The sequence below is a fragment of the Pseudomonas sp. B14(2022) genome (assembly GCF_012030485.1).
Taxonomy (GTDB): domain Bacteria; phylum Pseudomonadota; class Gammaproteobacteria; order Pseudomonadales; family Pseudomonadaceae; genus Aquipseudomonas.
On sequence record NZ_JAAUVM010000013.1, the window covers coordinates 57059 to 112818 of the forward strand.

Genomic DNA, 55760 nt, shown 5'->3' on the forward strand with positions numbered 1-55760 from the left:
CCTGCTGCTAAATGGCGAATTGCCAACAGCCGAGCAAAAAGCCCAGTTCGTCAGCACCGTGAAGAACCACACCATGGTTCACGAGCAGTTGAAGACCTTCTTCAACGGCTTCCGTCGCGACGCCCACCCGATGGCCGTCATGTGCGGCGTGGTCGGCGCCCTGTCGGCCTTCTATCACGACTCTCTCGACATCAATAACCCGCAGCATCGCGAAATTTCCGCGATCCGCCTGGTTGCCAAGATGCCGACGCTGGCCGCAATGGTTTACAAGTACTCCATGGGTCAACCCATGATGTACCCGCGCAACGACCTGACGTACGCGGAAAACTTCCTGCACATGATGTTCAACACCCCGTGCGAGATCAAACCGATCAGCCCGGTGCTGGCCAAGGCAATGGACCGGATCTTCATCCTCCACGCCGACCACGAGCAAAACGCCTCGACGTCCACCGTGCGCCTGGCAGGCTCTTCGGGTGCCAACCCGTTCGCCTGTATCGCCGCCGGCATCGCCGCGCTGTGGGGCCCTGCCCACGGCGGTGCGAACGAAGCCGTATTGACCATGCTCGATGAAATCGGCGATGTGTCCAACATCGACAAGTTCATCGCCAAGGCCAAGGACAAGAACGATCCGTTCAAGTTGATGGGCTTCGGTCACCGGGTCTACAAGAACCGCGACCCGCGCGCCACCGTCATGAAACAGACCTGCGACGAAGTGTTGAAGGAACTGGGCATCAAGAACGATCCGCAACTCGAACTGGCCATGCGCCTGGAAGAGATCGCCCTGACCGACCCGTACTTCATAGAACGCTCGCTGTACCCGAACGTCGACTTCTACTCGGGGATCATCCTCAAGGCGATCGGCATTCCAACCAGCATGTTCACCGTGATCTTCGCCCTGGCGCGGACCGTGGGCTGGATCTCCCATTGGAAAGAAATGCTCTCCAGCCCGTACAAGATTGGCCGCCCGCGCCAGTTGTACACCGGCTACGAGTCGCGTGACATTACCAAGCTGGAAGATCGCAAGTAAGCAGCTTTTAGCAGCACCGAAAACGGCCTCCCTCAGTGGAGGCCGTTTTTATTTGTGTCGACTGATCTACCCCCATCGGGGCAAGCCCCCCACATTGAACTGCATTCCAAATGATGTACTCGGTTAACTGTGAGAGGGGGGGTTGCCCCCGATGGCATTGGCACAAGCACCTTCATAACCTCCAGACAAAAAAATGCCCCGGCCTTTCGACCGGGGCATCTCTTTGTCCAGCTACAACCTTAGTGATTAACCGCCCCACTCGCCCCCAGGCCAGTCTGCGAACGCACAAACTGCGGGAAGTACAGTGCACGCTCTTTCTCTGCCGCCGCCGACTTGTCGGTGATGGAGAAGAACCAGATGCCGACGAACGCGATGATCATCGAGAACAGCGCCGGGTACTCGTACGGGAAGATGGCTTTTTCGTGATGCAGGATCGAGACCCAGATGGTCGGACCCAGGATCATCAGGCCAACGGCACTGACCAGGCCCAGCCAGCCGCCAATCATCGCGCCACGGGTGGTGAGGTTTTTCCAGTACATGGAAAGCAGCAGTACCGGGAAGTTACAGCTGGCGGCAATCGAGAACGCCAGGCCGACCATGAACGCGATGTTCTGGCTTTCGAACAGGATACCCAGACCAATCGCCAGCACGGCCAGGGCGATAGTGGTGATCTTCGATACGCGGATCTCATCCTTCTCGTTGGCCTTGCCCTTCTTGATCACGCTGGCGTACAGGTCATGGGACACCGCCGAAGCACCGGCCAGGGTCAAACCGGCAACCACTGCCAGGATGGTGGCGAAGGCCACAGCCGAGATGAAGCCCAGGAAGATACTGCCGCCCACCGCGTTGGCCAGGTGCACCGCCGCCATGTTGTTACCACCGAGCAAGGCGCCTGCAGCATCCTTGAACGCCGGGTTGGTACTGACCAGCAGGATCGCGCCGAAGCCGATGATAAAGGTCAGGATGTAGAAGTAGCCGATGAAGCCAGTGGCATACAGCACGCTCTTACGCGCTTCCTTGGCGTCACTTACAGTGAAGAAGCGCATCAGGATGTGCGGCAGGCCGGCGGTACCGAACATCAGTGCCAGGCCCAGGGAGAACGCGGAAATCGGATCTTTCACCAGGCCGCCGGGGCTCATGATCGCTTCACCTTTAGGGTGAACCTTGATCGCCTCGGAGAACAGCATGTTGAAGTCGAAGTTGACGTGTTTCATCACCATCAGCGCCATGAACGAGGCACCGGACAGCAACAGCACCGCCTTGATGATCTGCACCCAGGTGGTCGCCAGCATGCCGCCGAACAGCACGTACATGCACATCAGGATCCCTACCAGGATCACCGCCACATGGTAGTCGAGGCCGAACAGCAGCTGGATCAGCTTGCCCGCACCCACCATTTGCGCGATCAGGTAGAACGCCACCACGACCAGGGAACCACAGGCCGACAGGCTGCGGATCTGGGTTTGCCCGAGGCGATAGGACGCCACGTCGGCAAACGTGTACTTACCCAGGTTACGCAGGCGCTCGGCGATCAGGAACAGAATGATCGGCCAGCCCACCAGGAAGCCGATCGAGTAGATCAGGCCGTCGTAGCCAGAGGTGAACACCAGTGCGGAAATACCCAGGAAGGACGCGGCCGACATGTAGTCGCCGGCAATCGCCAGGCCATTCTGGAAACCGGTGATCTTGCCGCCGGCCGCATAGTAGTCGGCCGCCGAGTTGTTGCGCTTGGACGCCCAGTAGGTGATGCACAACGTCGCGCCGACAAAAGCCACGAACATCAGGATCGCTGCGATATTCAGCGGTTGTTTGTGCACTTCACCGGTCAATGCATCCGCCGCCCAAACAGCGGGCGCGAAGACCGAAGCGCCGAATACAGCCAATAGACGACGGATCATTGCGCAGCCTCCTTGAGAATCGCATTGTTCAGGTCGTCGAATTCGCCGTTGGCGCGTCGCACATAGATGCCGGTGAGGACAAAGGCCGAGACAATCAGCCCGACCCCGATGGGGATGCCCCAGGTGATGGATGAGCCGGGGCTGAGTTTAGCCCCCAGTACTTGTGGCCCGTAGGCGATCAACAGAATGAATCCGGAGTAAAGCCCTAGCATGATCGCCGAGAGAATCCAGGCGAACCTTTCCCTTTTTCTCACCAGCTCCTTGAAACGCGGGCTGTTTTGAATCGAGAGGTAAATGCTGTCGTTCATTGTTTTTATCCTCGCAGCACAGCTTTTTTATTATTGGAACGTATCCACTGTATGCGGCTACGGAACAGGTTCCAGACGACCTTAGTAGTAGACGGAGTGTAGCGAGGGATTGAGAGGGCGCAGAAACATTTGCGGGTGACGAAAATAATGTGGGAGGGGGCTTGCTCCCGGTAGCGGAGAGCCAGTCAGATCATTGACGACTGACACTCCGATATCGGGGGCAAGCCCCCTCCCACAGGGGGTGTATCAAGGCATTGGGGGGTTATTTACCGATCCATTCGGCAACGCGCTCAGGGTGCTTGGCAACCCAGTCCTTCGCGGCCGCATCAGGCTTGGCACCTTCCTGGATAGCGAGCATGACTTCGCCGATCTCATCCTTGGAGGCCCACTGGAATTTCTTCAGGAAGGCCGCGACTTCCGGCGCTTTCTTCTCCAGGCCCTTGCTGCCGATGCTGTTGACGGTTTCAGCAGCACCATAAATCCCTTTTGGATCGTCCAGGAAACGCAGTTTCCACTTGGCAAACATCCAGTGTGGCACCCAGCCGGTGACCGCAATGGATTCCTGTTTGTCTTCGGCACGGGTCAGCTCGGCGATCATCGCCGCACCCGAACTGGCTTGCAGTTTGTAGTCGAGGCCGTACTGCTTGATGGCTTCGTCGGTCTTGAGCATCACGCCTGAACCGGCATCGATGCCGACGATCTTGTTCTTGAAGGTGGTATCGGTCTTGAGGTCTTCAATAGACTTGGCCTTGACGTACTCCGGCACGATCAAGCCGATCTTCGCATCCTTGAAGTTGGGGCCGTAGTCGACCACTTTGTCCTTGTTCTTGGTCCAGTACTCGCCGTGGGTCACGGGCAGCCAGGCGGAGAGCATGGCATCGAGTTTACCGGTGGCCACGCCCTGCCACATGATCCCGGTGGCGACCGCTTGCAGTTTCACGTCATAACCGAGCTTTGCCTTGATCACCTCTGCCGCCACGTGCGTGGTGGCAACGCTGTCGGACCAGCCATCTACATAACCGATGCTCAGAGTTTTGCTGTCGGCGCTGGCCAGTGTGGAGCTCATCGCAACTACCAGAGTGGCAGCTGCGCCCAAGAGTCGTCGCATCTTCATCGTACTTCCCCGAAAGTGCTGCGCCCGACGGATGTCGAGCGACGTCAACCTGTTGTTATGTGGTGCGCCGCGCCCCCTTCACGCGCATCGATCCGGCTGCTGCGACATCAGTGGAGTGCTGACACGTCGATCATCAACCTGCCGGGGCCTTCGACCTGCTCTGTCAGCGACCTCATCCAAGCAAGAAACGACATCACATCGCCAGTAGGACTTTTTGTAGGACTTAACCCCACATTCCCGCCTGAACTTTGCATGTCAAAATTATGCAGCCCCACTGGGATAGCGCAAATCCGGGTAAGATGCGCGCCTTTGCTCCCCCAGATAAGCCGACCATGCCCGCGACTGCCCGCTTCCCTGCCCTGCCCTATTGCTTCGCTCTGATCCTCGGCCTGCTGGCCCTTGCTGGTTACTGGTATGGCCTCGGCCGGCCGGTGGTGCTGCCCGATGTGGCCAGTGCCAGTCACAAGCTGCAATGTGCGTCGTACACGCCGTTCGACAAGGACCAATCGCCCTTCGACCAACCGTTCAAACTGCGCCCCGAGCGCATGGACGCCGACCTCGCACTGCTGGCCACCCGCTTCGAATGCATCCGCACCTACTCCATGACCGGCCTGGAAGCCTTGCCGGACCTGGCGCGCAAGCACGGCCTAAAGGTGATGGCGGGCGCCTGGGTCAGCAGTGACCCAGTGACAACCGAAAAGGAGATCGACGAGCTGATCGCGTCCGCCAACGCCAACCCCGATGTGGTCACCTCCGTGATCGTCGGCAACGAAGCGCTGCTGCGCAAGGAAGTCACCGCCAAACAGCTGGTGACGCTGATCCATAAAGTCAAAAGCCAGATCAAGCAGCCGGTCACCTATGCCGACGTCTGGGAGTTCTGGCTGCAGCACCCGGAAATCGCTCCGGCGGTGGACTTCCTGACCATCCATCTGCTGCCGTACTGGGAAGATGACCCCTCCGGCATCGACCAGGCCCTCAAGCATGTGGGCGATGTACGCCAGACGTTTGGCAACAAATTCGCGCCCAAGGACATATTGATCGGCGAGACCGGCTGGCCCAGCGAAGGTCGCCAGCGCGAAACCGCAGTGCCGAGCCGGGTCAATGAAGCCAAGTTCATGCGCGGTTTCGTGGCCATGGCCGAAGCCAATGGCTGGCACTACAACCTGATCGAAGCGTTCGACCAACCGTGGAAGCGCGCCAGTGAGGGCGCCGTGGGCGGTTACTGGGGCCTGTTCGATGCCGATCGCCAGGACAAGGGGATCCTCGCCGGGCCGGTGACCAATGTGCCGTACTGGCCGCTGTGGCTGGGGGTGGGCGGGATTATCCTGCTGGGCACGTTGGTGCTCGGTGGTCGCGTTCGCAGCACTCGTGCCGCAATGGCCTTGCCACTGCTGGGTGTGGTGGCTGCCTGCTCCATCGGTACCTGGGCTGAACTGACCCGCGTGACTGCGCGCTTCAACGATGAGTGGGTATGGGCCGGTTTACTCGTGGCGCTGAACCTGCTGGTGCTGGCCCACGCGGCCCTGGCCCTGAGTGCCCGGAAAGGCTGGCGCGAACGGCTGTTCAACTGGCTGGAACAACACGCCGGCTGGCTGGTGGCAATCGCCGGGTTCGCCGGCGCAGTGATGATGCTGGCACTGGTGTTTGACCCACGCTACCGCAGCTTCCCAAGTGCAGCACTGCTGCTGCCGGCCTTGGTGTACCTGGTTCGCCCGGTGACCGGGCCACGCCGGGAGATCGCCCTGCTGACCTTTATCATCGGTGCCGGCATTGCGCCGCAACTGTACCGTGAAGGTCTGCTGAACCAGCAGGCATGGGGTTGGGCGCTGGTCAGCGGGTTGATGGTTGTGGCTTTGTGGCGGTGCTTGCGGGTGCGCAAGACTTAAAACCGCTATCGGGGACAAGCCCCCTCCCACATGAGAACGTATTCCAAAGGTGGGAGGGGCTTGCCCCCGATTGGCCTTATCAGGCGCCCCGCGGCTGCCTGACCAACCGCAACCCCGCAATCACTACCGCAAACACCGCAAACGTGGTGTTGTACAACGCCAGGGCCGGGAACCCGAACACCAGCCCCAGCACCGCCAAGCCCCATCCCGCACGGCCCGGTACGAAAAATGCCAGTACCGCCGTCACCAGCGCGGCCCAGCCCAGCACCTTGAAGTGGATCATCAAGCCCAGGTTCGAACGCACCTGGCATTCCCAGCGGCTGGCCTCGTCGGCACAGACGCCGACCCACTGGCCATCTTCCATAAAGCCATAACGTGCGCCATAACTGGCAGCCAGCCATAACGGCAGGGCAATAAGCAGCAGAATCAGCGGCAAGCGGCGGGACATGGAGCACTCCGGTAGGCAAAAACGGCGCTCAGCTTAATGCGCCGGCGGCCGTTAGCAAGGTGCATACACACAATTAGTGTTCACTAATGCATGGCAAAGTGTATCGTCTCGCTACTATTACCCCGATTCCGACGTTATTTTCCGACTTTTCGTGCCGAAGGCTGGCACTTCGGTGGCAACGCGGTGGTCATAGCCTGCGAACTTCATTAAGCACGTTTCCTCTTAGGGATTAAGTCATGCTCCGTTCCTTGCGCTGTGCTGCTCTGCTGGGCAGCCTTTTTTTGAGTGCGTCAGCACTGGCCGTCGATATCGACCAAGCCAGCTATGGCTACCCTTTGACCAACCCGTTCGAAGCGACCATCGCCACCACTCCGCCTGACCTTCGGCCTACATTGCCGACCGATGAAGAGATCAATCAGTCCGACTACACCCTGAATATGCGCCCCGAGCGCGAGTTCAGCCTGCCGGACAATTTCTGGGCAGTGAAGAAACTCACTTACCGCATCGCCAAGCAGGATCGTGCTGCGCCGCTGATCTTCCTGATCGCAGGCACCGGTGCGCGGTTTGACAGCAGCATCAACGAATACCTGAAAAAACTGTATTACCAGGCCGGCTACCACGTGGTGCAACTGTCGTCGCCCACCAGCTTCGACTTCATCGCCTCTGCGTCGCGCTTCGCCACCCCCGGCATCAGCCAGGAAGATGCCGAAGACATGTACCGCGTGATGCAAGCCGTGCGCGCGCAGAACGCTTCGCTGCCGGTGACCGACTTCTACCTCACCGGCTACAGCCTCGGCGCGCTGGATGCGGCGTTTGTCAGCAAGCTCGACGAGACCCGCCGCAGCTTCAACTTCAAGAAAGTGCTGCTGCTCAACCCGCCGGTCAACCTCTACACCTCGATCACCAACCTCGACAAGCTGGTACAGACCGAGGTCAAGGGCATCAACAACACCACCACGTTCTATGAACTGGTGTTGAACAAGCTGACCCGTTACTTCCAGCAGAAGGGCTACATCGACCTCAATGACGCCCTGCTCTACGACTTCCAGCAATCCAAGCAGCACCTGACCAACGAACAGATGGCCATGCTGATCGGCACCTCGTTCCGCTTCTCGGCGGCCGACATCGCCTTTACTTCGGACCTGATCAACCGCCGTGGCCTGATCATCCCGCCGAAGTACCCGATCAGCGAAGGCACCAGCCTCACGCCGTTCCTCAAGCGTGCGCTGCAGTGCGACTTCGACTGCTACCTCACCGAACAGGTGATCCCGATGTGGCGCGCCCGCTCCGACGGCGGCAGCCTGCTGCAACTGGTTGACCAGGTCAGCCTGTACGCCCTCAAGGACTACCTGCACGCCAGCCCGAAAATCGCCGTCATGCACAACGCCGACGACGTGATCCTCGGCCCCGGCGACCTTGGTTTCCTGCGTAAAACCTTCGGCGATCGCTTGACCGTCTACCCGCTGGGCGGCCATTGCGGCAACCTCAATTACCGCGTCAACGCCGACGCCATGCTGGAGTTCTTCCGTGGCTAAATATCTTCTGCTGCTCGCCGCCCTGATGTGTGCGGGCGTAGCCAATGCCGACAACAGCAAGGCTCACGCGCCTGTCGTGATGGACTCCGACGGTTTCAAGGAGCCATTGAGCAAACTCAAGTTCAACCCGGGCCTGGACCAGCGTGAGTTCGAACGCTCATCGGTCAACGCGCTGAATGTGTATGACCCGTTGGAGTCGTGGAACCGCCGCGTGTACCACTTCAACTACCGCTTCGACCAATGGGTGTTCCTACCGGTGGTCGACGGCTACCGCTACGTCACGCCAAGCTTCCTGCGCACCGGCGTGAGCAACTTCTTCAACAACCTGGGCGACGTGCCCAACCTGTTGAACAGCCTGCTGCAACTCAAAGGCCACCGTTCCCTGGAAACCACCGGGCGCCTGCTGCTCAACACCACCGTCGGCATCGCCGGCCTGTGGGACCCGGCGACCGCCATGGGCCTGCCGCGCCAGAGCGAAGACTTCGGCCAGACCCTGGGCTTCTACGGCGTGCCCGGCGGTGCCTACCTGGTGCTGCCGATCTTCGGCCCGTCGAACCTGCGTGACACCGGCGGCTTGCTGGTGGACTACACCGCCGAGTCGCAGATCAACTTCCTGAACGTCTCCGAAGTCAGCTCCAACCACCCGGAAATCTGGGCCCTGCGCGCGGTGGACAAGCGCTACCAGACCAGCTTCCGCTACGGTCAGATGAACTCGCCGTTCGAGTATGAAAAGGTGCGGTATATCTATACGGAATCACGCAAATTGCAGATTGCCGAGTAAGTAACGCCGACAAAAAAGGCCATTCGAATGAATGGCCTTTTTTTTGCGCGGAGTGGCGGCAACAGCAGCATGACTGGAACCACCCGCACAGGAATGCGACGGACCATCCGACCGAGCTTCCGGGTCAGCAACAGCCCATAGACACCGATGGTCATAAGCTTGGTTACGCAGACCGGTAATTTCCCCCACACGCAGCTCACTAAATTTCCTAGATATCCGGGAACCGTTTCTTTTTATAAAACCACCTAAGGCGCGAACCCACGGGTTCCCTAATCAGATGCCTAATCATTAAAAACGGAAAACCTTGATGAATGTAGACCGCCCCGGCCCTAGCGGCTCCAATCAATACAATACCGGATACGCCCAGGCAAACGGCCCGTCAGGCCCCCAGTCGTCGATAGACCGGCAGGGGCACGACTCTATCAGTGCACCTACCGGCAATACGGGCAGGGCACCTGGCGATCATCGCAGCGTCGACGCCATCACCAGCACCCCGCTTTTTGCGAGCGCGCGCGAGGCGCTCAAGGATGACAATCTGACGGGGATCAAGTCTCAGACAGGTGACTGGGACGACGTGAATGCATCGGACGATACTCGGGCCGACCGGGCCGCAAATGCCGAGCGCGTATTCCGATACACCGACGCCAAGGGCGGCACCGAGTCGACACCAAATAGCAACCAGATAGAAGGGGCGATTTACACCCGGCCAATGATGCTAGGCGCCAGTTCTGACAGTAGCTATGACTACGTGGAGGGTTCGGAAGCAAACACGCTTTCTAACTTCGCGCAGAACGGCTACAAAGCCTTCGCTCAGTAATCGGCAGGCTGCAAGCAGCGGGCGTGACGACGCTCGCTGCGCTAATACACCTCGGTGGCCTGACTGAAATGTCAGTCCCTCGCAGTCCGCCATAACCGACTGACCAACGACACCACAACCAATACCGCCGCCCCGGCGATAATCCCCACACCCGCGTTCAACAGGGTCGGCATCAGCCACGCCACCCCACCGACACTCTGGCTCACCGTTTCCACCCAATGATGCACCACCGGCACGCCATGGGTAAGGATGCCGCCACCGACCATGAACATCGCCGCCGTGCCAATCACCGACAGGCTCTTCATCATGTAGGGCGCCGTCCGCAGGATCCCGCCGCCGATACTGCGTGCCACCTGGCCAGGCTTTTGGGTGAGCCACAGGCCCAGGTCATCCAGCTTGACGATGCCGGCCACCAGCCCGTAAACGCCGATGGTCATGACGATGGCAATGCCCGATAGGACGATCACTTGCTGCATCAACGGCGCATCGGCCACAGTGCCGAGGGTGATGGCGATGATTTCCGCGGAGAGAATGAAGTCGGTACGGATCGCGCCTTTGATCTTGTCCTTTTCAAAGGCCACCAGATCAGTGGCCGGGTCGGCCACCGCTTCAACCAGCTGCGTATGTTCGGCCTGGACTTCAGCCTTGCTGTGCAGGAACTTATGCGCGAGTTTCTCGAAACCTTCGAAGCACAGATACGCGCCACCGAGCATCAACAACGGTGTCACGGCCCAAGGGGCGAAGGCGCTGATCAACAACGCGGTGGGCACCAGGATCAACTTGTTGATGAAGGAACCCTTGGCAACGGCCCATACCACCGGAATTTCGCGCTCGGCACGCACGCCGGAAACCTGCTGGGCATTTAGCGCGAGGTCATCGCCGAGCACCCCGGCGGTCTTCTTCGCGGCCACTTTTGTCATCAGGGCAACGTCATCGAGTACTGCGGCGATATCGTCGATCAACACCAACAAGCTGCTTCCTGCCATGAATCGGGCTTCCTTAAGAGAGGGATGGGCGGAGCATAACGCGGCGCAGGGCTTTGCGGGCACATTGTTGAGGCCCGCGGATGGCCGGTGCTACCATGCTCGACCGCCTGTCCTGGCAAGGAAACCTCCCGTGCTCAGTTTCATAGATACGTTTCTCTTTTGGCGAATGGCTGTTGTCGTCAGGCAAGGAGCCGCGATGACTCATAGCTCGCTATGGGGAGGAGCGGCGACGCAGAATGGCGGCAGCAGACGCCGTCAAAAAGAAACAGTATCTGTGAGACTGAGCACTTTATGAGCACCATTCGCGAGCGCAACAAAGAAAAGATCCTGCGGGCGGCGAGCGAGGAGTTTGCCGACAAGGGCTTCGCCGCGACCAAAACCAGCGACATCGCCGCCAAGGCCGGGCTGCCCAAGCCCAACGTCTATTACTACTTCAAGTCCAAGGACAACCTCTACCGCGAGGTGCTCGAAAGCATTATCGAGCCGATCCTGGTGGCTTCCACGCCGTTCAATCCCGAGGGTGAGCCTTCGGTGGTGCTGAGTAATTACATCCGCTCGAAAATCCGCATCTCCCGCGACCTGCCTTTCGCCTCCAAGGTGTTCGCCAGCGAAATCATGCATGGCGCACCGCACCTGAGTACCGAGCAGGTCGAACAACTCAATGCCCAGGCCAAGCACAATATCGACTGCATCCAGAGCTGGGTGGATCGCGGGTTGATTGCGGCTATCGACCCCAACCACCTGATGTTCAGCATCTGGGCGGCGACGCAGACGTATGCGGATTTCGACTGGCAGATTTCGGCGGTGACCGGTAAGGCCAAGCTGGATGAGGCCGATTATGAAGCGGCGGCGCAGACGATTATTCGGTTGGTGCTCAAGGGCTGTGAACCCGACTGACACACCGAGGGGCCTGTGCCAATCGGGGGCAAGCCCCCTCCCACATTTTGAACTGCGAACACAGCCAACAGTGTGGGAGGGGGCTTGCTCCCGATGAGGCCCTTACAGTCACACACGACTTAAGCTGACACCCCCGCATCCGCCATCAACCCCACCCCCTCGATCGCCGTGATCGCACACTGCTCATCAATATCCGACGTATCCCCGCTGATCCCGATCGCCCCCAGCACCACCCCGGCCTGATCCCGAATCAACACCCCACCGGGTGCCGGCACTACGCTGCCCTGCCCCAGGCTATTTAACGCCGCGATAAACGCCGGCCGTTGCTGCGCATCCAGCGCCAGCAAGCGCGAGCCCTTGCCCAGCGCAATCGCGCCCCAGGCCTTGCCGATGGCGATTTGCGGGCGCAGCAGGCTGGCACCGTCTTCGCGCTGCAGGGTGATCAAGTGGCCGCCGCTGTCGAGGACCGCGATGGTCAGCGGCGCGGCCGAAAGGGTGCGGCCGGCGCTGAGGGCCTGGCTGGCCAGTTGGGTGGCAATCTTCAAGGTTAAAGCGCTCATGGTGCCGTCCTTCTTTTGTTATTGGGAAAGCGGTGGAGGTCTGTTTGATCAGATGCTCAACCAAACAAATAGAACACAATGACATTTGTTTTTGTATACAATATTTTCAAACAAAGGCTCCACACGTCGAAAAAAGCCGTTCCGACGAACGCAAAGACCAATCAATAAAATGGATTGACCTGCGCCGCCCGCCGTGAATACACTTTAGACAGACACCACTTGTATACAATTACAAAACGCAAGAGGCACCAAAGTCATGAGCAAAATGAGAGCAATCGAAGCCGCCGTCCTCGTCATGCGTCGTGAAGGCGTGGACACCGCCTTCGGTATCCCAGGTGCTGCGATCAACCCGCTGTATTCGGCCTTGCAGAAGGTGGGTGGCATCGATCACGTCCTTGCTCGCCACGTTGAAGGCGCCTCGCACATGGCCGAGGGTTACACCCGCACCAAGGCCGGCAATATCGGCGTGTGCATCGGCACCTCGGGCCCGGCGGGCACCGACATGGTCACCGGCCTCTACAGCGCCTCGGCCGATTCGATCCCGATCCTGTGCATCACCGGCCAGGCGCCACGGGCCCGCATGCACAAGGAAGACTTCCAGGCCGTGGACATCACCAGCATCGTCAAGCCGGTGACCAAGTGGGCGACCACCGTGCTCGAGCCGGGCCAAGTGCCATACGCCTTCCAGAAAGCCTTCTATGAAATGCGCTCCGGCCGCCCTGGCCCGGTACTGATCGACCTGCCGTTCGACGTGCAGATGGCCGAGATCGAATTCGACATCGACGCCTACCAGCCGCTGCCACTGGCCAAGCCACTGGCCACGCGCATCCAAGTCGAAAAGGCACTGGCGCTGCTGGATCAGGCTGAACGCCCGTTGCTGGTGAGCGGTGGCGGTGTGATCAACGCCGACGCCAGCGAGCTGCTGGTGGAGTTCGCCGAATTGACCGGCATCCCGGTGATCCCGACGCTGATGGGCTGGGGCACCATTCCCGACGATCACCCGCAGATGGTGGGCATGGTCGGCCTGCAAACCTCCCACCGCTACGGCAACGCGACGATGCTCAAGTCCGACGTGGTGCTGGGGATCGGTAACCGCTGGGCCAACCGCCATACCGGTTCAGTGGAGGTGTATACCGAAGGGCGTAAATTCATTCACGTCGACATCGAACCGACGCAGATTGGCCGCGTATTCACCCCGGACCTGGGCATCGTGTCCGACGCGGGTTCCGCGCTAACGATGTTTATCGAAGTAGCCCGCGAGAGGAAAGCCGCCGGCAAGCTCAAGGACCGCAGCGCCTGGCTGCATGACTGCCAGCAGCGCAAAGCGACCCTGCACCGCAAGACCCACTTCGATCACGTGCCGGTCAAGCCGCAACGGGTCTACGAAGAAATGAACCAGGTGTTCGGCAAAGACACCTGCTACGTCAGCACCATCGGCCTCTCGCAGATTGCCGGCGCGCAGTTCCTGCATGTGTACAAGCCACGCCACTGGATCAACTGCGGCCAGGCCGGCCCGTTGGGCTGGACCATTCCGGCGGCGCTGGGCGTGGTCAAGGCCGACCCGAGCCGCAAGGTGGTGGCGCTGTCCGGCGACTATGACTTCCAGTTCATGATCGAAGAGCTGGCCGTGGGCGCGCAATTCAAGCTGCCGTACATCCACGTGGTGGTGAACAACTCCTACCTGGGGCTGATCCGCCAGGCCCAGCGCGGGTTTGAAATGGACTACTGCGTGCAGTTGTCTTTCGACAACCTCAACGCGCCGGAGCTGAACGGGTATGGCGTCGACCACGTCGCGGTCGCCGAAGGCCTGGGTTGCAAGGCCCTGCGCGTGTTCGAACCGGGACAGATCGCGCCGGCGTTGCGCAAGGCCGAACAAATGATCGAGGAGTTCAAGGTGCCGGTGATCGTCGAGATCATTCTGGAGCGCGTGACCAATATCTCCATGGGCACCGAGATCAACGCCGTCAACGAATTCGAAGACCTGGCCCTGGTCGGCAACGATGCGCCGACTGCCATTTCCCTGCTCGATTAAGGAGAACCCTATGCCGCGCTTTGCCGCCAACCTGTCCATGCTGTTTACCGAGCAGGACTTCCTCGCCCGCTTCAAGGCCGCAGCCGATGCCGGTTTCCAGGGTGTCGAGTACCTGTTCCCCTACGAATTCAGCTCGGCTGACATCAAAGCCCAGCTCGACGCTCACGGCCTGACCCAGGTGCTGTTCAACCTGCCGGCCGGTGACTGGGCCAAGGGCGAACGCGGCCTGGCGTGCCACCCGGACCGGGTCGAGGAATTTCGCGCCGGGGTCACGTTGGCTATCGCCTACGCCCAGGTACTGGGCAATACCCAGATCAACTGCCTGGCGGGGATTCGGCCCCAGGGTGTGGATGATGAAACCGTGGAAAAGACTTTTGTCGCCAACCTCAAGTACGCCGCCGACAAGCTGCAAGCGGCGGGCATCAAGCTGGTGATGGAGGCGATCAACACCCGCGATATCCCTGGCTTCTACCTGAACAACACAGCGCAAGCCCTGTCGATTCGCGAGCAGGTGGGCAGTGACAACCTGTTCCTGCAGTACGACATCTACCACATGCAAATCATGGAAGGCGACCTGGCCCGAACCATGGCCGCGCACCTGGGGGAGATCAACCACATCCAGCTGGCGGACAACCCTGGGCGCAATGAGCCGGGAACGGGGGAGATCAACTACCGCTTCCTGTTCGAACATCTGGACCGCATCGGGTACGCGGGCTGGGTCGGCTGTGAGTACAAGCCGTTGACCACTACCGAAGCGGGTTTGGGCTGGCTTAAAACCCACAATGCCATCTGACAAACACCACATAAGAAGAGGCATTCATCATGGCTAAAATCGGATTTATCGGCACCGGCATCATGGGCCAACCCATGGCCGCGAACCTGCAGAAAGCCGGGCATCAACTGTTTCTTTCCGAGCACCACGGCAAGGCGCCGGCCGAGCTGATCAGCGCCGGCGCAGTGGCCTTGGCCAACCCGCAGCAAGTCGCCCAGGAAGCCGAGTTCATTATCGTCATGGTCCCCGATACCCCGCAGGTCGACGACGTGCTGTTCCGCGCCGACGGCGTGGCCGCGGGCCTGTCGCCGCACAAGGTGGTGATCGACATGAGTTCGATCTCGCCCACCGCCACGAAAGCGTTTGCCGCCAGGATCAATGAAACCGGCGCGCAGTACCTTGATGCACCGGTGTCCGGCGGTGAAGTCGGCGCCAAGGCCGGCACCTTGAGCATCATGGTCGGTGGCGAGCCGCAGACCTTCGAACGCGCCCTGCCGCTGTTCCAGAGCATGGGCAAGAACATCACCCTGGTGGGCGGCAATGGCGACGGCCAGACCGCCAAAGTGGCCAACCAGATCATCGTCGCGCTGAATATCCAGGCAGTGGCCGAAGCGCTGCTGTTTGCCTCCAGGAACGGCGCCGACCCGGCCAAGGTGCGTGAAGCGCTGATGGGCGGCTTTGCCTCATCGAAGATCCTCGAAGTGCATGGCGAACGCATGATCAAGGGCACCTTCGATCCGGGCTTTCGCATCAACCTGCACCAGAAGGACCTGAACCTGGCCCTGGCCGGTGCCAGGGAACTGGGAATCAACCTGCCGAACACCGCCGGCACCCAGCAGGTGTTCAGCACGTGCGCGGCGATTGGCGGCGGGAATTGGGACCACTCGGCGTTGATCAAGGGGCTGGAGCATATGGCGAACTTCTCGATTCGCGATAAATAACCCCCCGTTGAAATGGCTGCACCTCTAATAACAAAAATCCCCCGGGAGCCCGCTTATGTCGGTCGATCCGCAACACCTGCTTCGCGAGCTGTTTGCCACAGCCATCGACGCCGCCCACCCCCGGCACGTCCTTGAACCCTACCTGCCGGCGGACCGTAGCGGCCGTGTGATCGTGATCGGCGCCGGCAAGGCGGCGGCCGCCATGGCGCTGGTCGTCGAGAACTGCTGGCAGGGCGACGTCTCGGGCCTGGTGGTGACCCGCTACGGCCATGGTGCGCCGTGCCAGAAAATCGAAGTGGTCGAAGCCGCCCACCCGGTGCCCGATGCCGCCGGCCTTGCAGTGGCCAAGCGCGTGCTGGAACTGATCAGCAACCTCGGCGAAGACGACCGGGTTATTTTCCTGCTCTCCGGCGGCGGTTCCGCCTTGCTGGCGCTGCCCGCCGAAGGCATCAGCCTGGCCGACAAGCAGGCCATCAACAAAGCCCTGCTCACCTCCGGCGCCACCATTGGCGAGATGAATTGCGTGCGCAAGCACCTCTCGGCGATCAAGGGCGGTCGGCTGGCCAAGGCCGCCTGGCCGGCAATGGTCTACACCTACGCGATTTCCGATGTGCCGGGCGACCAGGCCACGGTCATCGCCTCCGGCCCCACGGTCGGCGACCCGAGCACCTCGCAACAGGCGCTGGCGATCCTCAAGCGCTACGGCATCGACGCACCGGCCGCCGTGCGCAGCTGGTTGCAGAATCCGGCCTCGGAAACCGTCAAGCCCGGCGACCCGGTGCTCGCCCGCAGCTACTTCCAGCTGATCGCGCGCCCGCAACAATCGCTGGAAGCGGTGGCGGTGAAAGCGCGCCAGGCCGGTTTCAGCCCGCTGATCCTCGGCGACCTGGAAGGCGAAGCGCGGGAGGTGGCCAAAGTACACGCCGGCATCGCGCGGCAAATCGTGCAGCACGGCCAGCCGCTGGCGGCGCCGTGCGTGATCCTCTCGGGCGGTGAAACCACCGTCACCGTGCGCGGCGCCGGCCGTGGCGGACGCAACGCCGAATTCCTGCTGAGCCTGACCGACAGCCTCAAAGGCCTGCCCGGCGTGTACGCCCTGGCCGGTGACACAGACGGCATCGACGGTTCCGAAGACAACGCCGGCGCGATCATGACCCCGTGCAGCTATGCGCGAGCCGAAGCCCTGGGCCTGTCGGCCAGCGACGAGCTGGATAACAACAACGGTTATGGCTACTTCGCCGCCCTCGACGGCTTGATCGTTACCGAGCCGACCCGCACCAATGTCAATGACCTGCGTGCCATCCTGATCCTTGAGACTGCCCACCATGACGCCTGACAGGAAGGTCAAGATCCTCGCCACCCTCGGCCCGGCCACCGACGGTATCGACGACATCCGCGAGCGGGTGCACGCCGGGGTGAATATCTTCCGCCTCAACTTCAGCTACGTTGACCATGCCGATCACGCCCGGCGCTACCAATGGATTCGCCAGGTGGATGAGGTGTGCTCCACAGCGCTGGAGATTGCCCAGGCCCAGGGCATGGCGCAGCGCGGGCAGCCGGGGCCGACCAACTCCTTGCGTATAGAGACGCTGATCCAGCGCCTGTAGAGGCCCCATCGGGGTGTAGAACCCCTCCCACATTGGACTGCATTCACACATCTAACTATGTGAACCCAATCAAGTGTGGGAGGGCTTGCCTCCGATGGGCCCAACTCGGTCCCACTGAATACCCATCATGCACAACCCAATTTGCCCCGACTGGGCCGAAGCCCTGCTCAACGGCTTCAGCCAGATTTTCCTGCAACGCCATCCGCTGTGCGGCCTGCTGTGCCTGTTGGCGATCCTGATCGGCGCTCCGGCCTTGTTTGGCGGAGCGTTGCTGGGTGGCGTCGCGGGGTTGCTCACGGCCCAGCGTCGCGACTATCCCAAGGCCGAGCGGCAGGCCGGGCTGTATAGCTATAACGGCGTATTGCTGGGCCTGTTGATCAGCCAGCATTTCGCCTGGTCAGCGTTGTTGCCGCCGCTGATCCTCGCGTGCGGCGGCTTGAGCGCGATCCTCACGCGGCAGTGGTTGAAACACGCTACGCAGCCCGACGACCTGCCCGCCTACACCGCGCCCTTTGTCGGCCTGGGTTGGCTGCTGTTGGGCAGCGTTCCGCACAGTACCTTGGCCCTGAGCGAGGCCGATACCCTGGCTGCGCTCGGCGCGCCGTTCACCGGCCTGGCGCAAATCATGCTGCTGGACCAGCCGCTGGCAGGCGCGCTGATTGCCCTCGGCCTGTGGCTGGCGAACCGGCGCGCCGCGGTCTGGGCCGTGATCGGCGCCAGCAGCGGCGTACTGATCGCCCTGTTGCTGGACGAAACCACCGCCGCCCTCCTCGGCCTGCACAGCTACAACCCGGCTCTCGCGGCCCTGGCGCTGAGCCAGGCACGGCACCAACCGTGGCTGCCGCTGCTCGGCATCCTCCTGGCGATCGTCCTCACACCGGGCTTTGCCGCCCTGCACCTGCCCGCACTCACCGCGCCGTTTATCCTCGCCTGCTGGCTGGTACGTGCCGGCGGCCGAATACTCAGGAAACCCCGCATGGACAGCCCCTTCGAATCCCCCTAGGCTTGCTCGATATTCGATTCAGGCGGGTTTTATGGACAGCAATAACGACTGGCGTCAGCGGCTCTACGTCATGGTTTTTCAAAGCGACACCGTCGCCGGGCGGCGCTTTGACGGCATCCTGCTGTTGATCATCCTCGCCAGTCTGGTGATCGTGATGCTCGACAGCATCGACCAGGTCCACCAGAACTACGCCGATGTGCTGGCCTACATTGAATGGGGCTTCACGCTGATCTTCCTGATCGAGTACGGGTTGCGCCTGTACTGCTCGCCCAAGCCGTTGCGCTACGCCTTCAGCTTTTACGGGCTGGTGGATTTGCTTGCCATCGTGCCCGGCATCCTTGCGCTGTATTACAGCGACGCGCAGTACCTGCTGATCATCCGCATCATCCGGATGCTGCGAATTTTCCGCGTGCTCAAGCTCAGCCCGTACCTCAAGCAGGCCAACTACCTGATGGCGGCGCTGCGCGGCAGCAAGCAGAAGATCGTGGTGTTCCTGGTCAGCGTGTGCACCCTGGTGACGGTGTTCGGCACCTTGATGTATGTGATTGAAGGCCCGGAGCACGGCTTCACCAGTATCCCCAAGGGCATCTATTGGGCGATCGTGACGCTGACGACCGTGGGCTTTGGCGATATCGTGCCCAAGACGCCGTTGGGCCAGGTGATTTCGTCGCTGGTGATGATCACCGGTTACTCGATCATCGCCGTGCCCACGGGTATTTTTACTGCCGAGCTGGCCAGTGCCATGCGCGGTGAGCAACTGCAACACGACTGCCCGGTGTGCAGGAAAAACAGCCATGAGCCCAACGCGGCGTTCTGTTCGCGCTGTGGCAGCGCCCTTTTTAAGAAAGTGGAATAAGCAAAGTTCTTTTTAATCTTTAAGCGACTAAGTGCCCCCGGCTATAGTCGCTGGCAATGTGCCTCCCTCTTCTCCCGAACAACAAGGAATGAGCAGTGAAAAAACTCGTAAGCGCCTCTCTCCTGGCCGCCGGCCTTGCCCTGGCGGGCGTCGTCCAGGCCGCCCCGGTCACTCTGCTCAACGTCTCCTACGACGTGATGCGCGATTTCTACAAGGACTACAACACCGCCTTCCAGAAGCACTGGGAAGCCGAGCACCCGAATGACAAGCTGACCCTGCAGATGTCCTTCGGCGGTTCCAGCAAACAAGCGCGCTCGGTAATCGACGGCCTGCCGGCTGACGTGATTACCATGAACATGGCCACCGACATCAACGCCCTGGTCGACAACGGCAAACTGGTGCCGGACAACTGGGTCAGCCGCCTGCCGAACAACAGCGCGCCGTTCACCTCGGCCACTGTGTTCATCGTGCGCAAGGGCAACCCGAAAGCCCTGAAAGACTGGCCGGACCTGTTGAAAGATGGCGTGCAAGTAATCGTGCCCAACCCGAAAACCTCGGGTAACGGCCGCTACACCTACCTGTCGGCCTGGGGTTATGTGCTCAAGAACGGCGGCGATGAGGAGAAGGCTAAGGCCTTTGTCGGCAAGCTGTTCAAACAGGCGCCAGTGCTGGACACCGGTGGCCGTGCCGCCACCACCACGTTCATGACCAACCAGATCGGCGACGTGCTGGTGACCTTCGAGAACGAAGCGGAAATGATCGCGCGGGAATTCGGCCGTGACCAGTTCGAAGTGGTCTACCCAAGCGTCTCCGCCGAAGCCGAGCCGCCGGTGTCGGTGGTGGATAAAGTGGTCGAGAAGAAAGGCACCCGCGTGGCGGCTGAAGACTACCTGAAGTACCTGTGGTCGCCGGAAGGCCAGGAAATCGCCGCCAATAACTACTTGCGCCCACGTGATCCGAAGGTGCTGGCCAAGTACACCGACCGCTTCCCGAAAGTCGACTTCCTGTCGGTAGAAAACACCTTTGGTGACTGGCGCACCGTGCAGAAAACCCACTTCAATGATGGTGGCGTTTTCGACCAGATCTACAGCGGCCAGTAACCCGACCTGACTGAATAAACTCGGTCAACATGTGGGAGGGGGCAAGCCCCCTCCCACATTTGGATCTGTGTTTTGCAGTTACATCGGCGGCGTCACGCCATCCTTGCCGGCTGAGATAGCTTGGGCAGTGATTTTCCCATCCGCCCCCTGCGCCGCAAACAACACCACCTTCACCCCCGGCTTGAGCAAGCTGCGGTCCCCCGGTTCCAGGTTGACGATCGGCACATCCTCCGGCACCACGATCTTCTGTTCGCCGCCTTTGTATTTCACGGTCAACGTCCGCCCTTTGCTGACCACCAGGTCGCCGACAGTGCCGTTGGTCATGCTGCTGCCTTCCTTCAGGTCAAACGCCCGATGCCCGTCGCCGGTGCCGGCCATGGCCGGTGGGAACACATGCACTTCCAGCGCCGTCAGGGTGCCGTCGGCGTTGGGCATGGCGGCCGAGCCGATGTAGCTGCCAGGCTTGATTTCATCGATCTTGGCCAGGGTGACGGCGCGCACCTGGGTCGCTTGGGTCAGGTGCACGGTGACTTCTTCACCGCTGTTGACCTTGACGTGCAGGGCGTCGCCGTCGACTGCCGTGATGGCGCCACGCACACCGACGCGCGGCGCCTCGGCCGCATTCGCCAGCCCCACCGCCATCGCGGCGGCAAGGGTGGAAGCCAGGAGCATCTTGTTCAACGTGATCTTCATTGCAATGGATTTCCTGTTTCGGCAATTGGGACTGACTGTATCATTGCCGTTCGCGCAGAAAATTAACGATTCACTCATCATTACCGGGCATGAGTGTTATCACTGCCGGCGGCCTACCCGGGCTACGGTGTTGTCTTTAGGCTCGCCTCACTTTCCCTCGCTTTTATGAGAACACCATGAACGCTACTTCCCACGCTACAAGCACCATGACCCGGAGCATGGTGATGCTGTTTGCGTTTTGCTGCGGCGCCATCGTCGCCAACATCTACTACGCCCAGCCGATCATCGAACTGATCGCACCGGACGTCGGCCTCACCCCCGCGATGGCCAGCCTGATCGTGTCGCTGACGCAGATCGGCTATGCCCTCGGCCTGTTTTTCCTGGTTCCCCTGGGTGACCTGCTGGAAAACCGCAAGTTGATGATCATCACGACCGTGGTGGCAATTGCCAGCCTGTTGGGCGCGGCCTTTACCGAACAACCGAACCTGTTCCTGCTGGTGTCGTTGCTGATCGGTTTCAGTTCGGTGTCGGTCCAGATCCTGATCCCGCTGGCCGCACACCTGGCGCCCGCCGAGTCTCGGGGTCGGGTGGTCGGCAGCATCATGGGCGGCCTGCTGCTGGGCATCCTGCTGGCACGGCCAGTGTCCAGCGTCGTGGCTGACCATTTTGGCTGGCGCGCGATGTTCATGGCCGCAGCCGCGTTGATGGCGCTGATCAGCGTGGTGCTGATGCTGACCATCCCCAAGCGCCAACCGGATCACAGTGCCAGTTATGGCCAACTGCTGCGCTCCCTGGGCACCCTGCTGCGTGAACAACCGCTGCTGCGCCAACGCGCGTTTTACCAAGGCTGCATGTTCGCCACGTTCAGCCTGTTCTGGACCGCCGCCCCGCTGGAACTGGTGCGCAACCACGGCCTGAGCCAGACCCAGATCGCGATCTTCGCCCTGGTCGGTGCCATCGGCGCCATTGCCGCCCCCATCGCCGGGCGCCTGGCCGATGCCGGCCACACCCACCGCGCGTCGCTGCTGGCCATGGTATTTGCAGTGTTGAGCTTCCTGCCGGCCTTTGTACACCCGCTGTACAGCGTGATCGGCCTGGCGGTGACCGGCGTGGTCCTGGACTTCTGCGTGCAGATGAACATGGTCCTCGGTCAACGCGCCATCTACGCCCTTGACGCCAACAGCCGCAGCCGTTTGAACGCGCTGTACATGACCAGCATCTTCATCGGCGGTGCCTTCGGCTCGGCGATTGCCAGCAGCGTGTACGAACACGGCGGCTGGCTGGGTGTGATGCTGGTGGGCAGCGCGTTTCCGCTGGTGGCGTTGTTGCGGTTCCTGAGCGCCTCGCGCCGGGGAGCCGTCGCCACAGCCTGATTGCCCTTAAGAACGCACCAACTTCTCCAAAGCCGCATCCGCCAGAAATGACGAGCGGCTTTTGACCTTGTGCTCTCGCACATACCGGTCGATTCGCTGGATGACATAACCGGGCAAGGTCACATTGACCTTCTCGGTCTTGCCCAAATAGGGCGAGATGTCCAGCTCCAGCATGCCCCAGCCCATCCCGACATAGTCTTCGTGGGTGTGATGATTGGCCACCGATGTTGGCATCGGAATCATCCCACCCTCCGCGGCGATCTCCTGCAGCAGGATGTGCGCGACTTCCACAGCGGCGTTGTACGCCTCTTCGAAACTGTCCCCGGCAGTGGCTGCGCCTGGAATATCGGGGATCTGGATACCGGTGGCGGTGAAGTCATCGCCCCATTCGATACAGATTGGGTATTGCATGAATGCTCTCCTTAAAACTGAAACAGCCCGGCGCGTTTCCTGATGCTTCTGACGGTGCCCAAGGGCAGATCCTTCTTCGGATGCGGCACCGGGATCGTGTACGGGTTATAGCGGTGGGTAAAAATATGATGACTGCCCGTGACCCGATCCAGCACCCAACCCGCCTCTTGCAGCTCCTTGATCAATAGCCTGCTCTGCACCCCAGCCTCCTTGGCTTGGCCCGAATAAAAGTAACCCTAGAGTTATCTTTACTCAAGCACAGATTGGGTCAGCCTGACTGACGGGTGTTTTGCCCCATGTTGAAAACCGCCAACCGGATGACACCCCATGGGCATTACCCTTAGGCTGGTACGCCGCGCTGCATCGCGATGCGCCCAATCCAGCAAGGAACACCCGATGGACCGTCTCACCGCCATGGAAACCTTCGTCCACGTTGTCGAGACCGGCTCGTTCTCCGCCGCGGCCAAGCGCCTGGGCATCGGCCAACCGGCCGTGTCCAAGAGCGTCGCGCAATTGGAGGCACGCCTGGCGGTACGCTTGGTGATGCGTTCGACAAGGGGTCTGACGCCAACCGAGGCAGGGCTGGCGTTTTTCGATAAAGCCAAGCGCGCCATTGATGAAGCCAACGCGGCCGACGAGGCTGCGCGCGGTGCAGGCTCCGGGCTCTCGGGGAACCTGCGGATCAGCGCGCCGGTGACCTTCGCACGCCTGCACATCATTCCGCACCTGGGGCCGTTCCTGGCGCAATATCCGGGGATGAACGTGGACGTGGTGCTCGATGACCGCAGCCTCAACCTGGTGGAGGAAGGCATCGACGTCGCCCTGCGCATGGGCAACCTGAATGACTCAAGCCTTACGGCGCGCAAGATTGGCGAATCGCCCTGCGTCATCCTCGGCACCCCGGCCTACTTCGCACGCTTCGGCGAACCCGCCACCCCCGCCGACCTGATGCAACACCAGGCAATCATCTATACCCGCGCTGAAGGCTCACACTGGCGCTTCAGCCAAGGCGACAGCCAATACCCCGTCGTCGCCCATGGCCGTGTGCATGTCACCGCAGCAGAAGGGGTCCGCGCCGCCGTGCTGAGTCATCTGGGGCTCACCCTGTCGTCCTCCTGGATGTTCGTGCCGGAGCTGGCCAGCGGCGAGGTCAAGACGGTACTGACCGACTGGGAATTGCCGCCCAGGGATCTATGGGCGGTATTCCCCACCGGGCGTATGGCCAGTGCCAAGGCGCGGGCATTTGTGGAGTATGTGCAGGCGCTGATCAAGGCTTGACGACGCGCTGCAGTATCTGCAGCAATGTCGATAATATCTTGACGATTACCTCGTTCAATGCCGAAAGGGCATCGGCTTTCGACTCAGGCGGTGAAGGTGACGGTAAGGGCGCAGGTGCAGGTAACGGTGAAGGTGGCGTCGGGGCAGGCAGCGGCCTGACCTGCGGCTTTTGCCCTTGCCACAGCACGTCCCCGGGTTTGATCTGGCCGACGCTCTTGACCATGAAATCGGTATTGCCGCGGCCCTTCAGGTCAATCTCCAGGCTGGAGCGACCGGTGGCGGCGTCGTGTTTGAGCACAGCCTCGCCTGCCCGGCCACTGAAGCGATCAGTAAACACCAGGGCGCCGATACCTGCTTCTTTCAAGACACCCGCGACGTCGAGCTTATCGGTGCCGCTGGTGAAGTCCTCAATAAGGTCCGGCTGCTGCGAGGTGGAGTCACTGGCCTTATCGTAGGTAAACGTGTCTGCACCACCACCACCGCGCAACGTGTCAGCCCCCGCCCCGCCCTTGAGCCGGTTGTCGGCGTCATTGCCGGTCAGCACATCCCGTCCGGAACCGCCGATGGCGTTTTCAACTGTAACGCCTTTGGCGATCGAAACATTGCCCTTCAAACCGCCTACATCAGAAAACGATTCGGCCTTCAAATTGATGTTCTGGTTTTGGGAAAACCCGGAAAAATCCAGGGTATCGTCACCGCCGCCATCCCAGACGCAAAAGATGGGTTTATCGCTGGCGCTGGTGAGGGTCATGGCTTCGCGGTCGGTATTGGAATTGAAGCCGTAGGTCGTGTCGGTGTTGCGGGTTTGGTGATTGGCCCCATATAGCCGCTGAACCGCAGCGATGTCGTCCATCATCGGGGCAGAAGGGTTCGAATTCCGAAAGTCGTGGCCGGCCTGGTTTTTCTCCGACCAGTAACTCATCACACTGCGTGCCTTTGTATCACCGGCATACACGGCGCCACTGTTGTAATCAGAACCGCCGCCGTTGTAGTTGCCCGGATGCTGCAGGCCGATGGCGTGGCCGATTTCATGCACGGCGGTCACTGAAAAGTGGCTGCCTAACGCAGGCGAACTACTTTCTCGCAGGGTGCCAACCGTGGCCGTGGTGCTGGCAGTGGAGCGCGTGGGTGAGGTGGCGACGCCACGGTCACCGCGAGGGTTGTTTTTGATATGTACCGTGCCGTCGGCGCCGGCGGCCCGCTCCTTGAAACTGATGTTGGCCACGTCCTCCCAGGATTGCGCCGCCTGGCGCACACGGCGTTGCTGCGCGGCGCTGAACGTCGGGTCTACCGTATAGGAGAGGTCGATCCGCTTGTCGCTATTACGGTCGTGGAAGTGCAGGTTGTCGCGGGTGATGTGCTTTCCGGCCTGCTCCGTCGTGAAGGTGGGTTTGCGACTGGCGCCCACACCGAAGGGGCCGGGATCGGAAGGTGGTAAATTTTCAAGCGAGAAGCTTAGCGGATAACGTTCAGAGTTAATCATGGGACAGTGCGCTCTTGAGAGTGAGTGAATGAGCCGAATCAATCAGCATCGGGGCAGTAACCTCCCATGCAGAAAACCCTCGGAACAGCACTGATTTAGTTCGCACTGAAACATTCTAACGTGGCGCAACATGCGCTAAGAGACGCAATAAAACACTTTCAATTTAAACAACTGAACACACACTTTCGCGTAAAAAAACTTATTGGTTTATCAAGAAAAAAACGAAATCCTACAAAACTGTCCTGATTCGGCTACGCAAAATCCGCCCGCCCCCAGATACATGCACTTAACCTTTTCCGACGAGTTCTCAGCATGTCAGAATCTCGCCGCTTGACATGACCTTATGCTAAAGCGCAGGTCACCGCGCGTCATCGGTGCCGAGCAGGCTCAGGCGCATACCGAGTGCCCCTGGCTCAGGCAACACAGCAAGCGTTCGACCGTGTGTTCCAGTGGGCCGGAGTTATCCAACACGAACAACCCGGCGCCATTGCCGGCGATCAGCTCTTGGGTAAACCGCGCATTGCGCGCCAGGCGCGCCTCGATATCCGCCAAAGACTCACGGCCCCGCGCTATTAAGCGCTGGCGCAAGACGGCTTGATCCACCGTCAGCAACAGCACCAACACCTCCGGATAGCGCTCGCGGGTCTGCGCCAGGTGTGCGCGTGAGCCGTTGACCAGCACGTCTTCCCCCGTCGCCAGCCATTCGTCGATGACCTCAGGGATGCCGTAAGACAACCCGTTGGCGTGCCAGCTGAGGGCAAACGCGCCCTCGGCCTGCATCACGGCGAACTGCTCCGGGCTTACGCCCTGGGCCGCCTCGCCCACAGCTTCCGCCGACCGCGTGATCACGCGGCGCACAATCCGGCAACCGCGCTCGGCCAACCGCGGGCGTGCAGCCTCCAGCAGGCTGTCCTTGCCCGAACCCGATGGCCCGATGAGATAGATCAACCTGCCCACCATCAAAACACCCTCTTCACTTGTCGCCAGACGTGTTGCACCACAGGAAGCCCTTCGCGGCTCCTGGCTTGGACCAGGTCGGCACGCAGGCCAATGGCGATTTTCCCCGCACTGGAAAGTATATCCAGCAATCCCTCGGCAGCCAGGCCTGCGGCGGCCACATTACCGAAGTGCCGCTCCAATATTTGCTAGGCGTAGTGCTTGCTCAACCCTGACGGGTTGGTGAGGTTTTTTGAAAGTCACCTGTGGCGGTGATTCAGTGCGTTTCAAAGGGCGAGACAGCCTGTTCCCTGCCCCGCTCGGTCAGTTCCGGGTCGAGTGCGCCGAGGTAGCGGTGTTCCGCGTTGATCCACGTTTCGCCGTGGCGAATGACGTAGAGGTTCATGAGGGTCCGTCTTGTTGAAGGGTGGGGAGTTAAGCTGGTCCTGATGATATTGCCGACTATCGCATAATGATCGTTCCCATGCTCCGCGTGATCAATCAAATCAGCGATCAGGCTTGGTCGCCTGGATTAGAATGGCGCACAGTGCCGCGCAAGCGGCATTATTGTGTTCACGTGATGGAGAGCTGTGCGTGGGAGGGCTTAGCCGAGCACTTGGATAATTCAAGCCGCAAGCAGGTGCTGGCTGTGGGTGCGGCACTGCAGCGGGAGTGCCCTGTGGCTTGATGGCTGAGGATATCTCCTGTGGGAGGGGGCTTGCTCCCGATAGAGGTATGTCAGTCAGACATTCATTAACTGAAACACCGCTATCGGGGGCAAGCCCCTCCCACATTTGCCCTCCAGTGTTTAGAAGAATGGGGTTCACAGGCATGAAAAAGGCGACCCGAAGGTCGCCTTTTGTCATTGCGCGTACTGCTTGCTCAACCCCGGCGGCACGCCCTGCACGTCGGTGTCTTCCCAGGGCCCGTTGGGGCTGATGGAGCGGCTCCAGCCGTTGCTCCAGCGGTAGTAGGTGCGCTGGCGGTAGAAGGTGTCGGGCTGGTCGTCCAGCACGTACACCTGCATCTTGCCGTCCCAGTGGCTGGCCGCGCCCGGTGGTGGGGCGAAGGTCGGTGATTTGGTCGGCAGTGGCTTCGGCGGCGGGGTCACCGGGCCCGAAGGCGTGGTGCTTGGCTGGGTTGATGGGCCTGACGGCGGAATGGTCGGGCCGGTCGGCGCGGGAGGTGGGCGGTGGACCGCACAGGCGCTCAGGCCCAATACCAGGCTGAGCAGGGTGATGCGTGCAAATGCGGTCATAGGCGTTTCCTCGAATTACTTGTCCGGACTGTCGATGGTCAGCTGCTGCAGTGCAGTGGTGGTGCTGGCCAAGGGTTGGCTGCGGCCGATCCACTCGCCAGTGGTCGGTTGACCGGCCCGGGATATGCGCGCAACCAGTTGGACTTCGGGGAAGTTGGACAGTTTCAACTGCGGCATCATCGCGTCGGCATCGCCGAGTTCGACGGTGACGGGCAACTCGGCAACGGTGACGCGCTTGGCCGCCAAGGGGGCCGGCGGGCCTTTTACCGCGCGGGCGAAGATAAATACGCTGTCGGTTGGCAGGGCCTTGGCCTTGACCTCGGCGGACAGGTCCACGCGGACTTTCATCACCGCCTTTTGCGCGACGGTGCCGCCGCTTTCCTTGAGCTTCTCGGCGGCACGGTCGATGCCGCCTTGCAGCGCCACGCGGGAATTGTCTTGCGGTGGCAGTTGCGCCAGCAAGCGGCTCCAGTAGTCGATTGCCTCTTGATAACGCTGGCCTTCGAAGGCGGCGATACCGAGCAGGCCGAGACTGGTGACTTCGTTCGGGTCGAGCTTCAAGGCTTCGTCGGTCAGCGCCTGGACCTTGGGCGACCACTGTTTATTGTCGGCAAAGTACTGCGCCTGGGCCCATTGCCCCAGCAGTTCCGGCTGACGCCCGGCCAAAGCCACGGTGCGTTCGAAGACCTTGGCGGCATCGGCGGAACGATCCTGGGCCATATAGGCGCGGCCGAGGAAGTACAAACCTTCCGCCGAGTCCGGTTGGGCGGCGGCGGCGCGTTCCAGGCGCTGGGTCATGTCTTCCATGGACACCGGCGGCTGGGAAAATTCGCGGGTCAGTTCAACCTTGTCGCTGGCGCCGAAGTGCATATACAGGCCAAGGCCAAGCACCGGGACGAGGACGGCGGCGAGCAACGGCAGCGGTTTGCCCAGGCGTGATTCGCGGGGTTTTTCCACGCCTTCGGTGTCGGCCAGCAGCTCGCGGGCGGCTTCGGCGCGGCCGGTGTCGAGCTGGGCGGCGTTGAGCACGCCTTCGTCCTGCTGCACTTGCAGCTCGGCCACACGTTCTTGGTAAAGCGCCACATTCAGCGCGGTGCGATCCTCTTCACGCTGGGCACGGCGGCCGCGCAATACAGGGATCAACAGGAAACTCAGGGCAATCAGAAGCAGCAAGCCGGCTGCGAGCCAGAAATCAATCATCAGTCTTGGTGTCCAGCAATTGGTCGAGGCGTTGGCGCTCTTCGGGGGATAGCGCGTCGGAACCATCGGTAGGCGCGGCGCGGCGACGGCGGACGATCACGGCCATGACGACCACGCCGGCCAGCAGCAGCCCGGCGGGGCCGAACCAGAGCAGCGCGGTCTTGCCGGTGAGGGCCGGTTTGTAGCGCACGAAATCACCGTAGCGGTCGACCATGAAGTCGATGATCTGCTGGTTGTCCTTGCCCTCCCCCAGCATGCGGAAGATTTCTTTGCGCAGGTCGGCGGCGATGGGCGCGTTGGAGTCGGCGATGTCCTGGTTCTGGCACTTGGGGCAGCGCAGCTCCTTGGTCAATTCGCGGAAACGCTCGCGGTCACCGTCCTTGGCGAATTCGTAAGTGTCGATGGCGGCGTGGGCCACCCCGGCCAAGCCCAGCGCCAGGACGGCAGCGGCTAACAGGCGCTTCATGGCTTGGCCTCGTCGACCAGCGCCTGGTACTTGGCGGCCAGTTGCTCGCGCCACACCACTTCGTCGATCACGCCGACGTATTTGTCGCGGATCACACCTTTGGCGTCGATAAAGAAGGTTTCCGGGGCGCCGTACACGCCGAGGTTCAAACCGAGGTTGCCGTCTTCATCACGAATATCCAGCTGGTACGGGTTGTGGAACTCCGCCAGCCACTTCAAGGCCGCTGCATTGTCGTCCTTGTAGTTGATGCCGTAGATCACCACGCCCTTCTCGGCCAGCTTGTTCAGCACCGGGTGCTCGACGCGGCAGGAGATGCACCAGGTGCCCCACACGTTGACCAGCGCCGGTTTGCCAAGCAGGTCGGCCTGGGTCAGGGTCTTGTCACCCTGCACGGTCGGCAGGCTGAACGCGGGGAACGGCTTGCCGATCATCGCCGAGGGCAGTTCGGCCGGGTCCAGGTACAAGCCGCGATACAGAAACACCGCTACCACCAGGAACAATGCCAGCGGCAACACCATCAACCAACGCTTCATACCGCCGCTCCTTGCATGCCCAGCGCTTCACGCACCCGGCTCTTGACCTTGACCCTATACCTGCGGTCCAGCGCCGCGAGCAAACCACCAAAGCCGGTGAGCAAACCACCGAACCAGATCCAGCGCACGAACGGTTTCACATGCACGCGCACGGCCCAGGCGCCATCGCCCAGGGGTTCACCCAAGGCCACATAGAGATCACGGGTGAAACCGGCATCGATGCCGGCTTCGGTCATCATCGAGCTTTGTACGGTGTACAGGCGTTTTTCCGGGTGCAGCACGGCGATCTCTTTACCGTTACGGACTACGCGCACGGTGCCTTTGTCTGACGTGAAGTTCGGCCCTTCGAAGTGCTTGGCGCCGTCGAAGATGAAGTGGTAACCGGCCAGGTCCATGGACTCGCCCGGCGCCAGGCGCAGGTCGCGCTCGGCACTGTTCTGGCTGGACAGCACCACGCCGAGGGCGCACACGGCGATGCCGATGTGGGCGATCTGCATGCCCCAGTAGCTGCGGGTCAGGGTCGGCAGGCCTTTGACCAGGCCTTTGTGGCGGGTCTTGTCGAAGATGTCACGCACACCGGCCAGCAACACCCAGGCGGCGAGCAGGAAGGTGGCGAGCACCGCCCAGTTGAAGTCGCCATAGGCAATGCCGGCGACCACGGCCAGGGCCACGCTGCCGAGCAGCACCGGCATCAACATGCCAGCCAGCCATTTGACCGGGGTGTCCTTCCAGCGCACCAGCATGCCGACCGCCATCACCACCATCAACAGGCCCATCAACGGGATAAACAACGCGTTGAAGTACGGCGGGCCGACGGACAGTTTGGCGCCGCTCAGGGCATCCAGCACCAAGGGGTACAAGGTGCCGAGCAGGATCATCGACGCGGCCACCACCAACACCAGGTTATTGCCCAGCAGCAGGGTTTCCCGCGACCACAGGTTGAAGCCGACCTGGCTCTTGACCACCGGCGCGCGCAGGGCGAACAGGGTGAGGGAGCCGCCGACCACAAACAGCAGGAAGATCAGGATGAACACGCCGCGCTCCGGGTCGGAGGCGAAGGCATGCACCGAGGTCAACACGCCCGAACGCACGAGGAAGGTGCCGAGCAGGCTGAGGGAAAATGCCGCGATGGCCAGCAACACGGTCCAGCTCTTGAACACGCCGCGTTTTTCGGTGACGGCCAACGAGTGAATCAGTGCGGTACCCACCAGCCATGGCATGAACGAGGCGTTTTCCACCGGGTCCCAGAACCACCAGCCGCCCCAGCCGAGTTCGTAGTAGGCCCACCACGAACCGAGGGTGATGCCGATGCCGAGGAAGGCCCAGGCGACGATGGTCCAAGGCCGCGACCAGCGCGCCCACGCCGCATCAAGGCGCCCGCCGAGCAAGGCGGCGATGGCGAAGGCAAAGGCCACGGAGAAACCGACATAGCCCATGTAGAGCATCGGCGGGTGCACGATCAGGCCGATGTCTTGCAGCAGCGGGTTGAGGTCGTGACCGTTCGCCGGGATCTGCGGCAGGATGCGGGTGAACGGGTTGGAGGTCATGATCAGGAACAGCAGGAAGCCGATGCTGATCATGCCCATCACCGCCAGCACCCGGGCGAGCATGACTTGCGGCAACTGGCGCGAAAACACCGACACCGCGAAGGTCCAGCCCCCGAGGATCAACGCCCACAACAGCAGCGAGCCTTCGTGGGCGCCCCACACCGCGCTGAACTTGTAGTACCAGGGCAAGGCGCTGTTGGAGTTATTGGCCACATAAGCGACGGAAAAGTCGTCGGTCATAAAGGCGTAGGTCAGGCAGCCAAACGCGAACGCCAGGAACGCGCACTGGCCCCAGGCGGCCGGCTGCGCCAGGCTCATCCACAGGCGGTCACCACGCCAGGCGCCGAGCAACGGCACCACGGCCTGGACGATGGCAAAGCACAGGGCGAGGATCATCGCCAACTGGCCCAGCTCCGGAATAAACAGTGCGGACGTCATGGCTTAGCCCTCCTTGGCGGGGGTGGGTGCGGACTGGCCGCTGTCCTTGAGGGCTTTGGTCACCTCAGGCGGCATGTATTTTTCATCGTGCTTGGCCAGCACTTCATCGGCCACCACCACGCCGTCGGCGTTGAGCTTGCCCAGGGCGACGATGCCCTGGCCTTCGCGGAACAGGTCCGGGAGGATGCCGCGATAAGTGATGGTCACGGCCTTGTTGAAATCGGTGACCACGAAGGTGACGTCGAGGGAATCGCCGGAGCGTTTCAGGGAGCCCTTCTCCACCATGCCGCCGGCGCGGATGCGCGTGTCCAGCGGCGCTTCGCCGTTGGCGATCTGGGTCGGGGTGTAGAACAGGTTGATGTTCTCCCGCAGGGCGCTCATCGCCAGGCCCACGGCAATACTGACGCCGGCCAGAATGGCAAGGATGATCAACAGACGCTTTCTACGCAGCGGATTCACTTTTCGGTCTCCCGGCGCAGACGACGCGCCTCTTGTTGCAGGTAACGCTTGCGGGCCAGGATCGGCGCGACGACGTTGAGGGCCAGCACGGCAAGGCAGATGCCATAGGCCGTCCAGACATACAGGCCGTGGTGGCCCATGGCGAGAAAATCACTGAAAGAAGCAAAGCTCATCCACGCACTCCCAGGCAGGTTTGCACTTCAGCCTTGACCCAGCTCGCGCGGGCTTCACGCTTGAGCACTTCGAGGCGCATGCGCATCAGCAGTACGGCGCCGAAGAAACAGTAGAAGCCCAGCACCATCAACAGCAGCGGCGCCCACATTTCCACGGGCATCGCCGGCTTTTCGGTGAGGGTGAAGGTGGCGCCCTGGTGCAGGGTGTTCCACCACTCCACCGAGTACTTGATGATCGGGATGTTGATCACGCCGACAATCGCCAGCACCGCGCAGGCCTTGGCGGCGCTGTCACGATTGCTGATCGCGTTGCCCAGCGCAATCAGACCGAAGTACAGGAACAGCAGGATCAACATGGACGTTAGTCGCGCATCCCACACCCACCACGAGCCCCAGGTGGGTTTGCCCCAGATCGCGCCGGTGACCAGCGCCACGGCGGTCATCCACGCACCGATGGGCGCGGCGCATTGCAGGGCGACGTCCGCAAGTTTCATCTTCCAGACCAGGCCGACGACACCGCATACCGCCAGCATCACGTAGCAGGACTGGGCCAGCATCGCGGCAGGCACGTGGATGTAGATGATGCGAAAGCTGTTGCCTTGCTGGTAGTCCGGCGGCGCAAAGGCCAGGCCCCAGACCAGGCCTATGCCGATCAGCAACACGGCTGCGATGCTGAACCAAGGCAGCAGTTTGCCACTGATGCCGTAGAACCATTTGGGCGAGCCGAGCTTGTGAAACCAGGTCCAGTTCATTGCTGTTTCTCACGGTTGCTTCTCGTCATTGCGAGAAGCGTAGGGTCTTTCTTATGTTGAAGAGCTGACAATGTCGCTGGGTCAGACCTCATTATTCGCCGACGCTGATCTTCAGGCCGGCGGCTATAGCAAAGGGTGTCAGGGTTACCGCCAGGGCGGTCAGGCTGCCAAGCCACAGGAGGTAACCGGTCGCCGGCATGCCCATGAGCGCGGCTTGCAACGCGCCGCTGCCCAGGATCAGTACCGGGATGTACAACGGCAGAATCAACAGGGCCAATAGCAGGCCACCACGCTTCAAACCGACGGTCAGTGCCGCGCCCACCGCCCCCAGCAAACTCAAGGCTGGCGTGCCGAGCAGCAAGGAAAGGAGCAACACCGGCAGGCACTCGGAGGGCAACCCTAGCATCATCGCCAGCAACGGTGAGAGCAGCACCAGTGCCAAGCCGGAAAAAGCCCAGTGTGCCAGCACCTTGGCCAGTACCAGAAGTGGCAGGGGGTGCGACGAAAGGACCCACTGTTCGAGGGAACCGTCTTCGAAATCACTGCGAAACAGCCCGTCCAGCGAGAGCAGGACAGACAAAAGGGCCGCGACCCACACCAGTCCCGGCGACAAGGTTTGCAACAGTTTAGTCTCGGGGCCGACCGCCAACGGGAACAGCGCGATCACGATGGCAAAGAACACCAGCGGGTTGGCCAATTCGGCCGGGCGACGGCACAGCAACCGGGCTTCGCGGGCGACCAACAGGGCGAACACACTCATACCGACCACCGGCCCAGGTCGAGGTCACGGTAACCGAAGGGCATGCGCGCCAGGGTGTGGTGGGTGGTGAGCACCACCTGGCCGCCCTGCTCGCAGTGCCGCGCCAGGTGTTCTTCCAATTGGGTGACACCTTGTTTGTCGAGGGCGGTGAAGGGTTCGTCGAGAATCCACAGTGGCGGGCCCGGCAGGTACAGGCGCGCCAGGGCCACGCGGCGCTGTTGGCCGGCAGACAGGGTGTGACAGGGAACGTCTTCGAAACCCTTGAGGCCGACGGCGGCCAGGGCCTGCCAGATGGCGTCGCGGGTCGCGGGATGATGCAGGGCACTGAGCCAGCTGAGGTTTTCTTCGGCGGTGAGCACATCTTTGATGCCGGCGGCGTGGCCGATCCAGATCAGGTTGCGCGCAAGTTCAGTGCGTTGTTCGTTGAGCGGCTTGCCGTTGAGTCGAACTTCACCGGCCGTGGGCTGCATCAAGCCGGCCAGCAGGCGCAGCAGACTGGTCTTGCCGCTGCCGTTGGGGCCGCTGATCTGCAGCATGTCGCCGCCCGCCACACGCAGGTCGAGGTGCTCGAACAGCAGACGCAGGTCGCGTTCACAGGAGAGCGCTACGGCTTCAAGAAGAGGGCTGGTCAAGAGATCGCGGGCCTTTACGGTTCAAGTCGGCGGTGCAGCGGCCGTTATAGAAAGAAGCACAATAACGGCTTTGGCGACCGATTTTAGAGAGCTGGATCAAATAGTTGTGAGGTTTTTACCGCTCTCTTTGCAGACGGGCGGCATTATACATGCGATGCCCTACGCTAAAGAGGGCTATTTCCCCAGAGACGATGCGCACGATGACCGGCGAGATCAACCTTCCTACGCTTCCTCCCACCCCGGCAGCCGGGCAAAGCCCTGCGCCTGTGCCTGGGGCACTGCTGAAACTGCTGGAGCCGCAGACCGGGCTGATCGACCCAGGGAAAACCGCGAATGCCGAAGTCATCGCCCTTAAACAAGGCGGTGAGGCCTTTCAGTTGCTGCTCAAGCTGACCTTGGACGGCGGTCGTCAGACGCTGGTGCAGGCCAGCAGCGCCCAGCCCTTGCCCTTAGGCAGCAATGTGGCGGTGAGTCAGACGCCAGCGGGCAACCTGACCCTCAGCCTGCAACAGGCCTTGAGTGCCAACGTCGCCGCCCTCACCCGCATCGATACCGCCAAGGTCCCGGAAGGTACGCTGTTGCAAGCCAAGGTATTGACCACTCAGGTGCTGCCCCAGGGCACGGCGCAACCGGCGATCTATCGTTCGTTGGTGACGGTGCTGAATAACGCCTTGGCCGGCGCGACACTGACGGTGGAAAGCCCACAGCCGTTGCGCGTAGGCAGTTTGCTGAGCGCTGTGGTGCAGAACGCGCAGACCCTGAATTTTGTGCCGCTGAGCGGGCTCAAGGATCAATTGGCGGTCACCCAGCAACTGTCGACCCAGCAAAGTCGCCAGGGCTCCCTGGATGCGGTCTTCACCGCACTGCAAAACCTGCCCCGTGGCGACAGTACTTCCGCCGACCTGCGCGCCGCCGCCGACCGTTTGCTCGCCGCGTTGCCCGACCTGGCACAGGTCAGTAACCCCAAAGTCCTGGCTCAAGTGATCCAGAACAGCGGCGCCTTTCTGGAAGCCAAATTACTCGCAGGGCAGAATCCTCAGATACCACCCCTGGACATGAAGGGCGCACTGCTGCGCCTTGTCGCGGACTTATTGCCCGCCCTGCCCGCCAGTACAAACCTGAACGCCATTCTTGCGGCCAACACGCTGGCCCAGGTATTGCCCAATTTTGTGCGCAGCCCACTGAACACGCTGGGCCAAGTCAGCGCGCGGCAGGCACCGGTCAGCTTTCCACTGCCCGAGCGGCTGATGGCGAAGCTTGAAGGCGAAGGCGACCTGGAAAACCTGCTGCGTCTGGCCGCCGGGGCCATTTCCAGGTTGCAGAGTCACCAGCTGTCGAGCCTGGAGCAAACCGGCACCACCGCCGACGGCCGCCTGCAAACCACTTGGCAGTTGGAAATCCCCATGCGCACCCTGCAGGACATCGTGCCGTTGCAGGTCAAGTTCCAGCGCGAAGAGCCGGCGCCGGACAAGGACCAACCCGAACGCAAGGACAAAAAAGATCCGAAGCAGATGCTCTGGCGCGTCGAACTGGCCTTCGATATGGAGCCCCTGGGGCCGTTGCAGGTCCAGGCGCAACTGACCCAGGGCAAACTGTCCAGCCAGCTGTGGGCAACGCGACCTTTCACCGCCAGCCTGATCGAAAGTCATCTGGGCAATCTGCGCGAACGGCTGGTGACTTCGGGCATCAACGTCGGCGACCTGGATTGCCACCTCGGCACGCCACCCCGCGGGCCAAAAACCGGACTGGAACAACGCTGGGTGGATGAAACCGCATGAATAACCCCAACCCGCCACGCCAGGCGATTGCCCTCAAGTACGACGGCCAACAAGCCCCGACCCTGACCGCCAAAGGCGACGATGCCCTGGCAGAAGCCATCCTCAAGTTGGCGCGGGAAAATGAAGTGCCTATCTATGAGAACGCCGAGCTGGTGAAACTGCTGGCACGCATGGAGTTGGGCGACAGTATTCCGGAAGAGTTGTACCGCACCATCGCCGAAATCATCGCGTTTGCCTGGACCTTGAAAGGCAAGTTCCCGGCGGGCTATGACCCGGATGCGGGGCCGGTGGAGCGGGATGTGACCGAGCGTGGCGACGACTACTGAATAGCCACAGGCACACACAGATCCAAATGTGGGAGGGGGCTTGCTCCCTCCCACATTTGGATCTGCGGTCAGTTGAGGACTTCGCTTAGCGGGATGAAATTGACTCGATCACCCACCTCCAGAGTCGTGCCTTCCAACACCTCCACCAACCCCTCCGCCCACGCCGCGCTGCGCAGCACGCCGGAGCTCTGGTTGCGGTAGATGATCGCCTTGCCCTGCTCGATGCGCCCGCGCAGATACTCGCGGCGGTTGCCCGGCTTGGGCCAGGTGAACCCCACCGGCACTGCGAAACGCAGCGGCTCGACGTCGGCCACTCCCTGGCGGCGCAGCAAATACGGACGCGCCAACAGCGCGAAGGTCACCAGGGTCGAGGCCGGGTTGCCCGGCAGGCCGATCACCGGCACGCCACGGAAATGGCCAAAGGTCAGGGGTTTGCCCGGCTTGATCGCCAGCTTCCATAACGCCAGCTCACCGTCTTCGCGCAGGGCGATACCGAGGAAGTCCGCCTCGCCCACCGACACACCGCCCGTGGACAAAATCAGATCAACCGCGCTCAAGCCTGCCAGACGGGAACGGGTCTGCTCCAGATCATCCGGCAGGATGCCCGCGTCGATGACTTCGCAACCCATGCGCTCAAGCCAGGAACACAACACGCGGCGGTTGCTGTTGTAGATCTGGCCCGGACCGAGTGGCAAACCGGGTTCGATCAGTTCATCACCGGTGGACAACACCGCGACACGCGGGCGGCGGATCACGTCCAGCCGATCACGGCCAAGGGAAGCCGCGAGGCCCAGTTCGATCGGGCCCAGGCGCGTACCCGCCGCGAGCACCAAGTCGCCGACGGTGGTTTCCTGGCCTTGGGGGCGAATGTTCTGGTTGAGCTGCAACGGCTCGCTAAAGCTCACGCGTTCGTCGGCGTGGACCACGGCGTTTTCCTGCATTTCCACGCAGTCCGCGCCTTCCGGTACCGGCGCCCCGGTGAAGATGCGCGCACAGGTTCCAGCCGCCAGCGGCTGTGGCGCCTGGCCAGCGAAAATACGTTGGCTGACAGGCAACGGTTCACCGGTCCAATCCGCCAGGCGCACGGCGTAACCGTCCATGGCGCTGTTGGGCCAGGGCGGCAGGTCGAGGGTGGAGACCAGGTCCTGGGCCAATACGCGGCCGTCGCACTCGGCCAGGGGCAGCACGTGCTGCTCGCGGATCGGCGCGGCTTCGGCCATCGCCAGCAGCTGTTGCAGGGCGTGTTCTACCAGCATCAGGGCGCCGGTCTTGCCGGGCTTACCCACGGGATTCACAAGGTTCGGCCAGCTTCAGGTGCGGCACGAAGTTGCACGGCCGGTGACGGTTATCCAGTTGTTCGGCGAGGATGCCATCCCAACCGGTGCGCACTGCATTGGTGGAGCCCGGCAGGCAACACACCAGGGTGCCGTTGGCCAGCCCGGCCAGGGCGCGGGATTGCACGGTGGAGGTACCGATGTCAGCCACGGAGATCTGGCGGAACAGTTCGCCAAAGCCGTCAACCTGTTTGTCGAGCAGGCAGCCGACCGCTTCGGGGGTGCTGTCGCGGCCGGTGAAGCCGGTGCCGCCGGTGATCAACACCACTTGCACCACGTCTTCGGCTATCCAGTGGGCGACCTGGGCGCGGATCTTGTAGAGGTCGTCCTTGAGCAGCACGCGCTCGGCCAGGTTGTGCCCGGCGGCGGTGAGGCGGTCGACGAAGACCTGGCCCGAGGTGTCGGTGTCCAGGGTGCGGGTGTCGCTGACGGTCAATACCGCGATATTCAGGGGTACGAAGGGTGCATCGGCCTTGGCTTTCATGGCACGGTCCGGTTGTCGAAGGAACAGCCCGATGTTATATCACAGGCCCCTGTTCAGCTGCCTGCGCGGAACCCACATGCCACTCGATTCAATGCCCCTGCCCTGTTCGATCCTGCTGTTGGCCGGTGGCCGCGGCCAGCGCATGGGCGGCCAGGATAAAGGCCTGCTGGACTGGCACGGCCTGCCCTTGATCGCACATTTGCAGCGCTTGGTGCGACCACTCACCGATGACCTGATCATCTCGTGCAACCGCAACCAGGCGCAGTACGCCCCCTATGCCGACCAGTTGGTGAGCGACGACAGCCCGGACTTCCCCGGGCCGTTGGCCGGTATCCGCGCAGGACTGGCCGCCGCGCGCCATGAGCACCTGCTGATCCTGCCGTGCGATGTGCCACACATCGATGCCCGACTGCTCGCCGACCTGCGTGAAACCGCACAACGCAATCCATCGTTGCCGGTGATGGTGCGCCACGGTGAATTCTGGGAACCCTTGATCTGCATCATCCCCATCGGTCTGCGAACCGAGGTAGAACAGGCCTGGCATGCCGGTGAACGCAGCCCACGAAAGATCCTCCTGCAATTGGGCGGTGTGGGCCTCGAATGCCCAACCGATGACCCACGCCTGGCCAACCTGAATACACCAGAGCTGTTGCGCCAAAGGTCTGACGTGTCAGAATGAACCTTCGCACAAGGAACTTTGGCGACGTCTCACACGTCACAAGGTCAGTAATCAAAAAAGTATTCTCTCGGAGACAACACCCATGACTCAACGGACCATCGCCGCTCTCATGCTTGCACTGGGCCTGGCTACCCTCGCCGGTTGCGCCTCGCCGACAGTGATCACCCTGAATGACGGTCGCGAAATCCAGGCCGTCGACACCCCGAAATACAACGAAGATTCGGGTTTCTACGAATTCGAACAACTTGACGGCAAGCGTACCCGCATCAACAAAGATCAGGTTCGCACCGTTAAAGACCTGTAAGTCTCAGCGCTTGCACATAAGGCCCGCCTCGCGCGGGCCTTGTCGTTTCCGGGGTCACCAGTCGAGGGTGATCCGGCTGCGAAAAAGGCGTTCTTCAGCGGTGACCGGGTCGACAAACCGCACGCCCTGGGCCAGCAGCTTGAGAGGGTTGGCGTAATCGTCGACGGCATCCTTGATCACCTCCGGGTAGAACGGATCGTTGCAGATGCTCGCCCCCAGCGCGGTCATGTGCACGCGCAACTGGTGCTTCTTGCCGGTCACGGGAAACAGGCCGTAGCGCCATAAGTCGCCATTCTTTTCCCGCACCTCCACCGCTGTTTCGGTATTGCTGGCGCCCGGGCCCTCCTGCATGCGGAAGAACGGTTCGCCATCCACCAGGCGGCTTTTGTGTACCAACGGGAACGTCAGCCCAGGCAAAGCCGGGGCAATGGCTTCGTAGAATTTATCGATCTGGCGCGTGGGAAACAGCTGCTGATAGGCCGAGCGGCTGGACGGGTTGGCCGAGAACAACACCAGTCCGGCGGTGTGCCGGTCGATACGGTGCAGCGGCACCAGCGCCGGGTTGTCCAGGCGGCGAATCAGGCGGCGCAGCAGGGTTTGCTCGACGTACTCGCCGGCCGGGGTCACGGGTAGGAAGTGAGGTTTGTCCGCCACCACCAGGTGCTCGTCGGCGTAGAGGATGGTTTCCTGCACCGGGATGACTTTTTCGTTGGGTACTTCACGGAAGTAATAGATGCACAGACCTTCCTTGTAGGCCAGGTCCAGGGGGATGGGGTTGCCATTGACATCCAGCACCCGCCCCCGGGCGATGCGGTCCAGCCAGTGTTCGCGGCTGATCGCAGCAAAGTGCTCGCACAGACACTCCAGCACCGTCGCCCATGGGCCAGGTGGCAGGTACAGGGTGCTGGCTTGGTGCTGGGACGCGGAAAAAGCGGATGTGGACATGAAGTGCTCGAAGCCTGGGAAAAACAGGCAGGCATTATCCCGCATGAAGCGGGACTCGGCCTAGGGCGGATCTCAGGCCTTGGCCAATTCCGCCCGCAGGATCGGCGAAGCACTCGCCGCCTCGGTGAACTCCTTGAGCCAGCGCAGCACGTCCACCGCCTCCCAGCGGCCGGGATCGTAAAGCGCGTACAACAGGCCCTGGTAGCCCACCACATCGAGCTGCTTGTGATAACCGGCGCGCTGGAACAACGCTTCGATCTCGGCAAAGCAGGTATTGAAATGCACTTTGTTAAACGGCGTCTTGCCTTCCGTGACCAGGCCGTCGAGGCGCAGCTCGTTCACCGCGTCGCGCACGACATCGGCAGACATGCGATTGACGCTGCTTTTCAGTTGTTCAACATTCACCACGGGCGTTCCCTCTATTCAATCGCTGTACAAACATACAGTAACGTAATATTCGGAAACCCGCCATCGCATAAACGTCAGCGCAGGAAGGCGACAACCTGATCCGCATCGAAGGGCCAATCCAGTTCAGCCCCCGTGTCCACCCGCCGAAGCACCGGAATCCTTAGGCCGTAGGCGTCGGTCAGGTCTTCGGGGTCGGTGATATCAACCAACTCAACCAGCAACCCGCGCTCGACGAGCGGCATGATTTCGGCTTCGGCAATTTCACAAAGATGGCAACCCAGGGTGCCGAACAACTGGCATTCAGGAAGCATGACGAATGGCCCTGATCAGTAAGTAGACAAATATTCTAAGCCTGACAAAAACCTGTGGCGAGCGGGCACGCCACAATAAACCCTGACCCAGATCACCATGGCCTATAACTGATTCAGCGATTCTCGCGGCTTTTTGCCCGCTCACCCTGCAATGGAGATGCTTGTGTTCGCCAACCTGCTGATCATTCTGGCCTCATCCCTGGTGGTGATTGCGCTGTTTCGCCGTCTGCAACTGCCACCCGTGCTGGGCTACCTGTGCGTGGGCCTGGCCGTGGGGCCCACTGCCCTGGACTGGGTGAATGACAGCGAGGATCTGCCCGACCTCGCCGAACTGGGCGTGGTGTTCCTGCTGTTTTCCCTGGGCCTGGAGTTTTCCCTGACCAAGATGCTCGCCCTGCGCCGCGTAGTGTTTGGCCTGGGCAGCTTGCAGGTGCTGGGTTGCAGCGTGCTGCTGGGGGGCTTGTTGATAGCCTTTGGTGTGACGCCGGGCATCGCCTTGTTGCTGGGTGCAGGGCTGGCGCTGTCGTCCACAGCAATCGTCAGCAAGGAACTGACCAGCCTCGGCGAAATCTTCAGCAGCCATGGCCAGAACGCGATCGGTGTGTTGCTGTTCCAGGATGTGGTGGCGGTGTTGCTGCTGACGTTGGTACCGGTGTTCGCCGGCAGCAGCGAGCAGGCCTGGTACTGGGCATTGCCGCTGACGCTGGGCAAAACCGTGGTGTTGTTCGTGGGCCTGTTGCTCGCCAGCCGCTGGTTATTGCCGCGCTTGTTTCATGAGGTCGCCGCGTCCCATTCGGCGGAGCTGTTTGTGCTGCTGGCGCTGGTGATCGTCTTGCTGACCGCTTGGCTCACCCACTTGCTGGGCCTCTCCCCTGCCCTCGGCGCCTTCCTGGCCGGCATGCTGCTGGGCGAAAGCCATTACCGCCATCAGATCGAAGCGGATATCCGCCCCTTTCGCGACATCCTGCTGGGGCTGTTTTTCGTCAGCATCGGCATGCTCATCGACCTGCAGTTGTTCGTCAGCCACAGCCTGTTGATCCTCGGCATGACCCTCGCGCTGATGCTGATCAAAGGGTGTGTGGTGGCTGCGTTGGTCAAGCTGCGCGGCAGCGACAGTGAGACTGCCTGGCGCAGCGGCCTGGCCCTGGCCCAGGGCGGTGAGTTCTGTTTTGCGCTGATGGCGCAGATGCAGCAGAGCCGGTTGATACCCGATGAATTCAACGGCTTGCTGCTCGCCGCTACGTTCTGTTCGATGCTGCTGACCCCACTGCTGTTGCGCGCCGCACCGGCGATTGCCCTACGCCTGCACCGCAAGCCCAACCAACAGGTGCAATTGGAACAGATCACCGCCCTCAACGCCCAATTACAAGGGCATGCGGTCATCTGCGGCTATGGCCGGGTCGGGCAATCCATCGGGCGCTTTCTGCGCAATGAGCAACAGGCGTTTATCGCCCTGGATGACGACCCGGAACGGGTGCAGGAAGCCGCCACCGAAGACAGCAGCGTGCATTACGGCGATTGTCGCCGTGGCGCGTTGCTCAGTGCAGTGGGCCTGGAACGCGCGCGCCTGGTGGTGATTGCCGTGGACAACAGTGATGTCGCCCTGGCGGTGCTCAAGGAAGCACGCCATATCAACCCCGACGTGCCGATCCTGGTGCGCACCCGCGATGACAGCCAACTGGCTGAATTAAAAGCCGCGGGCGCCAACGAAGTGGTGCCCGAGTTGCTGGAGTCGAGCCTGATGCTCGCCTCCCACGCCTTGATCCTGCTGGGCCTGCCGGACCACCAGGTGCAGGCGCGGGTCGATGAAGTACGGCATAACCGCTATCGCCTGCTGCACGGTTTTTACACGCATCCGAGCACCGACGAAGAGGCGCCGATCAATCCTGACTGACCGCACCGATCTTGTGGATCGACAGGTCTGCGCCGTAATACTCCTCTTCCTGGCTCAGGCGCAGCCCGTGCACGCGCTTGATCACGCCGTACACCAGCAGGCCGCCGCCGAACGCGACGGCCACACCGAGCCCCGTGCCGATCAATTGGCTGATCAGGCTCACGCCGCCCAATCCACCCAGCGCCGTCTGGCCAAAGATGCCGCACGCAATCCCGCCCCATACACCGCACAGGCCGTGCAGTGGCCATACACCCAGCACGTCGTCGATCTTCCAGCGATCCTGGGCGGCGATAAAGCACCACACAAACAGCCCGCCCGCGACCACACCGGTGACCAGCGCGCCCACCGGATGCATCAGGTCGGAACCCGCGCAGATCGCCACCAGCCCGGCCAACGGACCGTTATGCAGGAAACCGGGGTCATTGCGGCCGATCACCAGGGCGGCAACGGTGCCACCGACCATGGCCATCAGCGAGTTGACCGCCACCAGACCGCTGAAACCGTCCAGGGTCTGCGCGCTCATCACGTTAAAACCGAACCAGCCGACAATCAGGATCCACGACCCCAGCGCCAGGAACGGAATGCTCGACGGCGCGAAGGCCACCAGGCGCCCTTCGCGGTAGCGCCCGTTGCGTGGGCCCAGCAGCAACACCGCCGCCAGCGCCAGCCAGCCGCCCATGGCATGCACCACCACGGAGCCGGCAAAGTCATGGAAGCTGGCGCCAAACGTCTTGAGCAGCCAGGCCTGCAAACCGAAATTGCCGTTCCACACCATGCCTTCGAAAAACGGATAGATAAATGCCACGATCAACGCAGTGGCGCACAACTGCGGAGCGAACTTTGCACGCTCCGCAATACCGCCGGAGATGATCGCCGGGATCGCTGCCGCAAACGTCAGCAGGAAGAAGAACTTCACCAGGCCATAACCATGATCGGCACTGATCACGGCCGCCGGTTGCATGAAGCTCACACCGTAGGAGATCCAATAGCCTATAAAGAAATAGGCCAGGGTGGAGATGGCGAAGTCGCTGAGGATCTTCGACAGGGCGTTGACCTGGTTTTTCTGGCGCACCGTCCCGACTTCCAGAAACGCGAAGCCGGCGTGCATGGCCAGGACCATGACCGCACCAATCAGGATGAACAGGGTATTGGAACTGTGGACGAGGGTATCCACTGCACTTTGCAAATTTTCCATGGAGGGTGGCAGGCCTGCATTAAGGGCAAAAAGCACCAAAGCGGTTCAAGCCAGGGTTTCGCGCACTAAATTGGCACCACCGGCCCCACCCCTCTTCAGAGGGCATGAACCGCTTTAGCGCAGCGAAAAACACAACAGGCCATTGCCGACAGGGTTTTTCCGCGAGTTTCAGTTATTTAGGGTAAGGTTTTTAAGGCACTGGCCTTAGGCCGCCCAGATTCAGCGCAGGCCCAGGAGCCTGCGCACCAAGGCAAAGCAAAAGCTGTACCACACAATTGCACTGAACCTTCACCGAAGCCGGTGACTCGAAACCACACGTACCGATCAGCCAATCACGGAGATAACCATGGCCAGAAGAACTGCAAAGACTGCTCAAGAAATACTGATGGCGGATTTTCAAACCCTGGTGACTGACACCGAAAGGTTGCTGGACGACACCAAGGTGCTTGCGGGAGACCAGGCCGATGAACTGCGCGCCAAGATTCATGACACGCTGTTACAGGCCCGCGAAACCCTCAAGCAAACCGAAGACTCCCTGCGCGAGCGCGGCCAGGCGGCGGTCACCGCGACGGAAGATTACGTGCAGGCCAACCCTTGGCAGTCGGTAGGCATTGCCGCCGGCGTGGGCTTTCTGATCGGCCTGCTGGCCACAAGGCGCTAATCATGTCTATCGGCGAAACTGGCTCGTCCACGGGTACCACCTCACGACGCCTGGGCGCGGCCGTTCTAGGCTTGCTGCACAGCCACGTCGAACTGTTTGGCATCGAATTGCAGGAACAGAAGGCCCGCACCGTCAGCCTGCTGCTGTTTGCCGGCCTGGCACTGGTGTTTGCCCTGTTGCTGCTGGTGGGGTTGTCGACGCTGGTGATGATCCTGGTATGGGACACCGGCTACCGCCTGACCGGGATCATTTGCCTCTGTGTGTTCTATACCCTGGCCGCCGCCTTCTGCGGGGTGCGCTTGAAAGCGGCAGTGTTCGATGAGTCCACGCCGTTCCACGCCACCCTCGAAGAACTGGCCAATGATCGGGAGCGCCTGCTGCCATGAGCTCGAATGAAACTCAGCAAACCTCCCGCCGGGAAATGCGCAAGGCCTTGATCCGCCTGCGCATGGAGATGCACCGCCAGGAGATTCGCCACGAGTCCCAGCAATTGATGGTGCCGCTGAACAAGGTGCGCAACATGGGCCAAAGCTTTCAGGGCGGCCTGGGCATCAAGCACGCGCCGCTGTGGGGCGTGGCCGCTGTGACGCTGATCGGTTTCTTCACCGGTAAGGGCGCCAAGGGCGGCGGGATCAGCAGTGTGACGCGCCTGGTTCGGCTCGGTGCCGGATTAATCCCGCTGATCAAACTGGCCATGCAAGGCAATTCACGCAAAGGTTGAGCCGGCTGGCTGCATTCTTGCTAACAGAATCGGCCCGGTCCCCGTTTTCGAGGGCCGGGCCTTTTTTCGCCACCTCTCTTAAGGAGGCCCCGTGATCGACGGGCAACCGCTCGCCTGCTTCCAGCCGTTTATCGACACCGCCACCGGTCGCATTGCTGGCGTCGAAGCCTTGGGCCGTCTACGCCAGGCTGATGGTAGTTTGCACTCCGTTGGCCCGTTGTTCGCCGACCCACGCACGCCAGGCGCGACCTTGCGCCGTCTCGACCGGCAGATTCGCGACAATGCGTTAAGCCGCCTGCATGAAGCCCCGCAAGACTGGTTCCTGAGCCTGAATATCTCGCCGCGCTGGATTAACCAACTGCGCCCGGGCCAGGCGCTGCCGAGTCTCAAACAGATTCACAGCCATGGCGTCGACCCGCAGCGCATTGTGTTCGAGATCACCGAACTGGGCGGCGACATCCAGCGCCTGGCCGAGGTGGTGGCACGTTATCGCGAGGCCGGTGCGCGCATCGCCATCGATGACTTCGGCGCCGGCTATTCCCAGCTTGACCGGGTATTGGCGCTGCAGCCGGACATTCTCAAGCTGGACATGCGCCTGTTCCAGCAAGCCGCCAGGGGCGGGCCGAGCAGTGACGTAGTGCGAGCGCTGGCGCAGATGGCGGAAAAGACCGGCTGCTGGATCATTGCCGAAGGCGTGGAAACCGAGGCGCAGCTGAGCTTCGCCCTGGAATGCGGGTCGCGCTATGTGCAGGGCTATCTGTTTGCCCAGGCGCAATTGGACTGGTTCGCCACCGACGCCTTCGTGCCGCGTTTTGACCAACTGCGCGCGGCGTATGTCCAGCAGAAACTGGCCGAACGCGGGCGCATCATGCAACTGCGCCAGCAATTGACCGAACTGATGAAGATCCTGCAATCCTGGGCACAAGCCCAAGCCCCGCTGGATCACTTGCCCCAACTGCCAGCCTTCCCCTGGCTGCTGCGCTTTTACCAGTGCGACCGGCATGGCACCCAGTTGACCCCCAACTTCGAATGGCGCCAGGACGCCTGGCAGGCCGACAGCCGCTATCTGGGCCACAACTGGTCGTGGCGCCCGTACTTCTATCACCTGCTGGCTGAAGGTTGGGAGGAGCGTCGCCTGACGTTGTCCTCGACCTACCGTGACGCCACCACCAACCAGTACTGCCTCACCGCCGGACAATTCTTCCATAACGGTCAGCGCTTGCTGTTAATCGATATCGACGCGGCCGGCCTGTAGATTTTCGCTTGCCCCGTCAGGGCGGAACCGGGAAGCTGGGAGGGTCATTCACCGTACGGAGAGTACCCGCCTTGGATTGGCCCACCCTGCTTACCCGCGAACGCCTTGGAAAACCCCTGCACAGCCCGGAAGAACTCGGCCGCAGCCCGTTTCACAAAGACCATGACCGCATTATCTTCTCCGGCGCGTTTCGCCGCCTGGGCCGCAAGACCCAAGTGCACCCGGTGTCCAGCAACGACCATATCCATACCCGCCTGACCCACTCCCTGGAAGTCAGCTGCGTAGGCCGCTCCCTCGGCATGCGCGTGGGCGAAACCCTTCGCAGCGCCCTGCCCGACTGGTGCGACCCGAGCGACCTGGGCATGGTGGTGCAATCGGCCTGCCTGGCCCATGACATCGGCAACCCGCCGTTCGGGCATTCCGGCGAAGACGCCATCCGCCACTGGTTCCAGCAGGCAGCGGGGCGCGGCTGGCTGGACGACATGAGCACCGCCGAGCGCAATGATTTCCTCAACTTCGAAGGCAATGCCCAAGGGTTCCGGGTACTGACCCAGTTGGAATACCACCAGTTCGACGGCGGCACGCGCCTGACTTACGCGACCTTGGGCACGTATCTCAAGTACCCCTGGACTGCCCGCCACGCCGATTCCCTGGGTTACAAGAAACACAAGTTCGGCTGCTACCAGAGCGAATTGCCGATCCTCGAACAGATCGCCAGCAAGCTCGGCCTGCCGCAACTCGAGGAACAACGCTGGGCTCGCCATCCCCTGGTCTATCTGATGGAGGCAGCAGACGACATCTGCTACGCCTTGATCGACCTGGAGGACGGCCTGGAAATGGACCTCCTGGAGTACGCCGAAGTCGAGTCGCTGCTGCTCGACCTGGTGGGCGACGACCTGCCGCAGACTTACCGCCAACTGGGCTCCCAGGATTCGCGCCGACGCAAGCTGGCGATCCTGCGCGGCAAGGCCATCGAGCACTTGACCAACGCTGCGGCGCGCGCCTTCGTCGAACAACAGGATGCCTTGTTGGCTGGCACCTTGCCCGGCGACCTGGTGGAGCATATGCACGGCCCCGCCAAACGCTGCGTGCTGGATGCCAAGGACATGGCGCGCAAAAAGATCTTCCAGGACAAGCGCAAGACTCTGCACGAGATCGGCGCCTACACCACCCTGGAAATCCTGTTGAACGCCTTCTGCGGCGCGGCCCTGGAGCAGCACGGCGGACGCACGCCGTCGTTCAAGAACCGGCGCATTCTCGACCTGCTGGGCAACAACGCGCCGGACCCTGCGTGGCCGCTGCACAGGTCGTTCCTGCGGATGATCGACTTCATCGCCGGCATGACCGACAGCTATGCCACCGAGATGGCACGGGAGATGACCGGGCGCTCCAGCCCTCAATAGCCTGACTGATCAGGCCGCCTGTTCACTGAACAGAATCTGCCTACGACGGGAACAGAGCGGCCTGATCGAATTCGCACAAGCACCCGAAGAATAATCGCGCACGCTCCGGGCAGGTCTGGTGAACAGTTCCTACGTGCCCCCTATCGACGCTTGACTCACCGTGTGCCTTCTATGCCCAGTTACCCTCTTCGTATCCTGTTGGTGGAGGACCATCCCTTTCAACTGCTCGCCACCCAATGCCTGCTGAGAAGCTTCGGCTTCGAACACCTCGCCCCGGCCGAAAACGCCGAGCAGGCAATCCGTTTGATGACCCAGGCCGAGGCGCCCTTCGACATCATCCTGTGTGACCAGTGCCTGCCCGACCTGCCTGGGCTTGAACTGATTGAAATTGCCAGTCGCCAATGCTTTATCAAGGCCGCCATCTTGCTCAGCGGACTTCCCGAGACAGAACTTTCAGCGTTGCAAACCCAAGCCCTCAAACGTGGCCTGCCATTGCTCGGCTACTTGCCAAAGCCGTTGAATAAAGATGAGCTTGCACATTTGACCCATACATTACTGACGTTATAAATGTAGGACTTTAAACAAATCGTCCGGTCGGAAAATTCTCGCACAACCACCGTAAAGTTCTTGCCATGCCCCTTCAACCCATGCCCCTGCGAAACGTTGACCTGTCGCGTTACAACTCCTTAGAGACAGGTAGGCTTTTACCTTTTTTAATGTAGGAACTTTCCTGTTTTATACCTGTTGCCACCCAAGTTCATGCTTACCCGTCGGCTTCTGAGCTAATGTGCCCGCTTTATTTGTACTTGCATGGAATATGATCATGAACACAGTTTTTATTATTGATGACCATCCCGTTATAAGGCTGGCCATACGAATGTTGTTGGAGCACGAAGAAAATTTCAAAGTAGTCGGCGAAACGGATAACGGATGCGACGCCATACAAATGGTCCGCGAATGCATGCCGGACCTGATCATCCTGGACATCAGCATTCCAAAACTCGATGGCCTGGAAGTGCTTTGCCGCTTCAACGCCATGAACGCCTCGATGAAAACCCTCGTTCTGACGGCTCAATCCCCCACCCTGTTTGCCACTCGATGCATGCGTTCGGGCGCCGATGGCTACGTGTGCAAGGAAGGTGACCTGAGCGAGCTGATGAGCGCCATCCGCGCCGTACTGTCCGGTTACAACTACTTCCCCAGCCAAGCCTTGACCCCCTGCGATGAAAGCGGCAAGGAACTTGAACTGTTCAAGGCCGTTAATGATCGTGAGTTGATGGTATTGCAACTTTTTGCACAAGGCCGTACCAACAAGGAAATCGCTAAAGGTATGTTCCTGAGCAACAAAACAGTAAGCACATATAAAAAGAGGCTGATGCAAAAACTTCAAGCCAAGTCCTTGGTAGAACTTATCGAGATGGCAAAACGAAACGCGCTAGTGTGAGAAAGCGGATGCCCAGGCGTATAAAGGACTATTTGATTATATTGAGTGCCGGTTTGTGCTTCAGCACCGCCGTACCTGCAACCCTTCCAGCAAGCCCGGAGCATTTCAACCTATTGAGTCGCGCGAGCTCCGTGCAGCTGGAGCCCCACCTGAACAAGGCCCAGCGCCAATGGCTCCAGAACAAACGCGAACTGGTACTGGGCGCGGCGTTTCCTGACTACCCGCCTTTTGACCTCACCTCCAGCGGGCGTGACTATGAGGGACTCACCGCCGACTACGCCGGCTTGCTGGCAATGGCGCTGGACGTGCCGGTAAAAGTGTTGCGCTACCCCTCTCGGGAGGCCGCCATTCGTGCCCTCGAAGCGGGGGATATCGACCTACTGGGCTCTTCCAACAGCTTTGAAGCGGCAAACCCCAACCTGACCCTGTCGGAGCCGTACGCCGTGGACCGGCCGGTACTGGTGACCCGCGAAGGCGAAACTCGCAGCCTGAATGATGGGCTGGCAGGCATGCGGCTGGCACTGGTCTATCACTATCTGCCACTGCACGAGGTGGAAAAGCTGTACCCCAAGGCAATCATCCGTGCCTACCCCTCTTATCAAAACGCCTTGAATGCAGTGGCTTTCGAGCAGGCTGACGTTTTTCTCGGCGATACCATTTCCACCCACTACATGATCAACAAGGGTTATCTGAAAAACATTCGCATGGCTAACTTCGGTAGACATGAAGCCTATGGATTCAGCTTTGCAATGCCCCAGGACCAGCGAATGCTGTTGAGCATCGTCGACGCCGTACTGAGGGCCGTGCCCACCTCCGAACGGGAAACGATCGCCAAACGCTGGAGTGCCGGCAGCGACATCCTCTTGACCGACCAAAAGCTGCAGCTGACCCTTCGCGAAGAACGTTGGCTGAGAGAAAACCCAGTAGTCAAAGTGATCGTGAACCCCACCTTTGCGCCGCTGACCTTCTTCGACGCCGATGGTAACTTTCGCGGCATTACGGCCGACCTGCTGGAGTTGATTCGCCTGCGCACAGGGCTGCGCTTCGAAGTCCAGCGCGGGCGTGATGTGAACACGATGATCGAGCACGTAGAGACCGGCAAAGCGGACATCATCGGAGCAGTCATCCCCAGCGTCGAGCGAGAAGCCCAACTGAACTTCAGTCGTCCCTATCTGGAAAACTCCTACGTGATGTTGACACGCAAGGACGGCCAGGCACCTACAGGTCTGGAGGAAATGGAAGGCAAGCGCCTGGCGGTCACTCAAGGCAGTCCACTGAAAAAATTCCTGCGTGAGCACTTCCCAAAGATTCAGTTGGTAGAAACCGGCGACACATTCAAGTCAGCCGAACTGCTGGTACAAGGCCATGTAGAGGGCGCAGTTAATACGCTGGTGGTCGCCAATTACTTCCTGTCCTCGCAGATGCTTCAGGACAAGATTCAAATCAGCTTCAGCATTGGCACGATGCCGGCCACCTTCGGGCTGGCGACATCACGCAGCGCCACCGAACTCAGCTCGATTCTCGACAAGGCTTTGCTCAGCATCGCACCGGATGAACTGGGCGTGATCAACAGTCGTTGGCGCGGCTATACCGCCGCCTCAGACAGCTACTGGCGTGATTATCACCAACTGATTGCGCGCATCATCATCGGGACCGGGCTGCTGCTGCTGATCTCCCTGAGCTGGAACGCGTACATGCGCCGCCAGATCAAGCACCGGAAAATGGCCGAGCGCGCCCTCAATGATCAGTTTGAGTTCATGCGCGCCCTGGTCAATGAAACCCCGCACCCGATCTACGTACGTGACAACAAGGGGTTGCTGCAGACCTGCAACGACAGTTACTTGCAGGCGTTCGACGTCAAGCGCGAAGACGTGATAGGTAAAAGCGCGGTCCAGATCAGCACAGCCCTCGCAGTCGAGGCGGCGCAATACCATGCCGACTATCAGCGCGTGGTGGCCGAAGGCAACCCGCTGATCCTGGATCGCACCCTGCATATTCGCGGAAAAAAACTGACGATCTACCACTGGATCCTGCCGTACCGCGACTCCGTCGGTGAAGTTCAGGGCATCATCGGTGGCTGGATCGATATCAGTGAACGACGCCAGTTGTTCGACGAACTTCGCACCGCCAAGGAGCGAGCCGACGAAGCCAATCGGGCCAAGAGCACGTTCCTCGCCACCATGAGCCACGAAATCCGCACGCCGATGAACGCGGTGATCGGCATGCTCGAACTGACCCTCAAGCGGGCGGACCAGGGCCACCTCGACCGCCCCGCCATCGAAGTTGCCTACAACTCGGCCAAGGATCTGCTGGAGCTGATCGGCGACATCCTGGACATCGCACGGATTGAATCCGGTCGCCTCAGCCTGGCACCGGAACGCGTGAACCTGAGGGAGGTGATCGAGTCGGTAGTGCGTGTCTTCGACGGCCTGGCACGCCAGAAGACCCTTAGCCTGTTGCTGGAGTTCACGCCTGATCTTGAACACACCGAAGTCCTGATCGACCCACTGCGCTTCAAGCAGGTGCTGTCCAATCTGATCAGCAATGCCATCAAGTTCACCGAACGTGGCCAGGTAAAGATCAAGGTGGAAGTATCAGCCACCGAATTGCCGCAGCAGGTCGAGATGAAACTGGTGGTGGAGGACACCGGCATCGGTATCAGCCGGGACGACCAGATGCGCCTGTTCGAACCCTTTGCCCAGGCGGACAACTCAGGACAGTTGGCCAGGAGCGGTGCCGGCCTTGGGCTGGTGATCTGTCGCAGCCTGTGCGCCATGATGGGCGGGCAACTGAGCCTGAGCAGCGTGCCCATGGTGGGCACCCAGGTGCATGTGAACCTGAAGATGAATCGCCTGCAGGCAGCGCAGGTAGTCGACGAACTCAAGCCTGCCGCAACCACAGATGTGCCTGTGCTCAATGTGCTGGTAGTGGACGACCATCCGGCGAATCGCCTGTTGATGTGTCAGCAGCTCGGCTACCTGGGCCACCAGTTCACCGCCGCCCAGAACGGCGCTGCCGGCTTCCAGGCCTGGCGCCAGGAGCACTTCGACCTGGTAATCGCCGATTGCAACATGCCGATCATGAATGGCTACGAGTTGAGCCGTTCGATCCGCGAATACGAGCAACGCGAACAGCTGACGCCTTGCGTAGTACTGGGTTTTACGGCCAATGCCCAGCCAGAAGAGAAGCAACGCTGTGCACAGGCGGGCATGGATGACTGCCTGTTCAAGCCTATCAACCTCACGGCGCTGGAGCGGCAACTGGCAAAGATCAGCCCCCAGCCCACCGGCCTGATCCTGGACATCGGCAATTTCGAGGCCCTTACCGGTGGCGATCCACATATGTGCCGCCTGCTGCTGAAGGAGTTGCTGAGCAGCAGTCGCCAGGATCGCCAGGAGTTGGTCGCGTTGATGGCTGCGCAGACCGGCGTCGAGGACATCATCGAACAGGCTCACAAGATCAAGGGAGCCGCTCGCATCGTTCAGGCCAGTGCGCTGGCCTCGCAGTGCGAAGCCCTCGAACAGGCCTGTGCCCGGGGCGATGATCGGCCCCTGATCGAAGCGAGTGTGAAGTCCCTGGAGAAGCTGATGCTGGAGCTGGAGAGGATGCTGCAAGTGCGGCTTGACGAGCTGGATGGCCAATAAGGGGCGGGCGCGCCCCCTATTTGATCAGCAGTCGGTCAAGCGCAGGAAAATCGCCGCCAGCTGTTCGATACCGGCCTGGTCCTGAGGGGTAAAGCGGGCCAACGACGGGCTATCGAGGTCAAGGACACCAATCAATGTGCCGTCCTTGAACAGTGGCACCACCAGTTCGCTATTGGACGCGCTGTCACAGGCGATATGCCCGGGAAATGCGTGAACATCGTCTACTCGCTGGGTTTGCCGCGAGGACGCGGCCGCGCCGCACACCCCACGGCCGAACGGAATACGCACACAGGCGATCTGCCCCTGGAACGGGCCAAGCACCAGCTCTTCATTGCGGTTGAGGTAAAAGCCCGCCCAGTTCAGGTCATCCAGCTGGCTGAACAGGAAAGCGGAAAACTGGGCGCTGTTGGCGATGAAATCGCGCTCATCGGCCAGCAGCGACTCCAGCTGGGCACCCAGCAGGGCATAGCCACCGAGGCCGGTACCGGCTTGTTGTAAATCGATCATGGTTGACGCTCCAGCAATTTGAGACCCACCCAGTAACGGGCGAATTGATACGCGCAGCGACCGTTGCGGTTGCCGCGCCCGGTAGCCCAGCGCACGGCGAGAATATCGAGGGCCTCATCGCGCTGCCACTGCAAACCCGCCTTGTTCGCCAGCTCACCGATCCAGTGCTCGACCACGTCCAGGAAATGTTCCTGGGTGAACGGGTAGAACGATAGCCACAAGCCAAAGCGGTCGGACAGGGCAATCTTGTCTTCCACCGCCTCGCTCGGGTGCAACTCACCGTCCACGCGCTTCCAGTTATCGTTGTCGCTCTGGTTTTCCGGCACCAGATGGCGGCGGTTGGACGTGGCATACAACAGCACGTTTTCAGGCGCCTGCTCCAGGGAGCCGTCCAGCACGCTCTTGAGTACCCGATAGTCACCTTCGCCGGCCTCGAACGACAAGTCGTCGCAGAACAGGATGAAACGTTGCGGCAACTTGAGCAGTTGCTCAACCACGCGCGGCAGATCGGCCAGATGGTCACGCTCGATTTCGATCAGGCGCAAACCGGCCTTGGCGTGCTGGGCGAGCAAAGCGCGGACCATGGACGATTTACCGGTGCCCCGCGACCCCCACAGCAACGCATGGTTGGCAGGCAGGCCATCCAGAAACTGCTGGGTGTTACGCGCAAGGGTTTCACGTTGCTTGTCTACGCCGATCAGGTCGGACAGGCGCATGTCTAGGCTCACGTCCAGCGGCAACAGGAAACCACTGCGGCCCTCACGCTGCCAACGGGCAGCCAGGCAATGATTCCAGTCGATGGTTTGGCGTGGCGCGGGCAACAAGGGTTCCAGGCGAGCGAGCACTGCATCGGCTCGCTCTAGAAAGGCACTCAATCGAGAATCCACGATTATTCCTCTGGCAAGTTCTTGCAAAAGATGGCGTATTGGCAACCCTGCGACAGACCGCTTGGGGCTGCGTAAAAAACGATTCATGCCGGGCAAGCGTTAGCTTGTGGATGTTCAGCTATGCTTGCCGGGCGAAGGGAAACGTGAAGTGGTTCAACACTCAATGGATATCAAGTTCGCCCACCGCTTGTCTTATAAACAAGCCAGATTGACTGTGCTGGTCGGTTTCGTCTTGGGAACCTTACTCAGCCTGATCCAAATCGGCATTGATTATGCCAGCGAAGACGCATCCATCAACCGCGAAATACGTTCGCTGATCGAAATCAGCCATAACCCCGCGTCACGTATCGCCTACAACATCGATGCCGAACTGGCCCAGGAACTGACCCTGGGCCTGCTGCACTCCCCCGCCATCATTCGCGCGCAGTTGATCGACAACAACGGCGTGGTACTGGCCGATGTCGACCGACCACGCAAGGAAAGTACCTACCGGCCTATCAGTGACTTTATGTTTGGCGCCAACCGTCAGTTCGAAGACAAACTGTTCCTGGGCCACATGCCCAATGAGTCACTTGGTGTACTGCGTCTGGACGTCGACACCTACGCCTTTGGTAGCCGGT

At 61.0% G+C, this 55760-nt stretch carries 59 protein-coding genes and 2 pseudogenes (2 of these 61 running past the window's edge); 30 read left to right on the top strand and 31 right to left on the bottom strand.

Features of this window, described 5'->3' with window-relative positions:
• Nucleotides 1–1027, top strand: partial view of a citrate synthase gene (gene gltA / locus HCF10_RS19175; RefSeq protein WP_003172803.1) — the 3' portion only. It extends 263 nt beyond the left edge of the window; 1027 of the gene's 1290 nt are visible here — the last part of the coding sequence; the start codon falls outside the window, past its left edge; the stop codon is at nt 1025–1027.
• A 239-nt stretch (nt 1028–1266) separates the two neighbouring features.
• On the opposite strand, the gene HCF10_RS19180 is transcribed toward gltA, so the two are convergent.
• The 3 genes from HCF10_RS19180 to HCF10_RS19190 form a co-directional block, all read right to left on the bottom strand.
• Entirely contained in the window at nt 1267–2925 is a 1659-nt protein-coding gene (locus tag HCF10_RS19180; RefSeq protein ID WP_131699466.1) for a cation acetate symporter, read from the bottom strand.
• The gene (locus tag HCF10_RS19185) at nt 2922–3233 is read right to left on the bottom strand and encodes a DUF485 domain-containing protein (protein WP_027607054.1); all 312 of its coding nucleotides are present in this window, start codon (nt 3231–3233) and stop codon (nt 2922–2924) included. Before HCF10_RS19185 ends, HCF10_RS19180 begins: the two co-directional genes overlap by 4 nt.
• A gap of 262 nt (nt 3234–3495) precedes the next feature.
• Complete coding sequence (locus HCF10_RS19190; RefSeq protein WP_131699467.1) at nt 3496–4347, bottom strand: glycine betaine ABC transporter substrate-binding protein; 852 nt, start codon at nt 4345–4347, stop codon at nt 3496–3498.
• A 332-nt stretch (nt 4348–4679) separates the two neighbouring features.
• Here HCF10_RS19190 and HCF10_RS19195 point away from each other — a divergent pair, with 332 nt between their 5' ends.
• Nucleotides 4680–6233 (top strand): glycoside hydrolase family 17 protein, encoded by a 1554-nt coding sequence (locus tag HCF10_RS19195; protein ID WP_131699468.1) that lies wholly within the window; start codon nt 4680–4682, stop codon nt 6231–6233.
• 79 nt (nt 6234–6312) lie between these two features.
• On the opposite strand, the gene HCF10_RS19200 is transcribed toward HCF10_RS19195, so the two are convergent.
• Complete coding sequence (locus HCF10_RS19200) at nt 6313–6681, bottom strand: hypothetical protein (protein ID WP_131699469.1); 369 nt, start codon at nt 6679–6681, stop codon at nt 6313–6315.
• Between the two features lie 236 nt (nt 6682–6917).
• Between HCF10_RS19200 and HCF10_RS19205 the strand changes: the two genes are divergently transcribed.
• The 3 genes from HCF10_RS19205 (at nt 6918) to HCF10_RS19215 (ending at nt 9814) form a co-directional block, all read left to right on the top strand.
• The gene (locus HCF10_RS19205) at nt 6918–8216 is read left to right on the top strand and encodes a serine/threonine protein kinase (RefSeq protein WP_167656184.1); all 1299 of its coding nucleotides are present in this window, start codon (nt 6918–6920) and stop codon (nt 8214–8216) included.
• Nucleotides 8209–8997, top strand: a complete 789-nt coding sequence (locus tag HCF10_RS19210) for an MlaA family lipoprotein (protein ID WP_027607049.1) — start codon at nt 8209–8211, stop codon at nt 8995–8997. Before HCF10_RS19205 ends, HCF10_RS19210 begins: the two co-directional genes overlap by 8 nt.
• Before the next feature lie 307 nt (nt 8998–9304).
• Complete coding sequence (locus tag HCF10_RS19215) at nt 9305–9814, top strand: hypothetical protein (protein WP_167656185.1); 510 nt, start codon at nt 9305–9307, stop codon at nt 9812–9814.
• A gap of 71 nt (nt 9815–9885) precedes the next feature.
• Here HCF10_RS19215 and HCF10_RS19220 read toward each other — a convergent pair whose 3' ends face one another.
• Nucleotides 9886–10800, bottom strand: coding sequence for a DUF808 domain-containing protein (locus tag HCF10_RS19220; protein ID WP_167656186.1), 915 nt, complete (start codon nt 10798–10800; stop codon nt 9886–9888).
• Between the two features lie 291 nt (nt 10801–11091).
• On the opposite strand from HCF10_RS19220, the gene HCF10_RS19225 reads away from it, so the two are divergent.
• A complete protein-coding gene (locus HCF10_RS19225; protein WP_145338029.1) occupies nt 11092–11697 on the top strand; it encodes a TetR/AcrR family transcriptional regulator in 606 nt (201 codons plus the stop codon).
• Nucleotides 11698–11816: 119 nt separating this feature from the next.
• Here the strand turns inward: HCF10_RS19225 and HCF10_RS19230 are convergent, their stop codons facing one another.
• On the bottom strand, nt 11817–12257 hold the full coding sequence (locus HCF10_RS19230; RefSeq protein ID WP_131699473.1) for a GlcG/HbpS family heme-binding protein: 441 nt from the start codon (nt 12255–12257) through the stop codon (nt 11817–11819).
• Between the two features lie 256 nt (nt 12258–12513).
• On the opposite strand from HCF10_RS19230, the gene gcl reads away from it, so the two are divergent.
• The 8 genes and pseudogenes from gcl (at nt 12514) to HCF10_RS19270 (ending at nt 20568) form a co-directional block, all read left to right on the top strand.
• Nucleotides 12514–14289 carry a glyoxylate carboligase gene (gcl, locus tag HCF10_RS19235; RefSeq protein WP_167656187.1) on the top strand — a complete coding sequence of 592 codons (1776 nt, stop codon included), beginning with the start codon at nt 12514–12516 and terminating at the stop codon, nt 14287–14289.
• A gap of 10 nt (nt 14290–14299) precedes the next feature.
• Complete coding sequence (gene hyi, locus HCF10_RS19240; protein ID WP_167656188.1) at nt 14300–15082, top strand: hydroxypyruvate isomerase; 783 nt, start codon at nt 14300–14302, stop codon at nt 15080–15082.
• A 29-nt stretch (nt 15083–15111) separates the two neighbouring features.
• Entirely contained in the window at nt 15112–16002 is an 891-nt protein-coding gene (locus tag HCF10_RS19245; protein ID WP_145338033.1) for a 2-hydroxy-3-oxopropionate reductase, read from the top strand.
• Nucleotides 16003–16057: 55 nt separating this feature from the next.
• Nucleotides 16058–17338 carry a glycerate kinase type-2 family protein gene (locus tag HCF10_RS19250; RefSeq protein ID WP_167656189.1) on the top strand — a complete coding sequence of 427 codons (1281 nt, stop codon included), beginning with the start codon at nt 16058–16060 and terminating at the stop codon, nt 17336–17338.
• Nucleotides 17328–17525, top strand: a pseudogene (locus HCF10_RS31715) (pyruvate kinase); the annotation flags it as partial. The gene HCF10_RS19250 and the pseudogene HCF10_RS31715, both read left to right, overlap by 11 nt.
• 211 nt (nt 17526–17736) lie before the next feature.
• Complete coding sequence (locus HCF10_RS19260) at nt 17737–18612, top strand: urea transporter (RefSeq protein WP_167656190.1); 876 nt, start codon at nt 17737–17739, stop codon at nt 18610–18612.
• Nucleotides 18613–18643: 31 nt separating this feature from the next.
• Nucleotides 18644–19468, top strand: coding sequence for an ion transporter (locus HCF10_RS19265; protein ID WP_115488098.1), 825 nt, complete (start codon nt 18644–18646; stop codon nt 19466–19468).
• A 95-nt stretch (nt 19469–19563) separates the two neighbouring features.
• Entirely contained in the window at nt 19564–20568 is a 1005-nt protein-coding gene (locus HCF10_RS19270) for a sulfate ABC transporter substrate-binding protein (protein WP_167656191.1), read from the top strand.
• Nucleotides 20569–20646: 78 nt separating this feature from the next.
• On the opposite strand, the gene HCF10_RS19275 is transcribed toward HCF10_RS19270, so the two are convergent.
• Nucleotides 20647–21261 carry a DUF5666 domain-containing protein gene (locus HCF10_RS19275; protein WP_131699480.1) on the bottom strand — a complete coding sequence of 205 codons (615 nt, stop codon included), beginning with the start codon at nt 21259–21261 and terminating at the stop codon, nt 20647–20649.
• Nucleotides 21262–21437: 176 nt separating this feature from the next.
• Between HCF10_RS19275 and HCF10_RS19280 the strand changes: the two genes are divergently transcribed.
• Nucleotides 21438–22634 (top strand): MFS transporter, encoded by a 1197-nt coding sequence (locus HCF10_RS19280; protein ID WP_145338040.1) that lies wholly within the window; start codon nt 21438–21440, stop codon nt 22632–22634.
• A 6-nt stretch (nt 22635–22640) separates the two neighbouring features.
• Here the strand turns inward: HCF10_RS19280 and HCF10_RS19285 are convergent, their stop codons facing one another.
• Both HCF10_RS19285 and HCF10_RS19290 read right to left on the bottom strand, forming a co-directional pair.
• The gene (locus HCF10_RS19285; RefSeq protein ID WP_131699482.1) at nt 22641–23045 is read right to left on the bottom strand and encodes a type II toxin-antitoxin system HicB family antitoxin; all 405 of its coding nucleotides are present in this window, start codon (nt 23043–23045) and stop codon (nt 22641–22643) included.
• A gap of 11 nt (nt 23046–23056) precedes the next feature.
• Nucleotides 23057–23245 carry a type II toxin-antitoxin system HicA family toxin gene (locus HCF10_RS19290; protein WP_065901605.1) on the bottom strand — a complete coding sequence of 63 codons (189 nt, stop codon included), beginning with the start codon at nt 23243–23245 and terminating at the stop codon, nt 23057–23059.
• A gap of 196 nt (nt 23246–23441) precedes the next feature.
• Between HCF10_RS19290 and HCF10_RS19295 the strand changes: the two genes are divergently transcribed.
• On the top strand, nt 23442–24323 hold the full coding sequence (locus tag HCF10_RS19295; protein ID WP_167656192.1) for a LysR family transcriptional regulator: 882 nt from the start codon (nt 23442–23444) through the stop codon (nt 24321–24323).
• Here HCF10_RS19295 and HCF10_RS19300 read toward each other — a convergent pair.
• The 14 genes and pseudogenes from HCF10_RS19300 to ccmA form a co-directional block, all read right to left on the bottom strand.
• Entirely contained in the window at nt 24313–25806 is a 1494-nt protein-coding gene (locus HCF10_RS19300) for a M10 family metallopeptidase C-terminal domain-containing protein (RefSeq protein WP_167656193.1), read from the bottom strand. The genes HCF10_RS19295 and HCF10_RS19300 overlap by 11 nt on opposite strands.
• Before the next feature lie 387 nt (nt 25807–26193).
• Nucleotides 26194–26766, bottom strand: coding sequence for a phosphonate metabolism protein/1,5-bisphosphokinase (PRPP-forming) PhnN (gene phnN / locus HCF10_RS19305; protein WP_131699485.1), 573 nt, complete (start codon nt 26764–26766; stop codon nt 26194–26196).
• Nucleotides 26766–26936: pseudogene (locus HCF10_RS31480) on the bottom strand (alpha-D-ribose 1-methylphosphonate 5-triphosphate diphosphatase); the annotation flags it as partial. The gene phnN and the pseudogene HCF10_RS31480, both read right to left, overlap by 1 nt.
• An 83-nt stretch (nt 26937–27019) precedes the next feature.
• A complete protein-coding gene (locus tag HCF10_RS19315; RefSeq protein ID WP_237683152.1) occupies nt 27020–27148 on the bottom strand; it encodes a histidine phosphatase family protein in 129 nt (42 codons plus the stop codon).
• A gap of 456 nt (nt 27149–27604) precedes the next feature.
• A complete protein-coding gene (locus tag HCF10_RS19320) occupies nt 27605–28000 on the bottom strand; it encodes a hypothetical protein (RefSeq protein WP_131699487.1) in 396 nt (131 codons plus the stop codon).
• A 15-nt stretch (nt 28001–28015) separates the two neighbouring features.
• A complete protein-coding gene (gene ccmI, locus HCF10_RS19325; protein ID WP_131699488.1) occupies nt 28016–29200 on the bottom strand; it encodes a c-type cytochrome biogenesis protein CcmI in 1185 nt (394 codons plus the stop codon).
• The gene (locus tag HCF10_RS19330; protein WP_053130594.1) at nt 29193–29666 is read right to left on the bottom strand and encodes a cytochrome c-type biogenesis protein; all 474 of its coding nucleotides are present in this window, start codon (nt 29664–29666) and stop codon (nt 29193–29195) included. Before HCF10_RS19330 ends, ccmI begins: the two co-directional genes overlap by 8 nt.
• Nucleotides 29663–30199 carry a DsbE family thiol:disulfide interchange protein gene (locus HCF10_RS19335; RefSeq protein ID WP_090407195.1) on the bottom strand — a complete coding sequence of 179 codons (537 nt, stop codon included), beginning with the start codon at nt 30197–30199 and terminating at the stop codon, nt 29663–29665. The genes HCF10_RS19330 and HCF10_RS19335 overlap by 4 nt, the downstream gene beginning before the upstream one ends.
• On the bottom strand, nt 30196–32184 hold the full coding sequence (locus tag HCF10_RS19340) for a heme lyase CcmF/NrfE family subunit (RefSeq protein ID WP_131699490.1): 1989 nt from the start codon (nt 32182–32184) through the stop codon (nt 30196–30198). The genes HCF10_RS19335 and HCF10_RS19340 overlap by 4 nt, the downstream gene beginning before the upstream one ends.
• A gap of 3 nt (nt 32185–32187) precedes the next feature.
• Nucleotides 32188–32643 (bottom strand): cytochrome c maturation protein CcmE, encoded by a 456-nt coding sequence (ccmE, locus tag HCF10_RS19345; RefSeq protein ID WP_027607026.1) that lies wholly within the window; start codon nt 32641–32643, stop codon nt 32188–32190.
• The gene (gene ccmD / locus HCF10_RS19350; RefSeq protein ID WP_065924460.1) at nt 32640–32816 is read right to left on the bottom strand and encodes a heme exporter protein CcmD; all 177 of its coding nucleotides are present in this window, start codon (nt 32814–32816) and stop codon (nt 32640–32642) included. Before ccmD ends, ccmE begins: the two co-directional genes overlap by 4 nt.
• The gene (locus tag HCF10_RS19355) at nt 32813–33568 is read right to left on the bottom strand and encodes a heme ABC transporter permease (protein WP_131699491.1); all 756 of its coding nucleotides are present in this window, start codon (nt 33566–33568) and stop codon (nt 32813–32815) included. Before HCF10_RS19355 ends, ccmD begins: the two co-directional genes overlap by 4 nt.
• A 91-nt stretch (nt 33569–33659) precedes the next feature.
• Nucleotides 33660–34328, bottom strand: a complete 669-nt coding sequence (ccmB, locus tag HCF10_RS19360) for a heme exporter protein CcmB (RefSeq protein ID WP_057014556.1) — start codon at nt 34326–34328, stop codon at nt 33660–33662.
• Nucleotides 34325–34960 (bottom strand): cytochrome c biogenesis heme-transporting ATPase CcmA, encoded by a 636-nt coding sequence (ccmA, locus tag HCF10_RS19365; protein WP_167656194.1) that lies wholly within the window; start codon nt 34958–34960, stop codon nt 34325–34327. Before ccmA ends, ccmB begins: the two co-directional genes overlap by 4 nt.
• A 200-nt stretch (nt 34961–35160) precedes the next feature.
• Here ccmA and fliK point away from each other — a divergent pair, with 200 nt between their 5' ends.
• Both fliK and HCF10_RS19375 read left to right on the top strand, forming a co-directional pair.
• Nucleotides 35161–36738 (top strand): flagellar hook-length control protein FliK, encoded by a 1578-nt coding sequence (gene fliK, locus HCF10_RS19370; RefSeq protein WP_145338054.1) that lies wholly within the window; start codon nt 35161–35163, stop codon nt 36736–36738.
• Nucleotides 36735–37064 (top strand): EscU/YscU/HrcU family type III secretion system export apparatus switch protein, encoded by a 330-nt coding sequence (locus HCF10_RS19375; RefSeq protein ID WP_167656195.1) that lies wholly within the window; start codon nt 36735–36737, stop codon nt 37062–37064. Before fliK ends, HCF10_RS19375 begins: the two co-directional genes overlap by 4 nt.
• A gap of 68 nt (nt 37065–37132) precedes the next feature.
• On the opposite strand, the gene HCF10_RS19380 is transcribed toward HCF10_RS19375, so the two are convergent.
• Nucleotides 37133–38359 carry a molybdopterin-binding protein gene (locus tag HCF10_RS19380; protein WP_167656196.1) on the bottom strand — a complete coding sequence of 409 codons (1227 nt, stop codon included), beginning with the start codon at nt 38357–38359 and terminating at the stop codon, nt 37133–37135.
• Nucleotides 38343–38882, bottom strand: coding sequence for a molybdenum cofactor biosynthesis protein B (gene moaB, locus HCF10_RS19385; protein ID WP_115488086.1), 540 nt, complete (start codon nt 38880–38882; stop codon nt 38343–38345). Before moaB ends, HCF10_RS19380 begins: the two co-directional genes overlap by 17 nt.
• Nucleotides 38883–38958: 76 nt before the next feature.
• On the opposite strand from moaB, the gene mobA reads away from it, so the two are divergent.
• Nucleotides 38959–39561 (top strand): molybdenum cofactor guanylyltransferase MobA, encoded by a 603-nt coding sequence (gene mobA / locus HCF10_RS19390; RefSeq protein WP_131699498.1) that lies wholly within the window; start codon nt 38959–38961, stop codon nt 39559–39561.
• Between the two features lie 82 nt (nt 39562–39643).
• A complete protein-coding gene (locus HCF10_RS19395) occupies nt 39644–39865 on the top strand; it encodes a YgdI/YgdR family lipoprotein (protein ID WP_010211805.1) in 222 nt (73 codons plus the stop codon).
• A 54-nt stretch (nt 39866–39919) separates the two neighbouring features.
• Here the strand turns inward: HCF10_RS19395 and HCF10_RS19400 are convergent, their stop codons facing one another.
• The 3 genes from HCF10_RS19400 to HCF10_RS19410 form a co-directional block, all read right to left on the bottom strand.
• Nucleotides 39920–40810 carry a pseudouridine synthase gene (locus HCF10_RS19400; RefSeq protein WP_131699499.1) on the bottom strand — a complete coding sequence of 297 codons (891 nt, stop codon included), beginning with the start codon at nt 40808–40810 and terminating at the stop codon, nt 39920–39922.
• Nucleotides 40811–40882: 72 nt separating this feature from the next.
• On the bottom strand, nt 40883–41218 hold the full coding sequence (locus HCF10_RS19405; RefSeq protein WP_010565034.1) for a hypothetical protein: 336 nt from the start codon (nt 41216–41218) through the stop codon (nt 40883–40885).
• A gap of 74 nt (nt 41219–41292) precedes the next feature.
• Nucleotides 41293–41529, bottom strand: a complete 237-nt coding sequence (locus HCF10_RS19410) for a glutaredoxin family protein (protein ID WP_131699500.1) — start codon at nt 41527–41529, stop codon at nt 41293–41295.
• A gap of 157 nt (nt 41530–41686) precedes the next feature.
• Between HCF10_RS19410 and HCF10_RS19415 the strand changes: the two genes are divergently transcribed.
• Nucleotides 41687–43423, top strand: coding sequence for a cation:proton antiporter (locus HCF10_RS19415; protein WP_205885751.1), 1737 nt, complete (start codon nt 41687–41689; stop codon nt 43421–43423).
• On the opposite strand, the gene HCF10_RS19420 is transcribed toward HCF10_RS19415, so the two are convergent.
• Nucleotides 43410–44618, bottom strand: coding sequence for an ammonium transporter (locus HCF10_RS19420; RefSeq protein ID WP_167656197.1), 1209 nt, complete (start codon nt 44616–44618; stop codon nt 43410–43412). The genes HCF10_RS19415 and HCF10_RS19420 overlap by 14 nt on opposite strands.
• A 346-nt stretch (nt 44619–44964) precedes the next feature.
• On the opposite strand from HCF10_RS19420, the gene HCF10_RS19425 reads away from it, so the two are divergent.
• From HCF10_RS19425 to HCF10_RS19460, 8 genes are all read left to right on the top strand, one after another.
• Nucleotides 44965–45279, top strand: coding sequence for a DUF883 family protein (locus HCF10_RS19425; protein WP_012723021.1), 315 nt, complete (start codon nt 44965–44967; stop codon nt 45277–45279).
• 2 nt (nt 45280–45281) lie between these two features.
• Complete coding sequence (locus tag HCF10_RS19430; protein WP_033901397.1) at nt 45282–45665, top strand: phage holin family protein; 384 nt, start codon at nt 45282–45284, stop codon at nt 45663–45665.
• Nucleotides 45662–46000, top strand: coding sequence for a hypothetical protein (locus tag HCF10_RS19435; protein WP_131699502.1), 339 nt, complete (start codon nt 45662–45664; stop codon nt 45998–46000). Before HCF10_RS19430 ends, HCF10_RS19435 begins: the two co-directional genes overlap by 4 nt.
• A gap of 91 nt (nt 46001–46091) precedes the next feature.
• Nucleotides 46092–47255, top strand: coding sequence for an EAL domain-containing protein (locus HCF10_RS19440; RefSeq protein WP_131699503.1), 1164 nt, complete (start codon nt 46092–46094; stop codon nt 47253–47255).
• Between the two features lie 71 nt (nt 47256–47326).
• A complete protein-coding gene (locus HCF10_RS19445) occupies nt 47327–48658 on the top strand; it encodes a deoxyguanosinetriphosphate triphosphohydrolase (RefSeq protein ID WP_145338064.1) in 1332 nt (443 codons plus the stop codon).
• Between the two features lie 171 nt (nt 48659–48829).
• A complete protein-coding gene (locus tag HCF10_RS19450) occupies nt 48830–49225 on the top strand; it encodes a response regulator (RefSeq protein ID WP_131699505.1) in 396 nt (131 codons plus the stop codon).
• A 256-nt stretch (nt 49226–49481) separates the two neighbouring features.
• The gene (locus HCF10_RS19455; protein WP_065939963.1) at nt 49482–50102 is read left to right on the top strand and encodes a response regulator transcription factor; all 621 of its coding nucleotides are present in this window, start codon (nt 49482–49484) and stop codon (nt 50100–50102) included.
• Between the two features lie 8 nt (nt 50103–50110).
• Complete coding sequence (locus tag HCF10_RS19460) at nt 50111–53746, top strand: transporter substrate-binding domain-containing protein (RefSeq protein WP_131699506.1); 3636 nt, start codon at nt 50111–50113, stop codon at nt 53744–53746.
• A gap of 24 nt (nt 53747–53770) precedes the next feature.
• On the opposite strand, the gene HCF10_RS19465 is transcribed toward HCF10_RS19460, so the two are convergent.
• The gene (locus HCF10_RS19465; protein ID WP_167656198.1) at nt 53771–54253 is read right to left on the bottom strand and encodes a GAF domain-containing protein; all 483 of its coding nucleotides are present in this window, start codon (nt 54251–54253) and stop codon (nt 53771–53773) included.
• A complete protein-coding gene (locus HCF10_RS19470) occupies nt 54250–55140 on the bottom strand; it encodes a DUF815 domain-containing protein (protein ID WP_167656199.1) in 891 nt (296 codons plus the stop codon). The genes HCF10_RS19465 and HCF10_RS19470 overlap by 4 nt, the downstream gene beginning before the upstream one ends.
• 163 nt (nt 55141–55303) lie before the next feature.
• Between HCF10_RS19470 and HCF10_RS19475 the strand changes: the two genes are divergently transcribed.
• Nucleotides 55304–55760, top strand: partial view of a hybrid sensor histidine kinase/response regulator gene (locus tag HCF10_RS19475; protein ID WP_131699509.1) — the 5' end (the start) only. It continues 1853 nt past the right edge of the window; only the first 457 of its 2310 coding nucleotides appear in the window; it begins with the start codon at nt 55304–55306; its stop codon lies beyond the right edge, outside the window.

Bases quoted from the DNA above. Each gene is read 5' to 3' on its own strand.
- HCF10_RS19180 (WP_131699466.1), bottom strand. From the start codon at position 2,925: ATGATCCGTCGTCTATTGGCTGTATTCGGCGCTTCGGTCTTCGCGCCC.
- HCF10_RS19185 (WP_027607054.1), bottom strand. From the start codon at position 3,233: ATGAACGACAGCATTTACCTCTCGATTCAAAACAGCCCGCGTTTCAAG.
- HCF10_RS19190 (WP_131699467.1), bottom strand. From the start codon at position 4,347: ATGAAGATGCGACGACTCTTGGGCGCAGCTGCCACTCTGGTAGTTGCG.
- HCF10_RS19195 (WP_131699468.1), top strand. From the start codon at position 4,680: ATGCCCGCGACTGCCCGCTTCCCTGCCCTGCCCTATTGCTTCGCTCTG.
- HCF10_RS19200 (WP_131699469.1), bottom strand. From the start codon at position 6,681: ATGTCCCGCCGCTTGCCGCTGATTCTGCTGCTTATTGCCCTGCCGTTA.
- HCF10_RS19205 (WP_167656184.1), top strand. From the start codon at position 6,918: ATGCTCCGTTCCTTGCGCTGTGCTGCTCTGCTGGGCAGCCTTTTTTTG.
- HCF10_RS19215 (WP_167656185.1), top strand. From the start codon at position 9,305: ATGAATGTAGACCGCCCCGGCCCTAGCGGCTCCAATCAATACAATACC.
- HCF10_RS19220 (WP_167656186.1), bottom strand. From the start codon at position 10,800: ATGGCAGGAAGCAGCTTGTTGGTGTTGATCGACGATATCGCCGCAGTA.
- HCF10_RS19225 (WP_145338029.1), top strand. From the start codon at position 11,092: ATGAGCACCATTCGCGAGCGCAACAAAGAAAAGATCCTGCGGGCGGCG.
- HCF10_RS19230 (WP_131699473.1), bottom strand. From the start codon at position 12,257: ATGAGCGCTTTAACCTTGAAGATTGCCACCCAACTGGCCAGCCAGGCC.
- gcl (WP_167656187.1), top strand. From the start codon at position 12,514: ATGAGCAAAATGAGAGCAATCGAAGCCGCCGTCCTCGTCATGCGTCGT.
- hyi (WP_167656188.1), top strand. From the start codon at position 14,300: ATGCCGCGCTTTGCCGCCAACCTGTCCATGCTGTTTACCGAGCAGGAC.
- HCF10_RS19245 (WP_145338033.1), top strand. From the start codon at position 15,112: ATGGCTAAAATCGGATTTATCGGCACCGGCATCATGGGCCAACCCATG.
- HCF10_RS19250 (WP_167656189.1), top strand. From the start codon at position 16,058: ATGTCGGTCGATCCGCAACACCTGCTTCGCGAGCTGTTTGCCACAGCC.
- HCF10_RS19260 (WP_167656190.1), top strand. From the start codon at position 17,737: ATGCACAACCCAATTTGCCCCGACTGGGCCGAAGCCCTGCTCAACGGC.
- HCF10_RS19265 (WP_115488098.1), top strand. From the start codon at position 18,644: ATGGACAGCAATAACGACTGGCGTCAGCGGCTCTACGTCATGGTTTTT.
- HCF10_RS19275 (WP_131699480.1), bottom strand. From the start codon at position 21,261: ATGAAGATCACGTTGAACAAGATGCTCCTGGCTTCCACCCTTGCCGCC.
- HCF10_RS19280 (WP_145338040.1), top strand. From the start codon at position 21,438: ATGAACGCTACTTCCCACGCTACAAGCACCATGACCCGGAGCATGGTG.
- HCF10_RS19285 (WP_131699482.1), bottom strand. From the start codon at position 23,045: ATGCAATACCCAATCTGTATCGAATGGGGCGATGACTTCACCGCCACC.
- HCF10_RS19295 (WP_167656192.1), top strand. From the start codon at position 23,442: ATGGACCGTCTCACCGCCATGGAAACCTTCGTCCACGTTGTCGAGACC.
- HCF10_RS19300 (WP_167656193.1), bottom strand. From the start codon at position 25,806: ATGATTAACTCTGAACGTTATCCGCTAAGCTTCTCGCTTGAAAATTTA.
- phnN (WP_131699485.1), bottom strand. From the start codon at position 26,766: ATGGTGGGCAGGTTGATCTATCTCATCGGGCCATCGGGTTCGGGCAAG.
- HCF10_RS19315 (WP_237683152.1), bottom strand. From the start codon at position 27,148: ATGAACCTCTACGTCATTCGCCACGGCGAAACGTGGATCAACGCGGAA.
- HCF10_RS19320 (WP_131699487.1), bottom strand. From the start codon at position 28,000: ATGACCGCATTTGCACGCATCACCCTGCTCAGCCTGGTATTGGGCCTG.
- ccmI (WP_131699488.1), bottom strand. From the start codon at position 29,200: ATGATTGATTTCTGGCTCGCAGCCGGCTTGCTGCTTCTGATTGCCCTG.
- HCF10_RS19330 (WP_053130594.1), bottom strand. From the start codon at position 29,666: ATGAAGCGCCTGTTAGCCGCTGCCGTCCTGGCGCTGGGCTTGGCCGGG.
- HCF10_RS19335 (WP_090407195.1), bottom strand. From the start codon at position 30,199: ATGAAGCGTTGGTTGATGGTGTTGCCGCTGGCATTGTTCCTGGTGGTA.
- HCF10_RS19340 (WP_131699490.1), bottom strand. From the start codon at position 32,184: ATGACGTCCGCACTGTTTATTCCGGAGCTGGGCCAGTTGGCGATGATC.
- ccmD (WP_065924460.1), bottom strand. From the start codon at position 32,816: ATGAGCTTTGCTTCTTTCAGTGATTTTCTCGCCATGGGCCACCACGGC.
- HCF10_RS19355 (WP_131699491.1), bottom strand. From the start codon at position 33,568: ATGAACTGGACCTGGTTTCACAAGCTCGGCTCGCCCAAATGGTTCTAC.
- ccmB (WP_057014556.1), bottom strand. From the start codon at position 34,328: ATGAGTGTGTTCGCCCTGTTGGTCGCCCGCGAAGCCCGGTTGCTGTGC.
- fliK (WP_145338054.1), top strand. From the start codon at position 35,161: ATGACCGGCGAGATCAACCTTCCTACGCTTCCTCCCACCCCGGCAGCC.
- HCF10_RS19375 (WP_167656195.1), top strand. From the start codon at position 36,735: ATGAATAACCCCAACCCGCCACGCCAGGCGATTGCCCTCAAGTACGAC.
- moaB (WP_115488086.1), bottom strand. From the start codon at position 38,882: ATGAAAGCCAAGGCCGATGCACCCTTCGTACCCCTGAATATCGCGGTA.
- mobA (WP_131699498.1), top strand. From the start codon at position 38,959: ATGCCACTCGATTCAATGCCCCTGCCCTGTTCGATCCTGCTGTTGGCC.
- HCF10_RS19395 (WP_010211805.1), top strand. From the start codon at position 39,644: ATGACTCAACGGACCATCGCCGCTCTCATGCTTGCACTGGGCCTGGCT.
- HCF10_RS19400 (WP_131699499.1), bottom strand. From the start codon at position 40,810: ATGTCCACATCCGCTTTTTCCGCGTCCCAGCACCAAGCCAGCACCCTG.
- HCF10_RS19410 (WP_131699500.1), bottom strand. From the start codon at position 41,529: ATGCTTCCTGAATGCCAGTTGTTCGGCACCCTGGGTTGCCATCTTTGT.
- HCF10_RS19415 (WP_205885751.1), top strand. From the start codon at position 41,687: ATGCTTGTGTTCGCCAACCTGCTGATCATTCTGGCCTCATCCCTGGTG.
- HCF10_RS19420 (WP_167656197.1), bottom strand. From the start codon at position 44,618: ATGGAAAATTTGCAAAGTGCAGTGGATACCCTCGTCCACAGTTCCAAT.
- HCF10_RS19425 (WP_012723021.1), top strand. From the start codon at position 44,965: ATGGCCAGAAGAACTGCAAAGACTGCTCAAGAAATACTGATGGCGGAT.
- HCF10_RS19430 (WP_033901397.1), top strand. From the start codon at position 45,282: ATGTCTATCGGCGAAACTGGCTCGTCCACGGGTACCACCTCACGACGC.
- HCF10_RS19435 (WP_131699502.1), top strand. From the start codon at position 45,662: ATGAGCTCGAATGAAACTCAGCAAACCTCCCGCCGGGAAATGCGCAAG.
- HCF10_RS19450 (WP_131699505.1), top strand. From the start codon at position 48,830: ATGCCCAGTTACCCTCTTCGTATCCTGTTGGTGGAGGACCATCCCTTT.
- HCF10_RS19455 (WP_065939963.1), top strand. From the start codon at position 49,482: ATGAACACAGTTTTTATTATTGATGACCATCCCGTTATAAGGCTGGCC.
- HCF10_RS19460 (WP_131699506.1), top strand. From the start codon at position 50,111: ATGCCCAGGCGTATAAAGGACTATTTGATTATATTGAGTGCCGGTTTG.
- HCF10_RS19465 (WP_167656198.1), bottom strand. From the start codon at position 54,253: ATGATCGATTTACAACAAGCCGGTACCGGCCTCGGTGGCTATGCCCTG.